General features: G+C 70.5%; 44 protein-coding genes, 1 tRNA gene and 1 pseudogene (1 of these 46 running past the window's edge). 22 read left to right on the top strand and 24 right to left on the bottom strand.

Translation table 11 applies throughout. From position 1 onward, the window contains the following. Positions 1–2,278: the 3' portion of a DEAD/DEAH box helicase gene (locus DVH02_RS18850; protein ID WP_114624984.1), read on the top strand. Its footprint begins 272 nt before the window's first position; only the last 2,278 of its 2,550 coding nucleotides appear in the window; the start codon falls outside the window, past its left edge; the stop codon is at positions 2,276–2,278. Here DVH02_RS18850 and DVH02_RS18845 read toward each other — a convergent pair. The 7 genes from DVH02_RS18845 to ssd all read right to left on the bottom strand — a co-directional run bounded on the left by DVH02_RS18845 (position 2,160) and on the right by ssd (position 7,224). Next, on the bottom strand, positions 2,160–2,525 hold the full coding sequence (locus DVH02_RS18845) for an Rv3654c family TadE-like protein (RefSeq protein WP_407697646.1): 366 nt from the start codon (positions 2,523–2,525) through the stop codon (positions 2,160–2,162). The genes DVH02_RS18850 and DVH02_RS18845 overlap by 119 nt on opposite strands. A 71-nt stretch (positions 2,526–2,596) precedes the next feature. Beyond that, complete coding sequence (locus DVH02_RS18840) at positions 2,597–3,022, bottom strand: TadE family type IV pilus minor pilin (RefSeq protein WP_114624983.1); 426 nt, start codon at positions 3,020–3,022, stop codon at positions 2,597–2,599. Further along, the gene (locus tag DVH02_RS18835; protein ID WP_114624982.1) at positions 3,009–3,227 is read right to left on the bottom strand and encodes a DUF4244 domain-containing protein; all 219 of its coding nucleotides are present in this window, start codon (positions 3,225–3,227) and stop codon (positions 3,009–3,011) included. Before DVH02_RS18835 ends, DVH02_RS18840 begins: the two co-directional genes overlap by 14 nt. A 67-nt stretch (positions 3,228–3,294) precedes the next feature. Beyond that, complete coding sequence (locus tag DVH02_RS18830; protein ID WP_114625010.1) at positions 3,295–4,083, bottom strand: type II secretion system F family protein; 789 nt, start codon at positions 4,081–4,083, stop codon at positions 3,295–3,297. Then, entirely contained in the window at positions 4,080–4,946 is an 867-nt protein-coding gene (locus DVH02_RS18825; protein ID WP_114625009.1) for a type II secretion system F family protein, read from the bottom strand. Before DVH02_RS18825 ends, DVH02_RS18830 begins: the two co-directional genes overlap by 4 nt. 8 nt (positions 4,947–4,954) lie before the next feature. After that, positions 4,955–6,118, bottom strand: coding sequence for a TadA family conjugal transfer-associated ATPase (locus tag DVH02_RS18820; protein WP_114624981.1), 1,164 nt, complete (start codon positions 6,116–6,118; stop codon positions 4,955–4,957). Further along, a complete protein-coding gene (gene ssd / locus DVH02_RS18815) occupies positions 6,115–7,224 on the bottom strand; it encodes a septum site-determining protein Ssd (RefSeq protein ID WP_114624980.1) in 1,110 nt (369 codons plus the stop codon). Before ssd ends, DVH02_RS18820 begins: the two co-directional genes overlap by 4 nt. A gap of 491 nt (positions 7,225–7,715) precedes the next feature. Here ssd and DVH02_RS18810 point away from each other — a divergent pair, with 491 nt between their 5' ends. After that, on the top strand, positions 7,716–8,552 hold the full coding sequence (locus DVH02_RS18810) for an HAD family hydrolase (protein WP_114624979.1): 837 nt from the start codon (positions 7,716–7,718) through the stop codon (positions 8,550–8,552). A 415-nt stretch (positions 8,553–8,967) separates the two neighbouring features. Here the strand turns inward: DVH02_RS18810 and DVH02_RS18805 are convergent, their stop codons facing one another. Next, on the bottom strand, positions 8,968–9,846 hold the full coding sequence (locus DVH02_RS18805) for a Fic family protein (protein ID WP_114624978.1): 879 nt from the start codon (positions 9,844–9,846) through the stop codon (positions 8,968–8,970). Between the two features lie 102 nt (positions 9,847–9,948). On the opposite strand from DVH02_RS18805, the gene DVH02_RS18800 reads away from it, so the two are divergent. Continuing rightward, on the top strand, positions 9,949–10,935 hold the full coding sequence (locus DVH02_RS18800) for an ATP-binding protein (RefSeq protein WP_114624977.1): 987 nt from the start codon (positions 9,949–9,951) through the stop codon (positions 10,933–10,935). Between the two features lie 26 nt (positions 10,936–10,961). On the opposite strand, the gene DVH02_RS18795 is transcribed toward DVH02_RS18800, so the two are convergent. Continuing rightward, positions 10,962–12,257, bottom strand: coding sequence for a polysaccharide deacetylase family protein (locus DVH02_RS18795; protein WP_114625008.1), 1,296 nt, complete (start codon positions 12,255–12,257; stop codon positions 10,962–10,964). Positions 12,258–12,562: 305 nt separating this feature from the next. Here DVH02_RS18795 and DVH02_RS18790 point away from each other — a divergent pair, with 305 nt between their 5' ends. The 6 genes from DVH02_RS18790 (at position 12,563) to DVH02_RS36225 (ending at position 21,037) form a co-directional block, all read left to right on the top strand. Continuing rightward, a complete protein-coding gene (locus DVH02_RS18790; RefSeq protein ID WP_114624976.1) occupies positions 12,563–15,331 on the top strand; it encodes a bifunctional SulP family inorganic anion transporter/carbonic anhydrase in 2,769 nt (922 codons plus the stop codon). 182 nt (positions 15,332–15,513) lie between these two features. Further along, positions 15,514–17,469: an acetate--CoA ligase gene (gene acs, locus DVH02_RS18785; RefSeq protein ID WP_114624975.1), complete on the top strand. Its 1,956-nt coding sequence runs from the start codon at positions 15,514–15,516 to the stop codon at positions 17,467–17,469. A gap of 210 nt (positions 17,470–17,679) precedes the next feature. Beyond that, complete coding sequence (gene nhaA / locus DVH02_RS18780) at positions 17,680–19,077, top strand: Na+/H+ antiporter NhaA (protein WP_114624974.1); 1,398 nt, start codon at positions 17,680–17,682, stop codon at positions 19,075–19,077. A 132-nt stretch (positions 19,078–19,209) separates the two neighbouring features. Beyond that, positions 19,210–19,704 (top strand): phage holin family protein, encoded by a 495-nt coding sequence (locus tag DVH02_RS18775; protein ID WP_114624973.1) that lies wholly within the window; start codon positions 19,210–19,212, stop codon positions 19,702–19,704. Further along, positions 19,701–20,711, top strand: coding sequence for an alpha/beta fold hydrolase (locus tag DVH02_RS18770; RefSeq protein WP_114624972.1), 1,011 nt, complete (start codon positions 19,701–19,703; stop codon positions 20,709–20,711). The genes DVH02_RS18775 and DVH02_RS18770 overlap by 4 nt, the downstream gene beginning before the upstream one ends. Positions 20,712–20,857: 146 nt before the next feature. Next, positions 20,858–21,037: a hypothetical protein gene (locus DVH02_RS36225; protein ID WP_114624971.1), complete on the top strand. Its 180-nt coding sequence runs from the start codon at positions 20,858–20,860 to the stop codon at positions 21,035–21,037. A gap of 66 nt (positions 21,038–21,103) precedes the next feature. On the opposite strand, the gene DVH02_RS18760 is transcribed toward DVH02_RS36225, so the two are convergent. The 3 genes from DVH02_RS18760 to nth form a co-directional block, all read right to left on the bottom strand. Continuing rightward, on the bottom strand, positions 21,104–22,303 hold the full coding sequence (locus DVH02_RS18760; protein ID WP_114624970.1) for a MarP family serine protease: 1,200 nt from the start codon (positions 22,301–22,303) through the stop codon (positions 21,104–21,106). Between the two features lie 119 nt (positions 22,304–22,422). After that, positions 22,423–23,136, bottom strand: a complete 714-nt coding sequence (locus tag DVH02_RS18755; RefSeq protein ID WP_114624969.1) for an NUDIX hydrolase — start codon at positions 23,134–23,136, stop codon at positions 22,423–22,425. 112 nt (positions 23,137–23,248) lie between these two features. Continuing rightward, a complete protein-coding gene (gene nth / locus DVH02_RS18750; protein ID WP_407697645.1) occupies positions 23,249–24,178 on the bottom strand; it encodes an endonuclease III in 930 nt (309 codons plus the stop codon). 228 nt (positions 24,179–24,406) lie between these two features. Here nth and DVH02_RS18745 point away from each other — a divergent pair, with 228 nt between their 5' ends. Further along, a complete protein-coding gene (locus DVH02_RS18745; protein ID WP_030353254.1) occupies positions 24,407–25,081 on the top strand; it encodes a Crp/Fnr family transcriptional regulator in 675 nt (224 codons plus the stop codon). Positions 25,082–25,421: 340 nt separating this feature from the next. Here the strand turns inward: DVH02_RS18745 and DVH02_RS18740 are convergent, their stop codons facing one another. From DVH02_RS18740 to DVH02_RS18725, 4 genes and pseudogenes are all read right to left on the bottom strand, one after another. Then, complete coding sequence (locus DVH02_RS18740; RefSeq protein WP_114624967.1) at positions 25,422–26,252, bottom strand: MBL fold metallo-hydrolase; 831 nt, start codon at positions 26,250–26,252, stop codon at positions 25,422–25,424. Positions 26,253–26,479: 227 nt separating this feature from the next. After that, positions 26,480–27,352, bottom strand: a pseudogene (locus tag DVH02_RS18735) (NUDIX hydrolase); the annotation flags it as partial. Between the two features lie 362 nt (positions 27,353–27,714). After that, entirely contained in the window at positions 27,715–28,185 is a 471-nt protein-coding gene (locus DVH02_RS18730) for a RidA family protein (RefSeq protein WP_114624966.1), read from the bottom strand. Next, positions 28,182–28,343: a DUF4177 domain-containing protein gene (locus tag DVH02_RS18725; RefSeq protein WP_014178397.1), complete on the bottom strand. Its 162-nt coding sequence runs from the start codon at positions 28,341–28,343 to the stop codon at positions 28,182–28,184. Before DVH02_RS18725 ends, DVH02_RS18730 begins: the two co-directional genes overlap by 4 nt. 71 nt (positions 28,344–28,414) lie before the next feature. Here DVH02_RS18725 and DVH02_RS18720 point away from each other — a divergent pair, with 71 nt between their 5' ends. Beyond that, positions 28,415–29,380, top strand: coding sequence for an ArsA family ATPase (locus tag DVH02_RS18720; RefSeq protein ID WP_114624965.1), 966 nt, complete (start codon positions 28,415–28,417; stop codon positions 29,378–29,380). After that, a complete protein-coding gene (locus DVH02_RS18715) occupies positions 29,377–31,005 on the top strand; it encodes an ArsA family ATPase (RefSeq protein ID WP_114624964.1) in 1,629 nt (542 codons plus the stop codon). Before DVH02_RS18720 ends, DVH02_RS18715 begins: the two co-directional genes overlap by 4 nt. 577 nt (positions 31,006–31,582) lie before the next feature. On the opposite strand, the gene DVH02_RS18710 is transcribed toward DVH02_RS18715, so the two are convergent. Next, the gene (locus tag DVH02_RS18710) at positions 31,583–31,927 is read right to left on the bottom strand and encodes a WhiB family transcriptional regulator (RefSeq protein WP_030751176.1); all 345 of its coding nucleotides are present in this window, start codon (positions 31,925–31,927) and stop codon (positions 31,583–31,585) included. A gap of 408 nt (positions 31,928–32,335) precedes the next feature. On the opposite strand from DVH02_RS18710, the gene DVH02_RS18700 reads away from it, so the two are divergent. Beyond that, a complete protein-coding gene (locus tag DVH02_RS18700; RefSeq protein WP_114624962.1) occupies positions 32,336–34,597 on the top strand; it encodes a transglycosylase domain-containing protein in 2,262 nt (753 codons plus the stop codon). A gap of 291 nt (positions 34,598–34,888) precedes the next feature. On the opposite strand, the gene DVH02_RS18695 is transcribed toward DVH02_RS18700, so the two are convergent. Next, positions 34,889–35,353: a GatB/YqeY domain-containing protein gene (locus DVH02_RS18695; RefSeq protein ID WP_114624961.1), complete on the bottom strand. Its 465-nt coding sequence runs from the start codon at positions 35,351–35,353 to the stop codon at positions 34,889–34,891. Between the two features lie 77 nt (positions 35,354–35,430). Here DVH02_RS18695 and DVH02_RS18690 point away from each other — a divergent pair, with 77 nt between their 5' ends. The 4 genes from DVH02_RS18690 to DVH02_RS18675 all read left to right on the top strand — a co-directional run bounded on the left by DVH02_RS18690 (position 35,431) and on the right by DVH02_RS18675 (position 40,240). After that, positions 35,431–36,369 carry a metallophosphoesterase gene (locus DVH02_RS18690; protein WP_114624960.1) on the top strand — a complete coding sequence of 313 codons (939 nt, stop codon included), beginning with the start codon at positions 35,431–35,433 and terminating at the stop codon, positions 36,367–36,369. 109 nt (positions 36,370–36,478) lie between these two features. Continuing rightward, positions 36,479–36,552 (top strand) — tRNA-Pro (locus DVH02_RS18685). A 231-nt stretch (positions 36,553–36,783) separates the two neighbouring features. Next, positions 36,784–37,122, top strand: a complete 339-nt coding sequence (locus DVH02_RS18680) for a hypothetical protein (RefSeq protein ID WP_114624959.1) — start codon at positions 36,784–36,786, stop codon at positions 37,120–37,122. 703 nt (positions 37,123–37,825) lie between these two features. Beyond that, positions 37,826–40,240, top strand: a complete 2,415-nt coding sequence (locus tag DVH02_RS18675; RefSeq protein ID WP_233518313.1) for a hypothetical protein — start codon at positions 37,826–37,828, stop codon at positions 40,238–40,240. A 21-nt stretch (positions 40,241–40,261) separates the two neighbouring features. On the opposite strand, the gene DVH02_RS18670 is transcribed toward DVH02_RS18675, so the two are convergent. The 6 genes from DVH02_RS18670 to DVH02_RS18645 all read right to left on the bottom strand — a co-directional run bounded on the left by DVH02_RS18670 (position 40,262) and on the right by DVH02_RS18645 (position 45,770). Continuing rightward, positions 40,262–41,020, bottom strand: coding sequence for a type I-E CRISPR-associated protein Cas6/Cse3/CasE (locus DVH02_RS18670; RefSeq protein WP_114624957.1), 759 nt, complete (start codon positions 41,018–41,020; stop codon positions 40,262–40,264). Next, complete coding sequence (gene cas5e, locus DVH02_RS18665) at positions 41,002–41,904, bottom strand: type I-E CRISPR-associated protein Cas5/CasD (RefSeq protein WP_114624956.1); 903 nt, start codon at positions 41,902–41,904, stop codon at positions 41,002–41,004. The genes DVH02_RS18670 and cas5e overlap by 19 nt, the downstream gene beginning before the upstream one ends. Further along, positions 41,901–43,262 (bottom strand): type I-E CRISPR-associated protein Cas7/Cse4/CasC, encoded by a 1,362-nt coding sequence (locus tag DVH02_RS18660; RefSeq protein ID WP_114624955.1) that lies wholly within the window; start codon positions 43,260–43,262, stop codon positions 41,901–41,903. Before DVH02_RS18660 ends, cas5e begins: the two co-directional genes overlap by 4 nt. Next, positions 43,259–43,861 (bottom strand): type I-E CRISPR-associated protein Cse2/CasB, encoded by a 603-nt coding sequence (casB, locus tag DVH02_RS18655; RefSeq protein WP_114624954.1) that lies wholly within the window; start codon positions 43,859–43,861, stop codon positions 43,259–43,261. Before casB ends, DVH02_RS18660 begins: the two co-directional genes overlap by 4 nt. Continuing rightward, on the bottom strand, positions 43,854–45,380 hold the full coding sequence (locus tag DVH02_RS18650; protein ID WP_114624953.1) for a type I-E CRISPR-associated protein Cse1/CasA: 1,527 nt from the start codon (positions 45,378–45,380) through the stop codon (positions 43,854–43,856). Before DVH02_RS18650 ends, casB begins: the two co-directional genes overlap by 8 nt. Positions 45,381–45,590: 210 nt before the next feature. Then, a complete protein-coding gene (locus DVH02_RS18645; RefSeq protein WP_114624952.1) occupies positions 45,591–45,770 on the bottom strand; it encodes a hypothetical protein in 180 nt (59 codons plus the stop codon). 182 nt (positions 45,771–45,952) lie between these two features. Here DVH02_RS18645 and DVH02_RS18640 point away from each other — a divergent pair, with 182 nt between their 5' ends. The 5 genes from DVH02_RS18640 to DVH02_RS18620 all read left to right on the top strand — a co-directional run. Continuing rightward, positions 45,953–49,963 carry a hypothetical protein gene (locus tag DVH02_RS18640; protein ID WP_114624951.1) on the top strand — a complete coding sequence of 1,337 codons (4,011 nt, stop codon included), beginning with the start codon at positions 45,953–45,955 and terminating at the stop codon, positions 49,961–49,963. Positions 49,964–50,219: 256 nt separating this feature from the next. After that, positions 50,220–52,235: a molecular chaperone HtpG gene (gene htpG / locus DVH02_RS18635; RefSeq protein WP_114624950.1), complete on the top strand. Its 2,016-nt coding sequence runs from the start codon at positions 50,220–50,222 to the stop codon at positions 52,233–52,235. A gap of 186 nt (positions 52,236–52,421) precedes the next feature. Further along, positions 52,422–54,485 (top strand): hypothetical protein, encoded by a 2,064-nt coding sequence (locus DVH02_RS18630; RefSeq protein ID WP_114624949.1) that lies wholly within the window; start codon positions 52,422–52,424, stop codon positions 54,483–54,485. Positions 54,486–54,561: 76 nt separating this feature from the next. Beyond that, the gene (locus DVH02_RS18625) at positions 54,562–56,112 is read left to right on the top strand and encodes an ABC transporter substrate-binding protein (protein WP_114624948.1); all 1,551 of its coding nucleotides are present in this window, start codon (positions 54,562–54,564) and stop codon (positions 56,110–56,112) included. A 116-nt stretch (positions 56,113–56,228) separates the two neighbouring features. After that, positions 56,229–57,671 (top strand): TIGR02677 family protein (locus DVH02_RS18620; RefSeq protein ID WP_114625006.1); only part of this gene is annotated, 1,443 nt, incomplete at its 3' end.

Genomic DNA, 57,671 nt, shown 5'->3' with positions numbered 1-57,671 from the left:
CATTCGGCTGGCCGGGATCGACCATCCGTGGACCCATCAGGCGCGGGCCGCCGAGCACGCCCTCGACGGCGAGTCCGTCGTCATCGCCACGGGCACCGCCTCCGGCAAGTCCCTCGCCTATCTCGCGCCCGTGCTGTCCACTCTCCTGGACGGCTCGGAGGCCCCCAACGGCCGGGGCACGACCGCGCTCTACCTGGCCCCGACCAAGGCCCTCGCCGCCGACCAGCGCCGCTCGGTCAAGGCGCTCGCGACGCCGCTGGGCAACAGCGTGCGCCCCGCCGTCTACGACGGGGACACCCCCGTCGAGGAACGCGAATGGGTCCGGCAGTACGCCAACTACGTGCTGACCAACCCCGACATGCTCCACCGGGGCATCCTGCCCTCCCACCCCCGCTGGGCCTCCTTCCTGCGCTCCCTGCGCTATGTCGTCATCGACGAGTGCCACACCTACCGCGGCGTATTCGGCTCCCACGTGGCACAGGTAATGCGGCGGCTGCGACGCGTCTGCGCGCGGTACGGGGCGGATCCCGTCTTCCTGCTCGCCTCGGCCACCGCCGCCGAGCCCGCCCGGTCCGCGGGGCGGCTGACCGGCCTGCCGGTCCACGAGGTCGCCGACGACGCCTCTCCCCGGGGCGAGCTGGTGTTCGCCCTCTGGGAGCCGCCGCTGACCGACCTGCACGGCGAGAAGGGCGCTCCCGTGCGCCGCAGCGCCACCGCCGAGACCGCCGACCTCCTCACCGACCTGACCGTGCAGGGCGTCCGCAGCGTCGCCTTCGTACGCTCCCGGCGCGGTGCCGAACTCGTCTCGGTCATCGCCCAGGAACGGCTGGCCGAGGTCGACCGGTCGCTGGCCCGCCGGGTCGCCGCCTATCGCGGCGGCTATCTCCCGGAGGAGCGCCGCGCCCTGGAGAACGCCCTGCACTCCGGCGAGCTGCTCGGCCTCGCCGCCACCAGCGCCCTGGAACTGGGCATCGACGTCTCGGGCCTGGGCGCCGTCGTCATCGCGGGCTACCCGGGCACCCGCGCCTCGCTGTGGCAGCAGGCCGGCCGGGCCGGCCGCTCGGGCCAAGGCGCGCTGGCCGTCCTGGTCGCGCGGGACGACCCGCTGGACACCTTCCTCGTCCACCACCCCGAGGCGCTCTTCCGGCAGCCCGTCGAGTCGACCGTCCTCGACCCCGACAACCCCTATGTGCTCGCCCCCCATCTGTGTGCCGCCGCCGCCGAACTTCCCCTCACCGAGGCCGATCTGACGCTCTTCGGCCCGGCCGCCCCCGGTCTCCTGCCACAGCTGGAGACGGCGGGGCTGCTGCGCCGCCGCACCACCGGCTGGTACTGGACCCGCCGTCAGCGGGCCGCCGACCTCGCCGACATCCGGGGCGAGGGCGGCCGTCCCGTCCAGATCGTCGAGGCGGGTACGGGCCGGCTGCTGGGCACGGTGGACGAAGCGGCCTCCCACACCGCCGTCCACGAAGGCGCCGTCCACCTCCACCAGGGCCGTACCTATCTGGTGAGAGAGCTGGATCTCACCGATTCGGTCGCCCTCGTCCAGGAGGCGGTCCCGCCGTACTCCACCACCGCCCGTGACACCACCGCCATCTCCGTCCTCGAAACCGACACCGAGATCCCGTGGGGCGAGGGCCGCCTCTGCTACGGCTCCGTCGAAGTCACCAACCAGGTCGTCTCCTTCCTGCGCCGCAGGCTCATCACCGGCGAGGTGCTCGGCGAGAGCAAGCTCGACCTGCCACCGCGGACCCTGCGCACCCGCGCCGTGTGGTGGACGGTCACCGAGGACCAGCTCGACGCGGCCCGGGTCAACCCCGAGCAGCTGGGCGGCGCGCTGCACGCGGCCGAGCACGCGTCCATCGGGATGCTGCCCCTCTTCGCCACCTGCGACCGCTGGGACATCGGGGGTGTCTCCGTGCCGCTGCATCCCGACACGCTGCTCCCGACGGTCTTCGTGTACGACGGCCACCCGGGAGGCGCGGGCTTCGCGGAGCGGGCCTTCCGGACGGCCCGCGAGTGGCTCACCGCCACCCGTGAGGCCATCGCCTCGTGCGAGTGCGACGCGGGCTGTCCCTCCTGCGTCCAGTCGCCCAAGTGCGGCAACGGCAACGACCCGCTGCACAAACGCGGTGCCGTACGCCTGCTGACCGAGCTGCTCAAGTCGGCGCCCGGAGAGGAGACGCGGGTGGAGCGGAGTCCGGTGGCGAAGGCGAAGGCCGAGGTGGCGGCGGCCGGGGCGGAAACGGCGGCCCCGCAGGGCCCGCCCGAGCCCTGACCGCGGGCGTGTACGGCCCGAAGGCGGCGCGCGCGGTCACGTCGGAGATCTCCCCGCTCAGGGAGCACCGCACCACCTCACCGCCCTGGGCGGCCGCCACCTCGACCGCCCTGCGGCACGCCTCCGCCGGTCCGGCGAGCGCGTGGTCCGCCGCCGCGAGCGCGGCCAGATCGGCCACCGCGCCCGCCCGGTGCCGGGCGGCGACCGCCTGTCCCATGGCGAGCACCACCGCGAACACCGCGCACATCATGGTCGCCGCCATGGCCACCCACACCGTCGCGGACCCCCGGTCCCCGGTGCCTCCTGTCCTGTCCCCGGTCATGGAGCCACCCCCGCGACCGGGACGTCCGCCGCCTGCCCCGTGACGTCGGAAGCGTCCTCCGCCGACGCCACTGCCTGCGCCGTGAGCGTCAACGCCAGCGCCCCCGGCCCCGGCGCGGGGGCCTCCACCCGCACCCGCCACAGACCGCCCGTACGCCCCAGGGTGACCCTGGCGCCCGCCGGGGCGGCCGACCGGGCGGCGGCCATCGCCGCGGCCTCCGGCTCCGACCTGGCGGCCGCACGTGCCCCCGCGCGCGCCGCGTCCACGCACTGGATCTGCGCGGAGGCCGCCGTCAGCGCCCAGACCAGCGCCATGGTGAACACCACCAGCGCGGGTACCGCCACCGCCGCCTCCGCCGTCACCGCGCCTCTGTCGGCGACTCTGCCGCCACGGCGAGCCCTTCCGGGTTCAGAACTGCGCATCGAGCGCCTTCCCGATGAGCGACTGCAAGGCTCCGGACACCGGGCCGCTCGTCACCACCTTGTACAGCACCGCCGCGAAGGCGCAGGCGGCGATCGTCCCGACCGCATACTCGGACGTGGTCATCCCGCTATCGGTACCGAACCTGCGCGCCCACACCCCGCGCACTCGTCGCGCCTTTCCCCACATCCGCACACACATCCGCATGTCGGCCTCCCGTTTCTGTATCGGATCTTGTATCGGAGGCCGGGCGGAGAACGCCCGGCCGAGATGTTCAACCGCCGGTCAGCAGCGTGCTCGCCAGGCCGATGACCACGGGCGCCACGCCCACCGCCAGAAAGGCGGGGAGGAAACACAGCCCCACCGGCGCGGTGATCAGCACCTGGGCGCGCTGGCCCCGGGCGACGGCGGCCCGCGAGCGCTCCGCTCTCAGCCCCTCGGCCAGCCTGGACACCGGCTCCGCCGCCGGCGCCCCTGTGGCACCGGCCCGTTCCAGACAGCGGGCCAGCCCCGCCGCTCCCGGCACGGCGCCGAGCCGCCCCCACGCCTCGGCCGGTTCACCGCCGAGGCGCAGCTCCGCCGCCGTACGGGCCAGCCGGTCACCGACCGGGCCGCCGAGGGACTCGCCCACCGCCTCCGCCGCCTCGCGCGGACCGGCACCCGCGGTGAGGCAGGCGGCCAGCAGATCGGCGGCGAGCGGAAGTTGCCGCGCCGCTTCGGCGGTCCGTGCCCGCTCGGGGTCGTCACGTCTTCGGGTACGCCACAGGCGACGGACCGCGTACGCGCCCGCGAGCCCCACGGCCAAGCCCGCGACCCCGCCGACCAGCACCCAGCCGGTGATCACCGCGCCGAGTGGCGGCCCGCACCGCTCCGCCCACGCTCGCGTCCTCGTCCAGGGCGCCGTCCCCGGTCCGGCGCGCCCGTGACCTGCGTTCAGCAGAGCCACGAGCCGTCCGCGTATCCGGCGTTCCCGGCGCCGGGCCGCCACCGCCAGGCCCAGACAGCACACGGCCGCGAGCAGTGGGAGCAGCGTCCACAGCCTGGGGGCGAACTCCCCGCTCATGACGGCTCCCCGGTCCGCACCACGCGGGCCGCCCACCACAGCCCCGTGGCCTCCAGCAGCCCGCCGACGGCCAGACATCCCAGACCGGCCGGGGTGTGCAGCAGCACGCGCAGCGGATCGGCGCCCAGCGCCGCGCCCATCAGGAGCCCCACCACCGGCAGCAGCGCGAGCACCACCACCGTCGACCAGGCGCCCGCCAACTGGGCCCGTAGCCCCTCCCGCTGGTCCTTCTCCGCCCGGAGCGCGGTCTCCAGCCGGTCCAGCCCGGCCGCGAGTCCCGCCCCGCTGTCCACAGCCACCCGCCAGCAGGCCGCGACCCCCACCAGACCGTCCGCTCCCGGTTCCTGCGCCGCCTGCCGCAGCGCGCCGGGCACGTCGCCGCCGAACCGCGCCGCGGCCAGCACCGCTGCCTGCGCGCGCCCCAGCCCGCCCGTGGTCCCGGCGGCGGTCAGCAGGGCCGGTAAGGGCTGGGAACCGGCTCTCAGCTCGGCCGCCGCCACCCCGCAGAGCGCGAGGACCCCGTCGGCGCACCGCTCTCGCGCACGTCTCAGTTCCCGGGCTCCGATCCGCCGCCTCACGAGGGGCACCGCCAGCACTCCCCCGACCAGCGGCAGTGGCGAGTCCCCCCACAGGGCGAGCAGCAGCGCGGGCGGCAGGCAGAGCCACTCCCGGCCCAGCCGCGGCAGCCCCGTGCGCGCTCGCCACAGCCCCCGCTCCCAGGGCGGCGCCCCCGGCGGCGGCGCGCCCGTCGGCCCGTCGCCGATGAGCAGCGCCCCGGCCCTGCGCAGCCCCGGCTCATGACCGGCCATCAGCCAGGCGGCCGCTCCCGCGCAGATCACCGCCGCGAGCACCACAGCCGTCATCGCGGGCGTCACAGCGCGCCCCCGATCAGCCCCAGCAGCCTCGGCCAGCCACGCTCCCGCGCGAATCCCTCCGCGCCCCAGCGCAGCGCGGGCACCGGCACCACCAGCCCCGCGGCGTCCCGCTCCAGCACATGCACCTCGGCGACGCGGCGGAGCCCGTCCCTGGCCCGTACGAGATGGACGACGACCGACAGCGCGGCCGCCAACTGGCTGTGCAGAGCCGCCCGGTCGAGCCCGGCCGCCGTGCCGAGGGCCTCCAGCCGCGCGGGCACGTCCGCCGCCGCGTTGGCGTGGACCGTGCCACAGCCCCCTTCATGGCCCGTGTTCAGGGCGGCCAGCAGTTCGGTGACCTCATGGCCCCTGACCTCGCCGACGACCAGTCGGTCCGGCCGCATCCGCAGCGCCTGTCTGACCAGATCCCGCAGCGTCACCAGACCCGCGCCCTCCTGGTTGGCGGGCCGGCCCTCCAGCCGCACCACATGCGGGTGGTCGGGCCGCAGCTCGGCCGAGTCCTCGGCCAGCACAATCCGTTCACCCGGCCCGACCAGGCCGAGGAGAGTCGAGAGAAGCGTGGTCTTGCCCGTGCCGGTGCCGCCGCTGATCAAGAAGGACAGCCTGGCCTCGATCAGCGCCCGCAGCACCCGGTCCCCACCGGGCGGCACGGTCCCCGCCCCGGTCAGCTCGGCCAGCGAGAACGCCTTGGGCCGCACCACCCGCAGCGAGAGACACGCGCAGCCGACGGCCACGGGCGGCAGCACCACGTGCATCCGGGTCCCGTCGGGCAACCGGGCGTCCGCCCAGGGCCTGGCGTCGTCGAGCCGCCGCCCGGCCGCGGCGGCGAGCCGCTGCGCCAGCCTTCGTACCGAGGCGGCGTCCGCGAACGACACCGCCGTGAGCTGCAAGCCACCCCCACGATCCACCCAGACCCGATCGGGCGCCGTGACCAGCACGTCCGTCACCATGGGGTCCGCCAGCAGCGGCTCCAGCGGCCCGGTCCCCACCAGCTCGCAGCGCAACTCCTCCGCCGCGCCGAGCACTTCCGTATCGCCCAGCAGCCGGCCCTGGGCCCGCAGCGCCGCCGCCACCCTCGCGGGTGTGGGGTCGGCGCCGCTCTCCGCCAGCCGCTGGCGTACGGCGTCCAGCAGCCCGCCAGGCGGCGCGACGACGCTCATGACGGCACGCTCTCTTCCCGCTCCAGCGCCCGCTCCCAGAAGGCCGTGCAGAACGCGGCCAGCGGCCCGCGCCGCTGGGATCCCGGCGGATCGCCGCCGTCCTGGGCCTGTGCCAGGCCCGGTTCCAGCGGGAGTTCGCCCGCGAGCGGGAGTCGCAGCGCGTCGGCGATCCACTGCTCGTCCAGTCCGGCGGCGTACGGCCCGCGCACCACCGCCCGCAGATCCGGGAGCACCATGCTCACCGTCGAGGCCACCCGGCCGGCCGCCGCCACGGCGCGCAGCTCGGCTGGGACCACCATGAGCCCCACATCCAGCTGGGCGAGAGCCTCCGCCACGGCCTCGTCCACCCGGCGCGGCAGATCCACCACCACGATGCCCCCACGCCTGCGGGCCGCGGCGAGCACCGACCGTATGGCCTCCGGCCGCACCAGCACGGAATCGCCGCGGTCCCAGCTGAGCACCCGTAGTTGATGAAGGTGCGGCAGCGACTCCTCCAGGGCTCCGCCCGCCACGCGTCCTTTGGAAGCGGCGAAATCAGGCCAGCGCCTGCCTTCCGCCTGTTCGCCGCCGAGCAGCACGTCGAGGCCGCCGCCGAGCGGGTCTCCGTCGACGAGCATGGTGCGCCGGCCCTCACGCGCGGCGGTGACGGCCAGCGCGCAGGCCAGCGTGGAGGCCCCGGCACCGCCTCGCCCGCCGATCACACCGACGGTGAGTGCCTGCCGTCCCACGCCCTCGGCTGCGTCGGCGAGGCGGTCCACCAGCCAGCTCTCCGCGTCGGGCAGCCGGAGCACGCAGTCCGCGCCGATCTCCACCGCGCGCCGCCACACGCCGGGGTCGTCCTGATGCCGGCCGACGAGCATGACGCCCCGTCGGCGGGAGGCTCCGCGGCAGCGGGCCGCCGCGTCGTCGCCGACAAGGACCATCGGCGCTTCCTCCCAGGCGCCCCCGCGCTCCGGAACCGTGTGGTGCACCTCGGGCTCGGCGCCGGCCGCGGCGCACAGCCGCAGCAGATCGTCGAGCAGGTCCACGTCCTCGGTGACGATCAGCGGTCCCGCCCGGCGCTCCTGCGCCGCCGACGACCGATCGGATGTCATGGATCCAGCCATGGTGCCCGCCCCCTATCCGTGCCTCGATCCGGTATCCGCGTGTCCCCTATCGGAGATCTCGCGATGATCCGGTATCCGTGATTCCGGCTTCCGCGAACTTCGCGGCCGGAATCACCGTGCACGGGAACAAGGAAATCGTGTGGATCTTGCTGGAAAACTGTGGACAACTCGACAGTTGTGAATATCCCGGTAGCTCATACCGGTGACTTCCGGAGTGCAGCGCATCAACTACCCACAGTGACGGGCATGCTGGCGGAGACAGCGCCGCGCACGAGGGGCGAGAAGAGGAGTGGATCGCGATGCGAGAGCCGAAAACGGGTCCGGACATGCGACGACCCCCGCCGCGGGGGTCGTCCCCACGGCCGACTCGGGGGGGGGAGGAGCCGGACCGGGTTAGCACGGTCGCGAACGATCCGTGACTTCCATGGTGTACCCGAGAGCCTTCTCAGGCAAACCCACGCGCCATAGCTTACGCCGAATGGTGGGCGCATATGCTCGGCACTGTGGAAAACCACTCCTTGCCTCGTACCGCAGCCTTCTTCGACCTGGACAAGACGGTCATTGCGAAGTCATCGACGTTGACCTTCGGCAAGTCCTTCTACCAAGGCGGCCTGATCAACCGCCGGGCAGTACTGCGCACCGCATACGCGCAGTTCGTCTTCCTCGCCGGAGGAGCCGATCACGACCAGATGGAGCGCATGCGGGAGTACCTGTCCGCGCTCTGCAAAGGCTGGAACGTCCAGCAGGTCAAAGAGATCGTCGCCGAGACACTGCACGACCTGATCGACCCGATCATCTACGACGAGGCGGCGTCCCTCATCGAGAACCACCACACCGCGGGCCGTGACGTGGTGATCGTCTCCACGTCGGGCGCGGAGGTCGTCGAACCGATCGGAGAACTACTCGGAGCGGACCGGGTCGTCGCCACCCGGATGGTCGTCGGCGCCGACGGCTGCTTCACCGGCGAGGTGGAGTACTACGCCTACGGCCCGACCAAGGCCGAGGCGGTCAAGGCGCTCGCCGCGTCCGAGGGGTACGACCTGTCGCGCTGCTACGCGTACAGCGACTCCATCACCGACGTCCCCATGCTCGAATCCGTCGGCCATCCCCACGCGGTCAATCCGGATCGCGCACTGCGCCGGGAGGCGACAGCGCACGCATGGCCGATTCTCGTCTTCAACCGACCCGTTCGACTCAAACAGCGACTCCCCGCCTTCTCCATGCCACCCCGTCCCGCACTGGTCGCGGCGGCGGCCGTGGGCGCGGCCGCCGCGACAGCGGGTCTGGTCTGGTACACCAGCCGACGTCGACAGTCCGCGCTCGGCTGAACCTTTACCACCTGCACCCTTTGCCCTTATTTGAAGGCAAAAGTAAAGAAATGGAGCCAAGGGTTCCGCACCCAGGTCAACAGGAGTACAAAGGAGTCAACGGCCCGCGAGACCAAGGACATCCGAGAGGATCACCTGTTTACGCACCAGGCCCCACGGACCGAAACATGAAAACCGGGCACCCACGCGACGTCGACCCGTCGATTACGGGCCAGCCGCACCAGGTGACGGGCCGAGATCCCGACCTGATGGGCAAAACAGCGAGGACGCTTGGTAACCCGGTGGACATGTCAGCGGCGGCGCCGGGACGGCGTCGCCGCGATTCTGTCCGCGGTCGACCGGCCCACGCCTGTCCGCGGTCGACCGGCCCACGAGAGACCAACGGCCCGCGGGCCGTGCCGGAGACCTCGCGGGCTCAGGCCGCGCCGCGCTGAAGCGCCTCGCACACCGCTGTCGACTCCCGCACTCCCAGCTCGACCGCGCGTCCGCAGTGAGTGATCCACGCCGTCATACCGTCCGGCGTCCCCGACAGATAACCGTCAAAGGCGGCCGCGTACGCCGCACGCCCCAGCTCCGCGTGGCCCACCTCGGCCGGACAGATCGCCTTGGGGTCCAGGCCGCTGCCGACCAGCACGACACGCTCGGCGGCCCGTGCCACCAGCCCGTTGTGCGAGCCGAACGGGCGCAGCGCCAGCAGTTCACCGTGCACCACCGCGGCCGTCACCAGCGCGGGCGCCGAACTGGTGGCGAGCACGAGCCGGGACAGCCCGTCCAGCCGTCCCGCCACCTCGTCGGCGTCCGGCAGCGGCAGCCCGGTCGGCGCTCCGGCCACCTCCACCCCCGGTACCTCGGCCACCGGTTCACCGGCCAGCCGGGGCCGCCCGACCGTCGCGTCCGGGATACCCGCCCCGCCCGCGGCGACCAGATGGAGCCGCGCCAGTACCCGCAGCGGCGACTGGGCCCAGACGGAGAGAAGTTGACCGGCTTCCGCGTTGAGCCGCAGGGCGGCCCCGACCGCACGCGCCTCGGCCTCCGAGCCGAAGTCGGTGCGCCGGCGCACCTCTTCGAGCGCCCAGTCCGCGCCGGAGAGCGCCGCGGAGCCCCGCGCGGCGCGCAGCGCCGCCTCCGAGGTGACCTCGTTGCTGCGGCGGCGCATCACTCTGTGCCCGTACACCCGGTCGACTGCCCTGCGCACGGAATCCACCGCGTCCGGCACCCCGGGAAGAGAGGCCAGCGTGGCCAAGGGGTCGCCCGGCGGCGGCACGGAAGAGGCGTCGGAGACTGTCGTACTCATAGGTAGCGAGGCTACGCGCCCCTGGTGCGCGCCCCACCTTGGAGTGGTCTTCCTCACCGAAGACCCTCACCTCATGCGAGATTGCCACTACGCTACGTGAACATGAAGATCGCTTTCGTGGGCAAGGGCGGCAGTGGCAAAACCACGCTGTCCTCGCTCTTCATCCGTCACCTGACCGCCAACGAGGCCACCGTCGTCGCGGTGGACGCCGATATCAACCAGCATCTCGGGACCGCGCTCGGCCTCGACGAGGCGGCGGCCGCCGCCCTGCCCGCGATGGGCGCCCACCTGGGGCTGATCAAGGACTATCTGCGGGGCAGCAACCCCCGGATCCCCTCCGCCGACGCGATGATCAAGACGACGCCGCCGGGCGAGGGATCGCGGCTGCTCAGGATCGGCGAGACCAATCCCGTGTACGAGACCTGCGCCCGCGAGGTGCGGCTCGACGACGGGGACATCCGGCTGATGGCCACGGGCCCCTTCACCGAGTCGGACCTCGGGGTCGCCTGCTACCACTCCAAGGTCGGCGCGGTCGAGCTGTGCCTCAACCATCTGGTGGACGGCCCCGACGAGTACATGGTGGTCGACATGACGGCGGGTTCGGACTCCTTCGCCTCGGGGATGTTCACCCGGTTCGACATGACGTTCCTGGTGGCCGAGCCGACGCGCAAGGGCGTGTCCGTCTACCGCCAGTACAAGGAGTACGCGCGGGACTACGACGTCCCCTTGAAAGTGGTGGGCAACAAGGTCCAGAACCAGGACGACCTGGATTTCCTCCGTGACGAGGTGGGCGACGACCTGCTCGTGGCCGTGGGCCACTCCGAGTGGGTCCGCGCGATGGAGAAGGGCCGCCCCCGGCGCTTCGAACTGCTGGAGGCGGACAACCGCTGCGCGCTCCAGACGCTCCAGGACGCGGCCGAGGACTCCTACGAGCACCGCGACTGGGAGCGGTACACGCGCCAGATGGTCCACTTCCATCTCAGGAACGCCGAGAGCTGGGGCAACGCGAAGACGGGTATCGACCTGGCCGCCCAGGTCGATCCCGCCTTCGTACTCAGCGAGTCACTCGCCGTCCCGCAGCCGTCCTGAGCGCTGCCCCGGCGTGTTCCGCGCGGTCAGTGCTTCTCGGAGCGACCGGCCGGATGGGCCGCCGGGGCCACCGGCGAGGCGGGGGTTCCCGAGGCCGTTCCGTCGGCGGCGGTGAAGGCCGGCCAGCCGCTCTTGGGCGCCTGACCGACCCGCAGGCTCCGCAGCTTCTCCAGGGTCGCCGGGTCCTGCGCGTCGAGCCAGTCGGCGAGCTGGCGGAACGTCACGCACTCGACGTCCTTCTGCACGCAGACCGTCTTGATCGTCTCCTCGACGGCACGCATGTACGTTCCGCCGTTCCAGGACTCGAAGTGGTTGCCGATGATCAGCGGGGCGCGGTTCCCCTCGTAGGAACGGTCGAACGCCTTGAGCAGCCCGTCACGCATCTGGTCGCCCCAGTACTCGTGCTGCGTGGGGTCGCCCTGGGTCGTCGTCCCGGACTGGTTGAACATGAAGTTGTAGTCCATGGAGAGCGTCTCGAACTCGCGGCCCGGCACCGGGACCAACTGGAGCGGCAGGTCCCACAGGCCGTCCTTCTTCTTCGGCCAGACCTGATTGCCGATGCCGCTGGAGTCGTAGCGGAAGCCCATCGTCCGGGCCGCCGACATCATGTTCTTCTGCCCTTCCAGACAGGGCGTACGGCCGCCGATCAGCTCCTTGTCGTAGTCGAAGGGGAGCGGCGCCTCGCCCGGCAGGCCGGCGTTGGTCTTCCAGCCCTTCACGAAGGACTTGGCCTGCCTGATCTCGCTCTTCCACTCCTCGACGGACCAGGTGCCGACACCGCCCTCGTCGCCGCAGAAGTGGCCGTTGAAGTGGGTGCCGATCTCGTTGCCCTCGTGCCAGGCGCCGCGCACCTCGCGCAAGGTGTCCTTGATGCCCTTGGCGTCGTTGAAGCCGATGTCGGAGCTGCCGGGTGAGTGCTTCGGCGGGTCGTACAGCTTGGCCTTCTCCTCGGGGAGCAGATAGACACCGCTCAGGAAGTACGTCATCTTCGCGTCGTACTTCTTGGCCACCTGCCGGAAGTGCGAGAAGAGCTGCTGGCTGTCCTCGCCGGCACCGTCCCACGAGAACACCACGAACTGCGGCGGCTTCTGTCCCGGCTTCAGACGCTGCGGCGTGGTGGTGAACGGTTGGGTCCCGGTGTACGCGGTCGAGCCGTCGCCGATGAGCCGGACAGCGTTCTCGGGGGCCTTCTTGGCGCCGGCGGCGCCCTTCTTGCCCTCTCCCTTGGCCTCCTGACCACCGGTCCCGGAGCAACCGGCGAGACCGACGGCGAGCGCCGTGACGGCGGCGCCGATGGCGATTCTCTTTGTGGCGGCCAGCATCCGCACACCCTCTTCCCTCAGGTTTCAGTACCGAAGTGCCGAGCGGCGACTGCCGGCACGGCGCCGAGCGCCGACAACCTCGCACTGAGACTGAAGATATGAATAAACGACAAGCCGGACAAAATCACTAATCACCGTTCCGAGTGAACACTTGCCCCATTTGCCCGGAAAGTCATACCCGATTCTTTACTCTGCATTACCATTCATTTACCGAGAGTTGAGTTACGCATCCCGCCACCGCATGCCGTGAACCACGGCCGACACCCACGTTCCGCGACCGCGCCGACCCGGAGGAGACGGGAAATATGTCTGCCGGCGTCCCCACTCGCACCACTCGCACCCTCCGCAGGCCGCACAGCCCATCGCCGGGCGGCCGCAGGTTCCGGATCGCCGGAGCCGACCTGTCCGCGTCCATCTCCGTCTTCCTGATCGCGCTGCCGCTCTCGCTCGGCATCGCGCTCGCCACCGGCGCACCGCTACAGGCCGGTCTGGTGGCGGCCGCCGTGGGCGGCCTGGTCGTAGGCCGGCTGGGCGGGGCTCCGCTCCAGGTCAGCGGCCCCGCCGCCGGGCTCACCGTCGTCACGGCCGATCTGATCCAGCGGTACGGCTGGCGCACCACCTGCGCCATCACCATCTGCGCGGGCCTCGCCCAACTGGGCCTCTCGGCGCTCCGGGTGGCCCGCTCGGCGCTCGCCGTCAGCCCGGCGATCGTGCACGGGATGCTCGCGGGCATCGGTGCGACGATCGCACTGGCCCAACTCCACATCGTCCTCGGCGGTACGCCGCAGAGCTCCGCGGTCGACAACGTCCGGGGGCTCCCGTCCCAGTTGGCCAGCCCGCACCCGGGCGCGCTCTCGGTGAGCGCGCTGACCGTCGCGGTGCTGCTGCTCTGGCCCCGGATCCCGGGCCGCGCGGGACGGATCGTACGCAGACTCCCGGCGGCGCTCGCGGCCGTGGCCCTCGCGACGGCGCTGGCCGCACTCGCCGGTATCCGGCTGGAGTACGTCGATCTGCCGTCCTGGAGCAATCACGCCCTGCCCGAGCTGCCGGAAGGGCCGGTGCTCGGACTGCTCTCCGCCGTCCTCACCGTCACCCTGGTCGGCAGCGTGGAATCCCTCCTGTCCGCGGTCGCGGTGGACAAGCTGACGGCGGCCCGCAAAGAGCCGCGCGTCCGGATCCCTCGCGCACGGCTGGACCGGGAGCTGGCAGGACAGGGCGCGGGGAATCTGGTCTCCGGCGCGCTCGGCGGACTGCCCGTCACCGGGGTCGCCGTGCGCAGCGCCGCCAATGTCGCGGCGGGGGCCGTCAGCAGGAACTCGGCCATGCTCCACGGACTGTGGGTCGCGGTCGCCGCCCTGTTGCTGGTGCCCGTGCTCGATCTGATCCCGCTGGCGGCACTGGCCGCGCTGGTGATGGTGGTCGGGATCCAGATGGTGAATCTGACGCATGTCCGCAGCGTGCGGCGCAACCGCGAAACGCTGGTGTACGCGGTGACCCTGACCGCCGTGGTCCTGACCGGCGTGCTGGAGGGCGTCATGATCGGGATCGCGGTGGCGGTGGCGGTGTCACTGCGCCGGCTGACCAGGACACGGATCACCCTGGAGGAGGCGGACGGGGTGCACCGCGTCCGCGCCCGGGGACAGTTGACGTTTCTCGCCGTGCCGAGACTCAGCCGACTGCTCCACCAGGTGCCGCAGGGCGCCGACAGTGTGGTGGAGCTGGACGGGTCCTTCATGGATCACGCGGCGCACGAGACGCTGCACGACTGGCGGACGGCGCACATCGCACAGGGCGGTACGGCCGAGTTCACCGGCCGGGCGGGCCGCATGATCGCCGAAGCGGACGCCGAGGCCGATACCTGCTGCCGTCCCTGGACCCCCTGGCGCAACCACCACTGCGGCGCGCATCCGGGCCAGGAGCCACCGACGGCAGGGGCGTCCGCGGCCTCGGCGCTGACGGCGAGACACACCGCGGGGGAACAGGCCGCGGAACGCACGGGCGGGACGGCTCCGTCCGGCATCACGCCGGACACGCGCGCGGAGTCGGATGCGAACGCGGGTTCGGAGAAGCACCTGGATCCGCGATCGGTCTTGGATACGGGCTCGGACGCGTGCCCGCGATCGCGCGCCGCCGCTGACACGCTCGGCGGCGCGGGGAGCGGCCGGATCGCCGGGAGCGGTACGGCGCAGGGCGCGAGCGCAGGCGTACGAACCGCGGATTCGGACGCCGCCGCCGACGCCGCAGTGGACGCGGGATCGGCATCGAGACAGCCCACGTCGCGCGAGACCTCGGCGCCGCTCGCCGTCCGGCCGAGCGAGGCCGACGGGGCCGACGGCGTGGTCCGTTCGCCGGGCGGTCGTCAACTGGCCAGCGGGATCAGCTCCTTCCAGCGTAATACGGCGCCGCTGGTGCGCGGCGAGCTGGCGCGGCTGGCACGCGAAGGCCAGCGGCCCTCTCAGCTCTTCCTCACCTGCGCCGACTCCCGGCTGGTCACGAGCATGATCACGTCGAGCGGTCCGGGCGACCTCTTCACCGTGCGGAATGTGGGCAACCTGGTTCCGCCGCCCGGGGCCGACGGTGCGGACGACTCGGTGGCGGCGGCGATCGAGTACGCCGTTGACGTGTTGCGGGTCGCCTCCCTCACCGTCTGCGGGCACTCGGGGTGCGGAGCCATGCAGGCCCTGCTCAATTCCCCGGAGGACGCCGGGGAACCCCGTACCCCGCTACGACGCTGGCTGCGCCACGGGCAGCCCAGCCTGGAGCGGATGAGGGACCGTCACCACCCCTGGGCCAGGATCTCCGGGCGGCTGCCCGCCGACGCCGTCGAACAGCTCTGTCTGACCAATGTCGTCCAGCAACTGGAGCACTTGCGCGCCCACGAAGCGGTGGCCCGGCGGCTGGCGGAAGGCAGCCTGGAGCTGCACGGCATGTACTTCCACGTCGGTGAGGCCCAGGCGTATCTGCTGGCGGACGGGGTCGCGACGGCCGGAGCCCGCGCGGGCCGGAGCATGGGCGGGGACGAGGAAGTATTCAACCGGGTGGCCCCGAACGCGTTCGAGGGGTCGCGTGCCTGAACCTCCCGCGTTCCGCGTCCGTGAGACTGTGTGGCCCCCTTTTCCGTCCGCGCGGAGAAAGGGGGCCGGGAAAGAGCACCTGATAGGTCTAAACCAATTTCCCGGAAGCCCCTTGTCACCCGGGCATCCGACTGATGAGCTAGGCGCGGGACCCCTAGGACGCCCTGGGAAAGGGAGATGTCGTGAGCAACGAAAGCCTGGCCAACCTGCTCAAGGAAGAGCGGCGATTCGCGCCGCCGGCCGAGCTGGCCGCGCACGCCAACGTGACGGCGGATGCGTACGAGCAGGCCGCGGCGGACAGGCTTGGCTTCTGGGCCGAGCAGGCGAGGCGGCTCAGCTGGGTCACCGAGCCGACCGAGACGCTGGACTGGTCGAATCCGCCCTTCGCGAAGTGGTTCGCGGACGGCGAGCTGAATGTCGCCTACAACTGCGTCGACCGTCATGTGGAGACCGGACACGGCGACCGGGTGGCGATCCACTTCGAGGGTGAGCCGGGCGACAGCCGCGCCATCACCTACGCGGAGCTGAAGGACGAGGTGTCGCGGGCCGCCAACGCGCTGATCGAGCTGGGCGTCCGGTCGGGTGACCGGGTCGCCGTCTATCTGCCGATGATCCCCGAGGCGGCGGTCGCCATGCTGGCCTGTGCCCGGATCGGGGCCGCGCACTCCGTGGTCTTCGGCGGCTTCTCGGCGGACGCCGTCGCCTCCCGTATCCAGGACGCCGACGCCAAGCTGGTCATCACCGCCGACGGCGGCTACCGCAAGGGCAAGCCCGCCGCCCTCAAGCCCGCCATCGACGCGGCGGTGGCCAAGTGCCCGCAGGTCGAGCACGTGCTCGTGGTGCGGCGCACCGGCGAGGACACCGCCTTCGACGACTCGCGGGACGTGTGGTGGCACGACATCGTCGGCCGCCAGTCCCCCGAGCACGCCCCGGAGGCGTTCGGCGCGGAGCACCCGCTGTTCATCCTCTACACCTCGGGCACGACGGGAAAGCCGAAGGGCATCCTGCACACCTCGGGCGGCTATCTCACCCAGGCGGCCTATACCCATCACGCCGTCTTCGACCTCAAGCCCGAGACGGACGTGTACTGGTGCACGGCCGACATCGGCTGGGTGACCGGCCACTCGTACATCGTGTACGGGCCGCTGGCCAACGGCGCCACCCAGGTGATGTACGAGGGAACTCCCGACACCCCGCACCAGGGGCGATTCTGGGAGATCGTGCAGAAGTACGGGGTGACGATCCTCTACACGGCGCCGACGGCGATCCGTACGTTCATGAAGTGGGGCGACGACATCCCCGCCAAGTTCGATCTGACGTCCCTGCGGGTGCTGGGCTCGGTCGGCGAGCCGATCAACCCCGAGGCGTGGATCTGGTACCGCGAGAACATCGGTGCCGGCAAGACGCCCATCGTGGACACGTGGTGGCAGACCGAGACCGGCGCCATGATGATCTCCCCGCTGCCCGGGGTGACGGAGACCAAGCCGGGCTCCGCCCAGCGGGCCCTGCCGGGAATCTCCGCCACGGTGGTGGACGACGAGGCCCGCGAGGTGCCCGACGGGGGCGGCGGCTATCTCGTCCTCACCGAACCGTGGCCGTCGATGCTGCGCACCATCTGGGGCGACGACCAGCGGTTCATCGACACCTACTGGTCACGCTTCGAGGGCAAGTACTTCGCCGGGGACGGCGCCAAGAAGGACGACGACGGCGACATCTGGCTGCTGGGCCGGGTCGACGACGTGATGCTGGTGTCCGGGCACAACATCTCGACCACCGAGGTCGAGTCCGCCCTCGTCTCCCATCCCAAGGTCGCCGAGGCAGCCGTCGTCGGCGCCAATGACGAGACCACCGGCCAGGCCATCGTCGCGTTCGTCATTCTGCGCGGCACCGCCTCCGTCGACGACGGCCTGGTGGCGGAGTTGCGCAACCACGTGGGCAGCACCCTCGGCCCGATCGCCAAGCCCAAGCGGGTCCTGCCGGTCGCGGAGCTGCCCAAGACCCGCTCGGGCAAGATCATGCGCCGGCTGCTGCGCGACGTGGCGGAGAACCGGCAGCTGGGGGATGTCACCACCCTCACGGACTCGTCCGTCATGGAGCTGATCCAGACCCAGCTGCCCAGCGCGAGCAGCGAGGACTGACAGGTCCGCACACCGGTCCCGTGCCCCGCCCAGGCCGACACCCGGGCGGGGCCACCGGGCGCCCCGGGTCACCGGGGTGCCCTGCTGTTCCCGCGGGCGTCCGGGTAGTGTGGGCGACGCGTCAACAACACAACAAGCTTTTCCAGGTGCGCCGGGAAGTCTGGTCGGCAGGTGTTTCGTCCTGCCCGCAGATCGACCGGAGGCCGCTTCGTGCCCGCGCCCACCCCCACGCCCCGTAAGTTCCTCGGACGGCTCTCGCTGCCGGAGCGCACGTACCTCTCCGACGCGCTGCGCACCGAGACCGTCGGCGGTGTCCTGCTCCTCGTCGCCGCCATCGCCGCCCTGATCTGGGCGAACACCCCGCTGAGCGGCAGCTACGGATCGGTACGCGCGTTCCACGTCGGCCCCGCCGCGCTCGGTCTCGACCTCTCCGTACAGCACTGGGCGGCCGACGGACTGCTCGCCGTCTTCTTCTTCGTCGCCGGTATCGAGCTGAAGCGCGAGCTGGTGGCCGGGGAGCTGCGCGACCCGAAGGCCGCCGCCCTGCCCGTGATCGCGGCGCTCTCCGGGATGGCCGTGCCCGCGCTGGTATACGTGCTGGTCAACAAGGTCGGTGGCGGCTCCCTTGAGGGCTGGGCCGTGCCCGTGGCGACGGACATCGCCTTCGCGCTCGCCGTCCTCGCGGTCCTCGGGACCTCGCTGCCCTCCGCGCTGCGCGCCTTCCTGCTGACCCTCGCCGTGGTCGACGACCTCTTCGCCATCCTGATCATCGCGATCTTCTTCACCAGCGAGCTGAACTTCGTGGCGCTGGCCGGCGCCGCGATCGGGCTCGCGGTCTTCTGGCTGCTGCTGCGCAAGGGCGTGCGCGGCTGGTACGTGTACGTCCCGCTGGCCCTGATCATCTGGGGGCTGATGTACAACAGCGGCGTCCACGCCACGATCGCCGGTGTCGCGATGGGCCTGATGCTGCGCTGCACCAGGAACGAGGGCGAGTCGCACTCCCCCGGCGAACACATCGAACATCTGGTGCGCCCCCTCTCGGCCGGGCTGGCCGTGCCTCTGTTCGCCCTCTTCTCCGCGGGTGTCTCCGTCTCCGGCGCGGCGCTCGGCGAGGTTTTCACCCGCCCGGAGACGCTCGGTGTCGTACTGGGACTTGTGGTCGGCAAGACGATCGGCATCTTCGGCGGCACCTGGCTCGCGGCGCGCTTCACCAGGGCCGAGCTGAACGAGGATCTCGCCTGGCCCGACGTGTTCGCCGTCGCCGCGCTCGCCGGGATCGGCTTCACGGTCTCGCTCCTCATCGGCGAACTGGCCTTCACCTCGGACCCGGTCCTCACCGACGAGGTGAAGGCGGCGGTGCTGACGGGCTCGCTGATCGCCGCCGTGTTCTCGGGCGTCCTGCTCAAGCTCCGGGTCCGTACGTACCGTGCGCTGTACGAGGAGGAGGAGCGCGACGAGGATCAGGACGGCGTCCCCGACGTCTATGAACAGGACGATCCGGGGTACCACCTGCGCATGGCCGCGCTCTACGAGGCGAAGGCGGCGGAACACCGGAAGCTGGCGGAACACGCGGGGGCAGCGCGCGAGGACGACGACGGTCCGGCATGATCGGACAACGAGTCCGTCACGCGCGGGCGCGGCAGCACGTCCGCGGCACGGAGTCGTCGCACGCGGGCGTGGCACGAAGCCTCGTCGCGCGGTCCACCGGCCACAAGAGCGAGAAGGAAGAGGGAGTCACCGATGAGCGACACCGGCACGCAGACCGCCGACGCCGTCCGGACCGGCACCATTGTCGAAGCGGGCAACGCCGACCGGAGCATCGGCCAGTTGGTCGCGTCGGCGACCACCGAGATGTCCGCGCTGGTGCACGACGAGATCGCCCTGGTGAAGGCGGAGGTCCGGCAGGACGTCAAGCGCGGCGTCATGGGCAGCGCCGCCGGCATCGTCGCGGGGGTGTTCATCCTGTTCTCGCTGCCGGTGTTCAGCTTCGCGGCCGCCTACGGGATCCACAATCTGGGTCTCGGTCTCGCCTGGTCGTTCCTGATCGTGGGCGGGGCGTTCGTGCTGCTGGGCCTGTTGCTCGGCCTGCTCGCCGTCATGAAGTTCAAGAAGATCAAGCCCCCGGAGCGGTCCATCGCCTCGGCCAAGGAGTCGGCGGCCGTGCTCCAGAACGCGAAGCCCCACCCGCGCGAGACCGGGGAAACCATGAAGTCTGTGGCACGCTCGACTGCATGACCGCCCCTGATTCCGATCCCGTCGGCACCCCTGGCCCCTCCCCCGGCGCCGCAGTACCGTCCGCCGGCCGCTCTGCCCGAGCGACTCCAGGGGTGACGCCGGCCTCCGCCGTACGCCTCGACGGCCCCTGGACCCACCGCGACGTGGCCGCCAACGGCGCGCGCTTCCACATCGCCGAGATGGGCGAAGGGCCGCTGGTGCTGTTGCTGCACGGCTTCCCGCAGTTCTGGTGGACCTGGCGCCACCAGCTGCCGGCGCTGGCGGAAGCCGGTTACCGCGCGGTGGCGATGGATCTGCGCGGCGTGGGCGGCAGCGACCGTACGCCCCGGGGCTACGACCCGGCCAACCTCGCCCTCGACATCACCGGCGTGGTGCGCTCCCTGGGCGAGCCGGACGCCGCGCTCGTCGGTCATGACCTGGGCGGATACCTCGCGTGGACGGCGGCGGTGATGCGGCCCAAGCTCGTGCGCAGGCTCGCGGTCTCCTCGATGCCGCACCCGCGCCGCTGGCGTTCCGCGATGCTCTCCGACTTCTCGCAGAGCCGCGCCGGGTCGTACATCTGGGGCTTTCAGCGGCCGTGGGTGCCGGAGCGTCAGCTCCTCGCGGACAACGCGGCGATGGTGGGGCGGCTGATCCGCGACTGGTCGGGACCGACGCTTCCCGACGAGAAGGCGATCGAGGTCTACCGGCGTGCGATGACCGTCCCTTCGACGGCGCACTGCTCGATCGAGCCGTACCGCTGGATGGTGCGGTCGATGGCCCGCCCCGACGGCATCCAGTTCAACCGGCGTATGAAGCGCCCGGTGCGGGTACCGACGCTGCAGCTGCACGGATCGCTCGACCCGGCGATGCGGACCCGCAGCACGGCGGGGTCGGCCGAGTACGTCGAAGCGCCCTACCGGTGGCGGCTGTTCGACGGGCTCGGGCACTTCCCGCACGAGGAGGACCCCGCGGCGTTCTCCTCCGAACTCATCAACTGGCTCCAGGATCCGGAGCCCGACCGCTGACACGAACGGCTGACAGCGACGCACCGGCAGCTATGAACATCACCCTTTGAACGCTTGTCCTACGAACAGCCAATTGCCTGACGCATAGGCCAATTGGCCGTCCCGGCCGCGATTACCGACCATGGGCCACGGGCAAAAGTCGGGGTATGGGCTGGACGCACGACTACGGTGACGCAGCACGCAACCGCCGCTCGGCCGCTGGGCCGATCACCCGCAGAAGGGGCGGCCCCGAAGATCAGGGCCATGATCCCCGGCTCGGCATTTCCCGCATCCTGCGCCGCAGAGCCCGCTGGGTCTCGGCCCGGCTGCGCCATCAGCGCGGCTAGGGCCTCTCGTTTGGATCATGCCGGGTCCGTCGCCTCCACGGGGCTTCCTCTCCCGCTCCCCGTCGGTTACAGCGCACACCCCTGCGTGTCGACCTGCTGGTTCGCGGTGCGGCCCGTGGTGATGTCCTCGCGGATCTCATCGACCGTCAGCGCGTAGCCGGTGTGCCGGTCGTCGAGCGACCGGGCGAAGATCACTCCGTACACCTTGCCCTCGGGGGTGAGGAGCGGGCCGCCAGAATTGCCCTGGCGTACGGTCGCGTAGAGCGAGTAGACGCCGCGTCGGACCTCGCCGCGGCGGTAGATGTCGGGGCCATTGGCGTCGATACGGCCGCGTACGCGTGCGGAGCGTACGTCGTACGCGCCGTTCTCCGGGAAGCCGGCGACGATCGCGCCGTCGTCGTTCTTGGCCTCCTGGTCGGAGAACTGGAGGGGCTTCGCCGGAAGGTTCGGCACGTCCAGTACGGCGATGTCGCGCTCCCAGTCGTAGAGGACGACCTTGGCGTCGTACAGCCGGCCCTCACCGCCTATCTGGACCGTGGGCTCCTCGACTCCCCCGACCACGTGCGCGTTGGTCATCACCCGGCGGTCGGCGAAGACGAATCCGGAGCCTTCGAGGACCTTGCCGCAGCTCGGCGCCGTACCGACGACCTTGACGATGGAACTCTTGGCGCGGGCCGCGACGGCGCTGCCGGCGAGCGCCGGGTCGGGCGGGCTGACCTCAAGGATCTGCTCGTTGTCGAACGGGCTGAAGACCTGTGGGAAGCCGTTCCTCGCGAGGACGGACGAGAAGTCCGTGAACCAGGTGGACGCCTGGGAGGGCATCACATGGGAGACCCCGGACAGCACCTTGGAGCTGCGGACCTCCTTGCCGAGCGTCGGCAGCGAGGTGCCGGCCAGAGCGGAGCCGATCAGCCAGGCGACCAGCAGCATGGCCAGGACATTGACCAGCGCACCGCCGCTCGCGTCGAGGGCGCGGGCGGGCTGCCAGGTGATGTAGCGGCGGAGCTTGTTGCCGAGGTGGGTGGTGAACGCCTGCCCCACGGAGGCGCAGACGATCACTATGACGACCGCGACGATCGCCGCCGTGGTGGAGACCTCGGCATCCGAGGTGAGCCTGGCCCAGACCATCGGCAGGAGATAGACGGCGACGAGACCGCCGCCGAGGAAACCGATCACCGAGAGGATGCCGACGACGAAACCCTGGCGGTAGCCGACGATGGCGAACCAGACGGCGGCGAGCAGCAGCAGGATGTCCAGCACATTCACCGTCGATAGCCTCGCTCGCTCGCAGATGGGTCTCCGGTCCCGCCGGCTGGGTCACAGCCGTCAGGGGGCCGCCATGGGCGGGGGCCGCCCTGGGTACAGCACGTACGTGGGTCAGCCTGTCATGCGCGCCAGTCGAGCGGCACGTGCCGGGAGCGGTCCCAGCGCCGCTCCCAGCCCGCGAAGTGCAGGATCCGGTCGATCACCCCGGCGGTGAAGCCCCAGACGAGCGCGGACTCGACCAGGAAGGCCGGGCCCCGGTGGCCGCTGGGGTGGACCGCTGTCGCGCGATTGGCGGGATCCGTGAGGTCGGCCACGGGAACGGTGAAGACCCGGGCGGTCTCGGCGGGGTCCACGGCATCGACCGGCGTGCGGTGGCGCCACCAGCCGAGGACGGGCGTCACGACGAAACCGCTCACCGGGATGTAGAGCCGGGGCAGCACGCCGAAGATCTGGACGCCCGCCGGATCGAGTCCCGTCTCCTCCTGGGCCTCCCGCAGCGCGGCGCGCAGCGGGCCCGTCGTCGCCGGATCGCCGTCCTCCGGATCGAGGGCACCGCCCGGGAAGGCGGGCTGTCCGGGGTGCGAGCGCAGATTGCCCGCGCGCTCCATGAGCAGCAGCTCGGGTCCCTTGGGGCCCTCGCCGAAGAGGATGAGCACGGCGGACTGCCGCCCGCCACCGCCCTCGGGCGGCAGAAAGCGGCTGATCTGCTCGGGCGCGACCGTGCGCACGGTGTCCTCTACGGGCGCGAGCCAGTCGGGCAGCCCGTCGGCGGTGACGGCGATCCCGGTCGTGCCGGTCACGGGACCGCCGAAGGTCTCATTAGCGTGCGTCATGGGCACCCCCGTCGTACCAACGCCTTCCGTCGGCCGGATCGTTCCGCCCGGGTCCTGCTCCACTCGTTCGTGCGGTCCGCCGCTCGCCCCTCATACGGCCCGGCCGCCCCGGCTACTCAACACGGGCCGGGGCCGGCTTGCCCGGATAGCCGGCCGGCGGATTCAGCCGCTGGCCCGGGTAGCCGCCCATCTCGTACTTGAGGAGTGCGCGCGCCTTCTCGGGGTCGGTCTCGCCCTCTCCGTAGGAAGGGCACAGGTGCGCGATCGGGCAGGCGCCGCAGGCCGGCTTGCGGGAGTGGCAGACCCGGCGGCCGTGGAAGATCACCCGGTGCGAGAGCATCGTCCACTCGCTCTTGGGGAAGATCTCCGCGATCTCGGCCTCGACCTTCTCCGGATCCTCCTGCTCGGTCCACTTCCAGCGGCGGACGAGCCGGCCGAAGTGGGTGTCGACCGTCAGCCCCGGGACGCCGAAGGCGTTGCCCAGGACCACGTTGGCGGTCTTACGGCCGACTCCGGGCAGCGTGACCAGATCGGCCAGCCTGCCCGGAACCTCGCCGTCGAACCGGTCGCACAGGGCGCTGGACAGGCCGATGAGGGACTTCGTCTTGGCCCGGAAGAAGCCCGTCGGACGGATGATCTCCTCCAGCTCCTCCGGCACGGCCGCCGCCATGTCCTCGGGCGTCGGATACCTCGCGAAGAGCGCCGGAGTGGTCTGGTTGACCCGCAGGTCGGTGGTCTGGGCGGACAGGACCGTGGCCACCAGCAGCTCGAACGGATTCCGGAAATCCAGCTCGGGATGGGCGTACGGGTAGACCTCCGCCAGCTCGCGGTTTATCCGGCGGGCCCGGCGCACCATCGCCAGCCGGGACTCCGGCTTACCATTCGACCCTTTTGCGGCTTTTTTCGTTTTCGCAGAGGGCTGTTCGCCCACAGCGGAATTACGCTCCACGGACACTTTCCCAGCCCCCTTGGCCTGCGCTGTCACCGGCGAGTTGAACACCCGGCCAGCGTAGAGCCCAGCACTGACATCCGCCCCGGCCATGGCGGATCGCCACCCGAATCGGCCCCCGCGGCACGGATGGGCACGTCCGTACGTCAAACTTGTGACTGATCGCACGGTTTCGAAGAACCGGAATCCGGCAGCAGGCGAAGAAGCCCGGCGATGCCAAGCCACCCGAGAAGAAGCGGCACGTACGGCATCATGGGGACCACGGTTCCTGAGCAGGTGGGGACCCCCGGTCCCCTGAGCAGGTCGACAAGGAGAGAACACGTGGACGACGTTCTGCGGCGTGCCCCGCTCTTCGCGGCGCTCGATGACGAGCAGGCGGCAGAGCTGCGCGCCTCGATGAGTGAAGCGACGCTCGCGCGCGGAGACGCGCTCTTCCACGAGGGCGACCCGGGCGACCGCCTCTACGTGGTCACCGAGGGCAAGGTGAAGCTGCATCGCACCTCCCCCGACGGCCGCGAGAACATGCTCGCCGTACTCGGGCCCGGCGAGCTGATCGGGGAGCTGTCGCTCTTCGACCCCGGACCGCGCACCGCGACCGCGAGCGCGCTGACCGAGGTCAAGCTCCTCGGCCTGGGCCACGGCGACCTCCAGCCCTGGCTGAACGCCCGCCCGGAAGTGGCCACGGCCCTGTTGCGCGCCGTCGCCCGGCGACTGCGCAAGACCAACGACCAGATGTCCGACCTGGTCTTCTCCGACGTCCCCGGCCGGGTGGCCCGTGCGCTCCTCGACCTGTCGCGCCGCTTCGGCGTGCAGTCGGAGGAGGGCATCCACGTGGTTCACGACCTGACCCAGGAAGAGCTGGCGCAGCTGGTCGGCGCTTCCCGCGAGACGGTCAACAAGGCGCTCGCCGACTTCGCCCAGCGCGGATGGCTGCGCCTGGAGGCGCGCGCGGTGATCCTGCTCGACGTGGAGCGACTGGCGAAGCGCTCGCGCTGAGCCGCACGGCGCTCCGCGCCGTCTTCGCGCGCTCCTCGCCGCGAAGGCTCCATGGCCGCTGCCGGGTCCCCCGGAACTCGTGGAAGGCCCCCGCCGGTCGGCGGGGGCCTTCCTGTCCTCTCCGCTTTCCCGTCTTCTCCACTTTGCCGTTCTCTCCGCTTTCGCGGCTTCGTGCCGTCGTGCCGTCATGCCTTCGCGCCGTCGCGGTTACGTGGCTCCCCGAGCCTGTTGTCAGACCCCGCCGCTATCGTTTCATTACGCAAAGTGACGGAGGATCGACGGAGGGGGAATCATGATCATGATGCTGCCGCGGAGAGCGGTGCCGACGCCGGTCGAGGGGTCAGATGAGTCCGTGCTCGCGCAGGTAGTCGAGCTGGGCGCGCACGGAGAGTTCGGCGGCCGGCCACAGCGACCGGTCCACCTCCGCGTACACGTGCGCCACCACCTCGGGAGCCGTGCGGTAGCCGTCCTCGACGGCGGTCTCGATCTGGGCCAGCCGGTGGGCGCGGTGGGCGAGGTAGAACTCGACCGCGCCCTGGGCGTCGTCCAGGACCGGGCCGTGGCCCGGCAGGACCGTGCGGACACCGTCGTCGACGGTGAGGGAGCGCAGTCTGCGGAGCGAGTCGAGATAGTCGCCGAGCCTCCCGTCGGGGTGCGCGACCAGGGTCGTCCCACGCCCGAGGACGGTGTCGCCGGTCAGCACCGCGCGGTCGGCGGGCAGATGGAAGCAGAGCGAGTCGGAGGTGTGGCCGGGCGCGGGGACCACCCGCAGCTCCAGTCCGCCGGTGGTGATGACATCGCCGGGCGCCAGTCCCTCGTCGCCCAGGCGCAGCGCGGGATCCAGCGCGCGTACAGGGGTGTTCGTCAGCGCCGCGAAGCGCGCCGCGCCCTCGGCGTGGTCCGGATGGCCATGGGTGAGGAGCGTCAGCGCCACCCTCTTGCCGGCCTCCTCGGCGGTGCTGATGACGGCCTTGAGGTGGTTGTCGTCGAGCGGTCCCGGATCGATGACGACGGCAAGCTCCGAGTCCGGCTCCGAGACGATCCAGGTGTTGGTGCCGTCCAAGGTCATGGCGGAGGGGTTCGGCGCGAGGACGTTGACGGCGCGGGCGGTGGCGGCGCCGGAGAGCACGCCTCCGCGCGGCTGGCCGGGGAGAGCGGCTGCGTCGGTCATCGGGGGCCTCCGGTCGGGTGCTGCTCGGTCGGGTGCTGCTCGGTCGGGTGCTGCTCGGTCCGGAGCGGCTCGGTCCGGAGCGCGTCACTGCCGTACGGGGCGCTCGCCGACGGCGCGCTCGGGCTTGGGGGGTTCCGGTGGTGAGCGCTCTCGTGCTCGGATTGGCCGGGTTCGTGGCCGGGTTCTCGGCCGGGCTGATCGCTCGTGTGCTGTGGTTCGTGGCCGGGTGGCGGACCAGGGGCGTCCGGGAGGTCGAGACTTTTGGTGAACTCGTCGTGTCCCGGCCAGCTGAGCACCAGCCGGCCCTCCTCCAGCCGAGCCCTGGCCAGCACAGGCGTCAGATCGCGGCCCTCGGCACCCGCGAGCGCCTCGGCGGCCGTGCCATAGGACTGGAGTTGACGCAGCGTCGAGACGGTCGGCGGCATCATCAGCAGCTCGCCCCTCTCGTACGCCCCGATCGCCTCGTCCGGCGCGATCCACACCGTACGGTCGGCTTCCGTCGAGGCGTTCCTGGTCCGCTGACCGGCGGGGAGCGCGGCGACGAAGAACCAGGTGTCGTAGCGGCGTGGTTCGAACTCCGGGGTGATCCAGCGGGCCCACGCGCCGAGCAGATCGCCGCGCAGCAGCAGACCGCGCCGGTTCAGGAAGTCCGCGAAGGACAGCTCGCGGTCGACCAGGGCCGCGCGGTCGGCCTCCCAGTCGTCGCCGGTCGTGTCGCCCACGACGGTTTCCGGCGTCTCACCGGCGAGCAGCACGCCCGCTTCCTCATAAGTCTCTCGTACGGCCGCGCACACGATGGCCTGCGCCGTCGCGGGTTCGACGCCCAGCCGCCGCGCCCAGACGTCGCGGCCAGGACCGGCCCAGCCGACGAGCCGGTCGTCGTCGCGCGGATCGACCCCGCCGCCGGGGTAGGCGTACGCGCCGGCGGCGAAGGCCATGGAGGCCCGGCGCCGCAGCATATGGACGGCGGGGCCGTCGGCTCCGTCACGCAGGAGCATCACGGTCGCGGCGCGTCTCGGGGCCACGGCTGTCAGCTCACCGGCGGCGAGGGCGCGGATCCGCTCGGGCCATTCGGGCGGGAACCACTGACCATTGGGCATGGCCGGATGCTATGCGCTGGGGCGACGATGTTCGAGGGGCACGTGGTGCGGTACGGCCCACAGCGCCGCCGACCGCCCGGCCGCGCGCACCGTCGCCGTATGCCTGTCCGTACGGGCCGGGCGGGTACGCCGTACACACGGAACACGCCGAACACGCCGAACGCGGGAAGCACGGGACGTGGGCGGCACGCGTACGGGGCCGGCGCTCGGCCGACCCCGCATCGGACATCCTCGTATCGGACAGCCCCATATCAGGCGTCCCCGCGAGCCCCGGCCCGGTCGGATCCCGGGCGGTGCGCTCGGCCCGGTAGGTCACCGGCCGGTGAGGTCCCGGTCGCCGGGTTCCCGGCCGTGGCGCTCGGTCAGCTGTCGGTCAGCTCCACCTGGATCTCGACCTCGACCGGCGCGTCCAGCGGCAGCACCGCCACTCCGACGGCGCTGCGCGCGTGCACTCCCTTGTCGCCCAGGACCTGGCCGAGCAGCTCGCTCGCGCCGTTGATCACGGTCGGCTGGCCCGTGAAGTCGACGGCCGAGGCGACGAAGCCGGTGACCTTGACCACGCGCGCGATCCGGTCCAGATCCCCGACGACGGACTTCACGGCGGCCAGCGCGTTCAGCGCGCAGATACCCGCCAGCTCCTTGGCCTCCTCGGGGGTGACCTCGGCACCGACCTTGCCGGTGACCTGGAGCTTGCCCTCCACCATCGGGAGCTGCCCCGAGGTGTAGACGTACGCCCCGGACCGTACGGCCGGCTGGTAGGCGGCCAGCGGCGGCACGACCTCGGGCAGCCGCAGTCCCAGTTCGGCGAGGGTCGTCTCGACAGCGCCGCTCACGCTGCTTTCTCCCGCTTCAGGTAGGCCACCAGCTGCTCCGGGTTGTTCGGCCCGGGGACGACCTGGACGAGCTCCCAGCCGTCCTCGCCCCAGGTGTCCAGGATCTGCTTGGTCGCGTGCACGAGAAGGGGCACGGTCGCGTATTCCCACTTGGTCATGGGGCGACTGTAGTCGTACCGCGAGGCGGCCTCGTGCGTAGCCCGTGGCCGTACTGGTTAGGCTCGAATACGTGAGCAGGCTCCAGGTCGTCAGCGGCAAGGGCGGTACCGGTAAGACGACGGTCGCCGCCGCACTCGCGCTCGCCCTCGCGACCGAGGGCAAGCGCACTCTCCTCGTCGAGGTCGAGGGCAGACAAGGAATCGCACAACTCTTCGAAACGGAAGCGCTTCCGTACGAAGAGCGGAAGATCGCCGTCGCCTCGGGGGGCGGCGAGGTGTACGCCTTGGCGATCGACGCCGAGCGCGCGCTCCTGGACTACCTCCAGATGTTCTACAAGCTCGGCAGCGCGGGCCGCGCGCTGAAGAAGATCGGCGCGATCGACTTCGCGACGACCATCGCGCCGGGCGTGCGGGACGTCCTGCTGACCGGCAAAGCGTGCGAGGCCGTCCGCAGACGCGACAAGCAGGGACGTTTCACCTACGACTACGTGGTGATGGACGCGCCCCCCACCGGACGCATCACCCGCTTCCTGAACGTGAACGACGAAGTGGCCGGGCTGGCGAAGATCGGGCCCATACACAACCAGGCGCAAGCGGTGATGCGCGTCCTGAAGTCACCGGGGACGGCCGTACATCTGGTCACCCTGCTGGAGGAGATGCCGGTCCAGGAGACAGCGGACGGCGTCGCCGAACTGAAGGCCGCGGAGCTGCCGGTCGGCAATGTCATCGTGAACATGGTGCGCCCCCATCTGCTGGACGAGGCGGCCGTGCGCGCGGCGGCAGGCGACCGGCGCGAGGAGGTGGCCGCGGCGCTGGCGACGGCCGGGGTGTCCGCGCCCACGAAGCTCGTCGGCCCGCTCCTCGAACAGGCGGCGGAACACGCCCAGCGTGTCGAGCTGGAGCGCGAGCAGCGGGCCGTCCTCGCCGGACTCGGGCTGCCCACGTACGAACTCCCGCTCGTCGGTGAGGGGATGGACCTCGCCGGTCTCTACCGACTGGCGGGCGAGCTACGGCAACTTGGGGAGGTCTTCTCATGACCGCGCGCCATGACCACGCGCCCGGCGACGGCTCCAGGACCGGAGGTCTCCCGACGGCCCTGGACTCGACGGCCGCCCCGCTCGACGTCGACCCGCTCCTCGACGACCCGGAGACCCGCATCATCGTCTGCTGTGGTTCCGGCGGGGTCGGCAAGACCACGACGGCGGCGGCGCTGGGCGTACGGGCGGCCGAGCGCGGACGCAAGGCCGTCGTTCTCACCATCGACCCGGCGCGCAGACTCGCCCAGTCGATGGGCATCGACGAGCTGGGCAACACGCCGCGGCAGGTCAAGGGCGTGGAGGGCCCCGGCGAGCTGCACGCCATGATGCTCGACATGAAGCGGACCTTCGACGAGGTCGTCGAGGCCCACACGGACAAGGAACGGGCCCGCTCGATTCTGGCGAACCCCTTCTACCAGTCCCTGTCGGCCGGCTTCGCGGGCACGCAGGAGTACATGGCGATGGAGAAGCTGGGACAGCTGCGGGCCCGCGACGAGTGGGACCTGATCATCGTCGACACTCCGCCGTCCCGTTCCGCGCTGGACTTCCTGGACGCGCCGAAGCGGCTCGGCTCCTTCCTCGACGGGAAGTTCATCAGGCTGCTGATGGCTCCGGCGAAGGTGGGCGGCCGGGCGGGGATGAAATTCCTGAATGTCGGTATGTCGATGATGACGGGCACGCTGGGCAAGCTGCTCGGCGGTCAGTTCCTGCGCGACGTGCAGACGTTCGTGACGGCGATGGACACGATGTTCGGCGGGTTCCGTACGCGGGCGGACGCGACGTACCGGCTGCTCCAGGCGCCGGGTACGGCGTTCCTGGTGGTCGCGGCGCCGGAGCGGGACGCGCTGCGGGAGGCGGCGTACTTCGTGGAGAGGCTGGCCGCCGAGGAGATGCCGCTGGCCGGGCTGGTCCTCAACCGCGTCCACGGCAGCGGGGCGGCGCGGTTGTCGGCGGAGCGGGCGCGGGCCGCCGCGGAAAATCTTGAGGAGGGCCGCATTGTGGATCAAGCGGCGGGGAAAGCTGAGGGGAGTGGCACTGCAGCACCGGTCGGCTCCTCTCCCGAAGCCGCCGAGGCGCACGAGCCCGTTGATCCCGTAGACGTCGATCCCGTCGACATCGCATCAGAAGAAGCCGCACCAGAAGAAGCCGCGACCGACGACATCGCGGCGGAAGACGCTGTGGCCGAAGCCGGGGAATCCGCCGCGGATCCCGGAGGCTCCGGCACCGCGGAGAGCCACCGCACCCAGTCGCCCACGCCCGATTCATCCGGTCCCGCTGGTCCGCCCGTCCCTCCCGGGCCGTCCGGTCGGTCCGGTACATCCGGTGTGCGCGATCAGTCCGACACACCCGAAGTGCCGGGCTCATCCGCATCCACCCCCTCGGCCGAGCCCACCGAGGCGACAGCTTCTGTCACAAGTGTGGAACAGCTGACGGCGGGTCTACTGCGCCTGCACACCGAGCGGATGCAGGTTCTCGCGCGTGAGCGGCGTACGCGCGATCGCTTCACCGCGCTCCACCCCGAGGTGGCGGTGGTCGAGGTGGCAGCCCTGCCGGGGGACGTTCACGACCTCGCCGGGCTGCGGGCCATTGGCGCCCGCCTCGCGGCCGGCCGTACCGCCGAATAGCCGCCTGACCTGGGCCTGGGGGGGGGCCGGGTCTGGGCCCGCGTCCAGGCCCTGGACGCGGGCAGGCAGGCGCGAAGAAGACAGGACGCGAAGAACAAGAGAAGAACAACAGAAGAGCAAGAACAGCCGAGAGCGGACATCCGGGCGGGGGGAGAGAGACGTCCGGAGACGTCCGTATACGACGGACAAGCGGCCGACAAGGGCGAACCGCCCAGCACAGGAGACACCGGGCCTTCGCCCGGTCATACGGCCATCCGGCCGTCGGCCATCGCCCACTGTCGAGCGGCCACGGGCCGCACGGCGCCCCGGCTGGGGCGGACAGCCACTTCGGCTCGCGCGTATGGCTACGCACACGCGCCGAAGTGCCTCCGCCCCACCACCGAGGTGCGGCCACCGAGCCCGGGGAGATGACCCGCGAAACCGCCTCCGACCTGGTCGAACCTGCCACCGGCTGCCACGGCCTGCCCCGATTCCGACCCGACCCCGACCCGACCCGACCTCAGCCGGTCAGATCCGATCAGAGCGACGCGACCGACGCGACCGGAGCGGGAACTCGCCGCGGCACCGTTCCACCGGGCTACCCCACCGCCGCGTACGTCTCGTACGTCTCGTCATCCTCCAAGCCCACGGGCAGCAGGCCCGCGCCGCGCTCGTACTCCGTACGCGCCGTCTCCAGCAGCCGTCGCCAGGAGGTGACGGTCGGACGGCGACGCAGCAGCGCACGGCGCTCCCGCTCCGTCATCCCACCCCACACGCCGAATTCGACGCGGTTGTCCAACGCGTCGGCCAGGCATTCCGTACGCACCGGACACCCGGTGCACACCGCCTTGGCCCTGTTCTGCGCCGCGCCCTGTACGAACAGTTCATCTGGATCGGTAGTGCGGCAAGCTGCCTGCGCACTCCAGTCGGTTACCCAGCCCATGCTGGCGCCGTCCTCTCCCGAATCGAGGCTCCCCCACGGCGGCAGCGGCATATTCACCGTTGCCAGTTGAGGACGTTACGGAAGGCGGACACGGCGCAACACCCCCGTCGGGCCCAATCTTGAATGGCCCGAACGGACTATGCGTACGCGGCAGATCACCCAGGGGAGTGACCCGGGGGCATAACGAACCAATCCGACAGAGTCGGATATTTCAGCCGAGCCACAAGGGGGCATTCACCCATGGACGACAACGTTTCGGACATCGTTTCGCGTGATTTCCCGCGCTCTTGGATTCACGGGAAGTTCATCGGTGGGTCTTGATGCGCGACCGCACTGCTGTGACAGTTGAGGACAGCTTAGGCCAGAGCCTTGACGCGTGTCCGGCGATTGAGAACGTAGGCTGCCCCCATGCCAAAAAAGCGCTCGGGCGGGGGTCTGACCGGGACCCAGCAGGCCGCCAAATTCCTCGGAGTCAGCGTGCTCGCGGGAGCCGTGATGGCGGGCATCGCGATGCCGGCCTTCGGCGCGCTGGGGCTCGCGGCCAAGGGGACGGTCGAGGGATTCGACGAGATCCCCGCCAACCTCAAGACCCCGCCGCTGAGTCAGCGCACCACGATCCTGGACTCGGACGGCGGCAAGATCGCCACGGTGTACTCGCGCGACCGCACCGTCGTGGCCCTGAAGGACATCTCCCCGTACATGCAGAAGGCGATCGTCGCGATCGAGGACTCGCGCTTCTACGAGCACGGGGCGATCGACCTGAAGGGTGTGCTGCGCGCGGTCAACCGCAACGCGCAGTCGGGCGGTGTCGCCCAGGGCGCGTCGACCCTGACCCAGCAGTACGTGAAGAACGTGTTCGTGGAGGAGGCCGGCGACGACCCGGACAAGGTCGCTGAGGCCACCCAGCAGACCCTGGGCCGCAAGATCCAGGAGTTGAAGTACGCGATCCAGGTCGAGGAGGAGCTGGGCAAGAAGAAGATCCTTGAGAACTACCTGAACATCACGTTCTTCGGGCAGCAGGCCTACGGCATCGAGGCCGCGGCCCAGCGCTACTTCTCCAAGCAGGCCAAGGACCTGACGCTCGCGGAGTCGGCCATGCTGGCCGGCATCGTCCAGTCACCGACCCGCTACGACCCCGTCAACGACGAGGAGGAGGCGACGAAGCGGCGCAACACCGTGCTCCAGCGCATGGCCGCCGTCGGCGCCGTCTCCCAGCAGGAGGCGGACAAGGCGAAGGCCGAGCCCATCGCGCTGAAGGTGAGCCGCCCCAAGAACGGCTGCATCACGGCGGTGAGCGGTGCGGGCTTCTTCTGCGACTACGTACGCAACGTGTTCCTGACCGACCCGTCCTTCGGCAAGACGCGCGAGGAGCGGGGCAAGGTCTGGAACCAGGGCGGTCTGACGATCCGCACGACGCTCGACCCGCAGGCGCAGAACGCGGCGCAGGAATCGATCAAGAGCCACGTCTACAAGAGCGACGAGGTCGCGACGGCGCTGACCATCGTCGAGCCGGGCACCGGCAAGATCCTCGCGATGGGGCAGTCCCGGCCGTACGGCTTCGGGAAGAACGAGACGCAGATCAATCTCTCGGTCGACCAGCGGATGGGCGGCGGCGCCGGATACCAGCCGGGGTCCACCTTCAAGCCGATCGTCGCGGCGGCGGCCCTGGAACAGAACATTCCGGTCACCCAGGCCTACCCGTCCCCGTACCAGATGGACTACCCGAGCCCGATCTCCACGTGCGCCGGTAACTACGTGAACTCCAGCAGCGAGCAGGTGGAGAACGAGGACGAGTCCGAGGTCGGTCCGTACGCGATGAAGGAGGCGATGGCCAAGTCGGTCAACACCTACTTCGTCCAGATGATCGCCCAGACCGGCACCTGCCCCGTCTCCAAGCTGGCCGGGAAGCTCGGCGTCGACCGGGCCGACGGGAACAAGCTGAGCACGGGCCCGGCCATCGCGCTGGGCACGGAGGAGATGTCGCCGCTGACCATGGCCCAGGCGTACGCCACCTTCGCGTCGCGGGGCACGCGGTGCGCGCCGATCGCCATCGGTTCGATCACCGGCCCGGACAAGAAGTCGATCCCGGTGCCGAAGGCGTCCTGCGAGCGCGTGATGTCGGAGAAGACCGCCGACACCATCACCGCGCTGCTGAAGGGCGTGGTCGAGGACGGTACGGGTACGGCGGCGGGCCTCAGCGACCGGCCGAGCGCGGGCAAGACCGGTACGACGGACGGCCGTTACGCGGCCTGGTTCACCGGCTACACGCCGAACATGGCGACGTCCGTGTGGGTCGGCGACCCGGCGCACAAGAAGCGCATGATCGACATCAGCATCGGTGGTCAGTACCACGACAAGGTCTACGGCGGTGACACCCCGGGACCGATCTGGCGCGACGCGATGAGCGGAGCGCTGTCGGGACGTACGGTCGAGAATTTCAACGACATCAAGATCCCGGACCCGCAGAAGGAGAAGGACCCGAACAAGCCGGGCGACAGCCAGGGCGACCCGGGGGACAGCCAGGGCGACGCTCAGGGCGGGGACAACGGGGGCGGTGGGAACTCGGGCAACAACGGCAACGAGAACGCGTCGTCCGGCCAGTCGTTCCCGGGATTCCCGGGCAGTTCGAGCCGGGGGAACCACGGCGGGGGCGGGAGGAACGGCCACTGACGGCCGGCCCGCCTTGAGCGGGCCGTGCGTGCGGGTACGGGCTACCGGTCCGTACCCGGACCCGTATGTGTACGGAGCGGTGACGGCGGCGGCGGCGGCCGGTGGGAGTGACCACCGGCCGCCGTCGGCGTGTGTGGCGGCGTGACGGGGGTGCGCGGACGTGGGCGGCGCCGGATCAGCTCGCCGGCGAGGAGGGGGCCGGATCGGCCCGCCTGCTCGGGGGCCGGGCGGCGCCGGATCAGCCCCCGAGCAGGCGGGGCCAGACTCGCCGGCGGGGCCAGACTCGCCGGATCAGCCCGCGAGCGTCCGCTTCACGGCCGCGGCGACGCGGCCGCCGTCCGCACGGCCGGCCACCTTCGGGTTGACGATCTTCATGACGGCGCCGATCGCGCGCGGCCCCTCGGCCCCGGCTGCCCTGGCCTCGCCCACGGCCTGCGCCACGATCTCGCCCAGTTCGTCGTCGCTCAGCTGCTTCGGCAGGTACGCGTCGAGGATCACGCCCTCCGCCTTCTCCCGCTCGGCCTGCTCGGCACGGCCACCGTCGGCGAACGCCTCGGCCGCCTCGCGGCGCTTCTTCGCCTCCTTCGCGATCACCTTCAGCACCTCGTCGTCGGACAGCTCGCGCGCCGAGGTGCCCGAGACCTCCTCCTTGGTGATCGCGGTGAGGGTGAGCCGGAGCGTGGCGGAGCGCAGCTCGTCGCGCGCCCTGATGGCTTCGGTGAGGTCGTCCTTCAGCTTGGACTTGAGGCTGGTCATGGGGCCAAGTGTGGCAGGTGCACGGCCGAACCCGCCCGCGGATTTCACCGCCGTACGGTGTCTGCGACCATGGGCGCATGCGCGCACGCTACGGGGTTCCCCTGAAAATCACCGCAGGTATCGCGGCAGCCGGCGCGGTCGGCCTCGCCTACGCCGCCGGATTCGAGGCCCGCTCGTTCCGGGTGCGGAGGATCTCCGTACCGATTCTGCCGCGCGGCATGCGTGACCTGCGGGTTCTCCAGGTCTCCGACATCCACATGGTGAGCGGACAGCGGAAGAAACAGCGCTGGCTCCAGTCGCTGGCCGGGCTGCGGCCCGACTTCGTGGTCAACACGGGCGACAATCTCTCGGACCCGGAGGCCGTACCGGAGGTGCTGGACGCGCTGGGGCCGCTGATGGAGTTCCCGGGCGTCTACGTCTTCGGCTCGAACGACTACTACGGCCCCAAGCTCCGCAACCCGGCCCGCTACCTCATGGAGAAGGCCCAGGGCCGCCACGGCCTGAACGGCAACGCCCCGGCCGTGTCCGCCCTCCACAACCCGTGGGAGCCGATGCGCGACACCTTCGACGCGGCGGGCTGGGTGAGCCTGAACAACGCGCGCGGCCGGCTCAAGCTCGACGGCCACGAGATCGCCTTCACCGGCGTCGACGACCCGCACATCAAGCGGGACCGGTACGAACGCGTCGCCGGCGGCCCCGCCCAGGACGCGGACCTGTCGATCGGCGTGGTCCACGCGCCCTACCTGCGCTCCCTGGACTCCTTCACCGCCGACGGCTACCCCCTGATCCTCGCGGGCCACACCCACGGCGGCCAGCTGTGCATCCCCTTCTACGGCGCCCTGGTCACCAACTGCGACCTCGACACGGACCGCGTGAAGGGCCTGTCCACCCACCACGCGGCCGGCCACACCTCCTACCTCCACGTCTCGGCGGGCTGCGGCACGAACCGGTACACCCCGGTCCGCTTCGCCTGCCCGCCCGAGGTCACCCTCCTGACCCTGACATCCCGCGCCTGATCCCGCCCAGGACCTCCGCTCCAGCCCCGGCCGGCGCCCCCGAAACCGGATTTCGTCTCCGGCCAGCGGTGGGCTAAAGTAATCGATGTCGCAGCGAGACGAGCGACATCGGGGTGTAGCGCAGCTTGGCAGCGCGCTTCGTTCGGGACGAAGAGGTCGTGGGTTCAAATCCCGCCACCCCGACAGCCAGAAGTACCAGGTCAGGGGCCTGATCCGCATCGCGGGTCGGGCCCCTGACCTGTTTCCGGGAACGTTCTGGGCGTGGAGCCACGCTCCCGAACGGCCGCTCCAGAAGATCACGTGCCCGAGGCGGCCCACGCGCACAAGCGACCGATCACGCGGTTCAGCCGATACCAGACATGGACAGGACGGTTCCCACGCAATTTCCTTAGTAATTCAGTAAGCTACTTAGCTATGGACTTCACTATTATCAAGCACGCGGTCGAGGTTGATCACGGCGCCAAACGCCTGTCCATGTACTTCATCAAGCAGCATGCCGCGCCGGAACGAGCCCGGCTCAGCGCCGAGTTGTGCGCTCAGATCAGCGAAGAGTTCGCAAGGATCGGGCTCTCGACCCTGCCAAGGACCCTGCCGACATCCGAGAACGAGTTCGTCTGGGTTCTTCAGAGCAGCAGCATCCTCGGCGAGGTCGCCGACATCGCCGCCGCCTTGGTGAATCTGGACAAGCTCGGGATGAACCCCCTCCCCCAGCTGTTCGACAACTACCCGCAGGCCAAGAGCAACCTGAGTTGAAGTGACGTAGACGAGGCACGTCCAACTTCTGCATGCCTCGTACTGCAACGAACGCATCTGTGCAACCGCGACGGGATTCAGGCCAAAAGGGACCTCACACGCTGACGATTATCGGTACGGTGACACCACGAGGCATCACCAGTAACGCTGGTGACGCCTCGTCACCTACATATAGAGCCATGGCACCGTCAGGAGTTCAGATGAGTCACATGGAGGGGACGGTGACCTGTCGCGAGGAACTGACCTTCGCCGTACGCGCTTCCGGGGGCGTCCACTTCGAACCGTATGCCCAGTCGGTCTGACGACTCGGCATGATCCTGAGGCACTTGAGTAGGTAGCGGAGCCTCTTCAGCAGCCGCCAACACCCCACCATAGCGCTCTCGTTGCGCCGCGATTTCTGGTCCATGTGGGCCGATATCGAGCCGCTCAACCGTTCACTCACTCGACTTGCCAGATGCCCCATGGCGCTGGCCGTCAGCCATGCCGCTTGAGGCCCTCCCCTGCCGTGCCACCGAGGTCGAACCGCTCCTGACGCCCCGGGCCCCGACACCTACGTGGCGCATCAACACCGACGCCACACGTGAACGACAGACCAGCCTCTGACTTCCCCACAGAATTAGCGCGAGCAAATGATGACAAATTGCCTGAAATTTTGAAATAACAACTTGAATGATGAGTTCACATGTCTCATCATCCTTTCGCGATGACCGACTCCGGCCACTTCACACCCCATTGGAGAGCTGTTCCCATGGCCACCGACAAACCCGCCGCCCTGTCCATCGATGTCTCCTGGGGGACGGAGACAATCCGGGTAAGCAACATCTCATCCCAGCTCCCTCCCGACTCGACGGACGACCATGTCGCAGCCGTCACCGCAGCGGGCGGAGCCAATCCGACGACTCGGTTGCCGGACGCTTCGTGGAGAGCCATAACGCGTGCGACAACTCAGGCCGCTTCTCTGGAAGTTTTGCTCAGCGCGGAAACGGATGCGCCCTCTGCCCTTCTGACGGCCGAGAACGTCGAGGGGGCGACGCTGCGCTCCGTCGTCACCCGCGTCCTGTTGAGCGAGCTGTTTCCCGGTCCCCAGCCCCGTACCGGTATGGAGGTCTCGGAGGTACCCGACCCGCAGACACACGGGGTAACCCACGAGGGCCGTCCCGCCGCGATACTGCAGTATCGCTACGAGAACCTCAAGCACTTGCGGAACCATGTGTGGCAGACCATCCACGCGACGCTGTCACTCAACAGCTACACGACGTCCATCCTTACGCGCTCCGTCACCCGCAACCTGATCACTCACCCTGTCGAGATCCTCTTCGAGGACGGTACGGAGCCGATGCACGTTCTTGTCGTCCGTGACGGCATCACCCGGCTCGCCAGCGCCTGGGCGCTCCTGGCCGGGTACGGTGCCGACGCCGCTCAGGCCGCCACCTTGGCCACCGAAGCGCTGCTCGGCGCAGCGGGGGCGCCGACGGGACCCGGTCTCGGGGATCGGCTGGCCGTCGACCGCGCGCGGTGGCGGGCGGAACTCCGGAAGGAGTTCGACGACGAGATGAAAGGGGCGGCTCCTGGACTTCGGGTCGCTCAGATCGCCCAGTCCTACGTCGTTCCGGCACAGATCGCCATCGGAGTCGAGGGACACGCGGGCCGGTTCCTGTCCGCCGAGGACCTCTTCGACGACGCCGTCCGGTCCGTACTCGCCTCGGTACACGTCGAGTTCAAGCCTTGGGACGACGCGGCCCAGAACGTCGAGGTCATCACTAGAGCCCTGAAGCGGATCATCCAGCAGGGCGACCCGCGCTGGAGCAGGGCCGAACTCCAGGCGGTGTACGGCCTTGCCGTCGGGCGCACTCCGGTGGGTGAACTCCCGCAGATCTTCGGAGGCGATCCCGCTCCGCCCGGGACCGCCCTGTGGCGTGCCGTGTACCTGATCAGCGCCCTGACTCAGCCGGATCTTCTGGAACTCCTCAAGGATGAGGCCAAGCGCATCAAGGGGGGCAAGCGGATGGGCATGAAGGGGTTCGGCGAGCTGCTCGGGCCGATCACCGACCTGCCCTGGCGTGTGAAGAAGAAGCTTGTCACCAAGCAGGCGCGCAACGCGTGGAACAACGGGGGTGTGCTCTCGAACGACGTCACCCAGGGCTGGACTCCACGGCCCACCGACGACTTCACCAAGCTGATCACACCGGCGATGAACGGTGACGCCGACGCCCGCCTCACTCTGGCGGTGGCCGGCGGCGTCGCCCTGATCGCCGACAAGCTCCTGACCAGAAACGTGGGCTCGTCGCTGGGCGCCGTGAAGGAGAAGGGCGGCGTCCCCTTCCGCTCGGACGTCAACAAGGTCATCGATGGGCTCTCCCGGCCGAACAACGAACTCGGCCTCTGGACCCTCGCTGTGGCCGCCAACACATTCCGCGGCGACGGCCTGCCACAGAACTCCGTGCCCAAGCAGAGCCTCACGGGCAAGCAGCCGGCCGCGGCCGCGGAACCGCCGTACGTGTATTTCCAGGTCGATCTCGACGCGCCGGACCGCATCGCCCGGGATGCCGACGGCGTGCCGGTGCCGCTGTACGAGTGGGATGTCGTCGTGGCGTCGGATCCGGGCCGCGCGGCGAAGGTTGTATCGATGTCGGCGGTCACCGGGCCGGCGCCGGTCCCGGCAGCAACCGCGCCGAACGATGCCTCGGCGCCGGTGGAGGGCGATGTCTCCGCCAACGACATCTCCGGCGATACGCCCCTCACCTCGGACCCGTTGACGACGCTGTTCCGGTACGGAGCGGTTCAGGAAGGCGAAGAGGCGTCGCACGCCCTCCCCCTCCCGGCTCCCCGTGCCGAAGACGCGCCGGCGCCCCCCAGCCAGCGCGCCGCCGTACATCGTGAAGCCCTCCGTCTCGGGGTGCAGGGCGCTCGGGATGCCCTGGACCATCTGCACGCGCTGGAGCCGGAAGTCGGTGAGCACACCCCGATCGTGCCGGTGCACCAGCTGGACGAACTGCACAAACTGTTGGTCGGCATCCTGACCGACGTGGAGAACCTGCGGCGCAGGACCGTGGAGAGCCATGCACCGGAGGGTGACGAGCCGGAAACCGACGAGTCACAGGAGACGGTCTCGGGCTGACCGGTAAAGCGCAAGACGGCATCACCGCACCAGGATCAGCCCGCAGCTGTAGGCGCGGGCGTGACCGATGCCGCGGGTGAGTGCCGTGACGAACGCGTGCGGGTCCGTGACGGTGAGGATGCCCTTGATCTCCGCGCGGGCGATACGGAGTCCCTTGTGGGGTGCCGGGCTGGAAACCTTGGGGAGCAGGCGCAGAGCCAGCCGGTCGATGTCCGTGTCGGCTCCGATGCGGGTCACACCGTCGGGAGCGAGAGCTGGTTCGCCGACCGGCTGGAGTCGGCGGGCGAACCAGGTCTTCACGTGTTCCGGGCGGGTGTGGGCGACCCGTACCCCGCGCGTCTTCTCGGGGGAACCCGGCGCCGGTGGGCGACTGCGGACCGGGTTGACGACCGTACGGAAGTCGATCTCGTCGCCGACGCGGAAGGTGCGGTCGATGGTGAGGTTGTGCGGCTTTTCGGCGAGCGCGGCCCGCGGGACGTCGCTCCAGTCGCCGGGGACGCCGGACTGCACCACCAGGGAGAGCTGGGCCCGCCGGAGGTCGACGGTCCAGGTCGACAGGATGCCCATCTGGGCACGGGCGTCCCGGCTTCCGTCGTCCACCCAGCCCTTGAATCCGTTCATGACGGTCCGGTGCATGTCCTGCGCGTCGATGAGGGACTTGGCCGCATAAGGATGCCGGGCGTCCAGGGCCAGCAAGGTGTGCGTGGCGACGAACCGCGCCGCCGTGTCGGGGGTGGGGGGCACAGTGGGCGTGGCGTTGTTCACCGGATGATGTCCCATTCGCGGGCGTGTGGGGCGATGGTGACGCGGTGCCGGGTCTCCCAGCGGAGGCTGTGGACGGGGCCGTTCGCGTCGAACCGTACGGGTTGGTCGTGGACGGGGCCGACTCCTGGAAGGGGGTGCGGGCTCTCGATCCACGCCCAGAGGCGGTTGTCCCTCGCCGAGGCGGGTTCGATGCCGTCGGCGGGCAGGAGTGCGGTCCTTTCGAACGCCTCCGTCAGCGTGCCCGGCTCGATACCCAGGGCCAACTCGCCGCTGGGCGGGCAGGACTTACGGCCGAGCCAGAGCAGGCGCTTCGGGTACTCCAGGGCGTGTGCGACCCGTTCCAGGAGGGCACGGTCGGGGTGCTGAAGACCTACGAGGAAGGCGGCGTCGGCGAGGTACCAGCGCTCAGTGATCATGGCGTGGCGGCGTACCTCTCCCGAGACGAGAGCACCCGAAACCGGGTCGGCCGCGATCTTCTTGGGCGCCCCGTACCAGGCTTCCAGCGCGTGGCGGCCGAACGGCGACGGCTCGGGGGCGGCCGGGCCGGCCGGGGTGCCCGTACGCGTCACGCCGTCTGTCTCCGTCTCCAGCGCCGCTGCCCGGCGGTGGTCCGTGACCAGGTCGCGCGGGCGGAGCGGATACGTTCCGCCGCCGACGGTGTGGTAGTCGCGCAGCGGGGTACCGGGGCGATCGGCGCGGACGCCGAAGAGGACCGTCGCCAGTTCACCGAGCGGCTGTTCCCGGTCGAGGCCCAGCGCCGCGGCACACAGTCCGATCACGCCGGACTTGGTGGGCCGGGCGTGGGTGTCGCGGTGAGCGAACCGGCTGGACACTCCCCAGGACTGCAGAGGGCCGGCCAGCCGGATGAGCAGGACGTGCGTCTCGGGTGCGATGGTCATGGAGTGAGTTCCTCAATGCTTTCCACCGCGGTCACGGACGCGGAGAGACGTGACAGCTCCGGCGCTCCCAGGAGATCGTCGATCCGGGGGTCGTAGGTGAGGATCCGCGCGCTCCGCAGATCCCTGCGCCTGCGGCTGACGAAGGCATGGTGCCGCAACAGCCTGCGGACCGCCGCGGTGCCTGCCGGACCTTCTCCGCCCGCGCTCTCGGGGGCTTCGTCGACCGGGAGTTGGAAAGCGGCGGCGTAGTTGTAGGGGCGTTCGCCCTCGAACGCGAGAACAAGCGCGGGCAGCGAACCGGTGGAGGCGGTGGAGTTCTTCTTGGCCTCGGGGAACGCCTCCACGAAGGCGTTCACGAACTCCTTCTCGGCGTCGTCGGCCGCTTCCTCCGCCTCGTTCTCCGTCATCCCCGCCACCCGCAGATTGGTACGGAGCTGGGTACGGTCGAGGACGGCGTGCCGGTAGAAGGTCCCGGAGATCAGGGACTGGTATCCGGTCATGCCCGCACCCGCGTCGTCCGCCGCGTCGAGGAAGCTGAGCGCGTTGCGTTTGCGGTCCAGTTTCGCGTCGTCGGCCGCCGCGTAGAAGTCGTCGATCTGTTCCGCCTCGTGCACGGTGAAGGCGTGACCGCTCTGGACCGCTCCGTCGACATTCGGTGAGTCGGGGATCTCGGCGAGAAAACGCCCGTAGAGGGCGATGTCGACGGCGTCGCGGGGAGCGATGGCGAGGAGGACGGCGTCGCGCGTGGTTTTGGGGAGGGGCGGGAGCTTGGTGGTGGCGGGTTCCGCCGCGCCGCTCTCCTCTTCTGGCGGTGGCGTGTCGGCGTTCTTCTTCGCCCCCCGGCGGCGCTTCTTCGCCGCCGCCGCCTCTGTCTGGGCCTGGAGGTATTCGTCGCGCCACTCTCGGAGGTCATCGGCGTGTTCAGAGATATACGCGGCGATCCTCGCGCCCGCGTCGGCCGGCGCGAAGATCAGGACCTTCGTCAGGTTGGCCACGGTCTTCTTGCCCGGATCGCCGAACTTCAGCCCGCTCGCCTCGATGACCGCGCGCGCCGTGACGACGGCCTCCTCCCGCTCCCAGCCGTGGACGGACTCCAGCTCCCGGCCTGTCAGAATCGCCCACTCCCGGGTGCGGACGCCCATGCTCCGCCCCTTGAGGGCGCCGAGGCCGGCGTTGGCACGGTCGCGGGCGTGGACGCGCTCCGCACGCCGACGGGCCTGGCTGGTGATCATGTGCCGTTCGGCGCCTCCGTACACCAGGCTTTTGGGCTGGCCGTTCTCGTCACGTACCGGGAGAACCGCGACAAGCGTTTCGAGGAGGTGCAGGGAGAGGAACTGGCTTCGAACATCCTCGGTCACGTGGTCGCGTCCTTCCGTGGCGTCTGCCGCTGCTTGCTCTGTGCTGCCCGGCTCCGCGTCGCCGGGGTGTGGAAGTCGACCGACCACTGATAGGCGATCCGTGCCGTGCGGTCGTGCCACCGGATCAGGTCGTCGGTGAGGCGGCTCCAGGACGGCGGGGCTTGCTCGCAGGAGCGGAGCCTGGTGACCGTGTGCTGGAGGTGGCGCCAGGGGATACGGCGGCTGGCGACGACGCGGTCCAGGAGGCGCTGCGCGCCCGGGTTGTCGGGGCCCCGGTGGACGTTGTCGCCGATTCGGCGCGCGGCGTCGCCGAGGCTGCCGTACCCGTACGAGGGCACGGGGCGGCCCTGGTGGTAGATCGCGAACAGGAAGGCCATCCGCTCGAACAGCTCGCGGTGCGCGTCGCCGCCGTACCAGCCCGCCCGGATATGGGCGTTGGTCGGGTTCCGGGCGCGGCGCAGGTCGGCGAGGGTGCCGTACTCGCGGTTGCGGACGAGGGTGGTGAGCCAGTTGGTGAGGGCCGTGCTGTCGTGCGGGAAGACGCTCGGGACGGTGGGATCGTCGACGTCGGCGGGAGGGCCGTTGTCGTACTCAGTCATGCGCGGTCTCCCCTCGGAGTTCGGCGGGAGCCTTGGCCCGCCGCATGTCGTCCTCGAAGCGCTGCTCGGCGCGAGCGCGGGCGAGGTGGCCTCGGTTGTTGGGCGGGAGGGAGTCGAGGCGGTGGGTGAGGTGGGTACGCGCCGATGTGACGAGCGTGCGGGCGTAGCCGACGAGGGGCGCCGACACCGGATCGTCGTCCTCCGCGCCTCCCTCGATCACCTCGTCAAGCAGTTCGTAGAAGGGTTGGGCGGCGTCGGGCCAGAATTCCCACCGGGCGTCGAAGCGCGCCAGTTGGGCAGCGTTGTCGGCGGCACGAGAGGCCGGGTACACGATCTCCGTGGCCACGATCGCCGCGCTCTTGAGGCTGTCCGCCACGTACTCGGCGACGGTCGAGCCGCGAAAGGACGCGTGGTGCAGATGCCGCGCCATGCCGGGGGCGTACGGGTAGCTGCCCTGCGTCCAGGCCACCGGCAGCGCCTTGTTGGCCAGCAGGCCCACTGCCCAGAGGTGGTACGGAGCGCCGGAACCCTTCTTCTCGTACCGGAGGTCGCGGAGCCGTGCGTAGAGACCGGTATCGGCGTTCTTCACCGCTCCGTACAGCGCGTGTGCGTCCCGCCAGAGAGCCCGGGTGGGCGACGGCCACAGGGGCTTCGCGTCGCCGTTCGTCATCACCTTGAGCACGGCGTCCTGGAGGTGACGTTCCGGGTCGAGTTCGAGGACTTCGCCGGCACCGATCAGAACGCGGTCGACGACGACCTGGCCGTCCTGGCCTCGGTTCGGGCGCAGGAGTACGGAACGGCCGAGGGCGCTGTGGAGGTCGGCGGAGCTTCTCGGCGTTCGGGGTTTGGCCTTCGCGGTGAAGGTCCGGCGCGGGATGGCGCCGCTCGTCCACGAGGTGTTCAGGGCGGGCTCGGCGTGGTCTTCGGGCGGATAGAGGTTGAGGCGCAGTGTCTCGCCGAGCGTACGGCCGAGGGCGACGACGCGAATCCGCCCGGTCAGGCGACCGGCGGCCAAATTGGTGATCGTCGAGCCGATTTCCTTGCCGGACATGCGCGCACGGCCGTACGGGGCGTACACGTGCTGGGTGAGCATGGCGCGGAACGCCTCGGCGGCGGGCAGTGGTTCGCCGTGTTCGAGGTGATGGTGGTCGAAGTGCTGGTTGTAGTCCCCGGCGTGCTCGATGACCAACTGGGCCGTGCCCGTGCCGTTTTCGTCGATGTACGGGGCGAGCATGGCGTTCTGGCCGAGGGGCGCCTCCAGGTGGAAGAGATCCCATGCGGCATCCGGCTGGTCGGCCAGCCACTCGGCGGCGTGACCGAGAGGGTGCTCCTCGGTGATCCACGTGCGCCACTCCTGCGGTGAGGAGGGGCAGGTGCGCGAAGCGAAGCAGATGGCCATCAGGTACTCGATGACCGCGACGGTCTCGCCGGGGGTCGCGCAGTCGATGGTGCTCAGCGTGTCGGCGTCGGTGAGAAGCGCGCGCAGGGAGTGGTGGGCGGTGGCGCCGTCGAGCGTCATGGTCGGGACGCAGGGCCGATACCGGGGGTCCCAGCTGGGACGCCGCGCGGGAGGGGCGGGGGTGGGTACTTCGGGGATGCGCGCTTCGGGCAATGCCTGGCTACCGCTTTCTGGTCAGACGCCGGCGGGACATGGTGGTGACGTCCCGCGACGACAAGAACGCTAACAGTCGTCGAACCGAGGGGTGGGGCGAATCGGTGAATCCGCCCGTCACCCCGATCGCCGTTTCCTGACGAGGATGTTGAGGGTGGAACGCGCGTCGCGGCGACGTTCCGGGCTGGGGGCCAGTACCGACGTGAGGGCGACGACGGCCACGACGCCGCCGTACAGCAGACCTGCGGTCACCGTCAAGGAAGCGACGTCGTTGAGCAGTTGGGGCAGTACGGTCACGGGGTGTCCTTCCGTCCGGGGCCGGGTGAGATACGGCCCCGCGTTGTGAGGGCTCCAGCTTTGGACGGGAAGGCGGTGCGCCGCGAGGACCGCACACCGCCGGAGCCACGATCTGCGCAGGTCAGCGCGGAAAATACCGGGTTTGCAATACGTCATCCTGTCGGGGGAGAACGGGAGAGCTGGTGAGCGACCGGAGCGAGAACGCGTCGTACGAGACCCTCAGCTCGATGCTGCGGAGGCTGATCGGGGAGTCGGGGCTCAGCCAGCGCCAGGCCATGCAAGCCTGCGCGGGCGACGGACCCAGTTACAGCACCTTTCGGGGCTGGCTCGAAGGCAGGACGGCACCGGACGCGAAGGCGGAGCGCACGGCCCGTTTCTGGGTGCTGGTGAGGACGTTGCGGGCGTCCGCCGGTAACCCCGTGTACAGCGACGCCGAGTGGGAAGCCGCGCTGCTGGCGGCCCAGCGAGATGCGGCCAGGAGAAGCCACAGAGCAAGCTGGTCCAAGGAACAGCCGGTCCCCAAGACGAACTTCGTACGGCCTCACGTCGCCGGGCTGGACCCCTCGACCCTGGACCTCTCGGGCCTGAGGATCCGGGACGTCCTGGTCGGCCGGGAGGAGGAACGCAGGGCGCTGGCCGCCTTCGTACGCGCCGACGAGCCGTCCGCGCCGTCGTACCTGTGCTGGCATACGCGGCTCAGGTCGGGGAAGACCGCCTTGCTCGCCGATTGTGTGCGGAAGCCGCCGCCCGACGCGGACGTCCTGAACTACTTCGTCTCCGAGGCGCGAGGCACCCACACCCGTACGGCCTTCACCACGGAGATGGGCCAGCAGATCGGGTCGTTCCTGGGCCTGGGCGAGCCTGCCGTTCCGAGCCCGCGCGATCCCAGGGAATGGGCGGCTCTCCTCCGTAGAGCCGCCCGCAAGAGCGCCGGGCGCGGACGGCGGCTTCTTCTCCTGGTCGACGGTCTGGATGAGGACGTGGCCTGGTCGACGCGCGGGGCCGAAGGCAGCGGGAGCATCGCGGCGCTGCTTCCGGCCCGGCCGCACGGCAATCTGCGGATCGTCGTCTCCGTACGGCGCGGTCCGCGCCTTCCCAGCGATCTTCCCGACGACCTACCAGCCGGCCATCCGCTGCGGCCGCGGGAGTGTCTGCGTCTGCTGGGCCCCTCCGAACGGGCCGCCGAAGCCGGGCCGACCCCCCGGGCCGCCGCGGACCGGCTGCGCGCGAGCGAGCTGGGCCGGACCGTCATGGACCTGCTCGCCGTGGCGGGCGGGGGGCTGCGTGGGGCGGACCTGGCGGAGCTGGCCGGGGTCCCCGTCGGTCTGGTCGACCGCCTCCTCCAGAGCGCGGACGGGCGGTGCGTCGTACGGGACGATCCGGCGACCGACCTCGCCACCGGCACCGGCACCGCCACCGGCACCGAGACGTACGCGCTGGGCAGCGAGGACGTCCTTCGTTCGATAGTGGAGGAGTTGGGGCCGACGGGCATGGCACGTCACGCCGGGCGGCTGCACGCCTGGGCAGACCGCTGGCGTAGCGCCGGTTGGCCGGAGGGGACGCCTCCGTACCTGCTGACCGGTTACCTCCGTCTGCTGGATTCCCCCGCCCGCCGTGAGGAGTACGTACTCGACGGTCTTCGACAGGTACGGCTCGCCGCCGTCACCGGTCACGATGTCCCTCTGGCGCAGGTGGCCGCGCTCAGATCGGCGCTCGGCGACCTGGGCGCAGACGCTGAACATCTCGGACTGGCCGCGCGGCTCGCCGCCTCGCGCGTCTTCCTGCTGCGGCCCGCACGCCAGGTACCACCCGAGGCCCCGGCTCTCTTCGTCCGGCTCGGTGACGCCGAGCGCGCCCGCTCACTGGCCCGCTCGGCGCCGGAGCCGGTGGTCAAGGCCGCGCACCTGGCGCGGGTCGCGGTGGAGCTGAGTCGTAAGGGGCTGGAGGGAACAACCTCCGTCGGACGGGAGGCGGCAGAGTGGGCGGCTCGCGCCGCTCACGTCCTTGCCCGGCCTGCCCATGACGTGGACGCCTACGCGTCGCTCGCGCAGTCCGCGCACGCGCTCCACGCGCTGGAGGAGACCGAGACCGCGCGCGCCCTGCTCAGGGCGGTGGTTCTCAGCGGGACGGCCGATGTCGAGACGCTGGTGGCGGCCGTGAACGTACTCACCGAGGACGACGGCGAGAGCAACGGTCAGAGCGACTGCGAGAGCGAGAGCAAAAGCGAGAGCAACGGCGAGAAGTGGGTGGCGGCGGTCATGGCGCAGGCGCGCGACCTGAGCGCGGGCGGCCCCCGGGCTCAGGCCGCGGCGGTGGACATCTGGGCGACGATCGCCCGCAGGAAACCGTCATGCGGCGCCCACGCCAGGGGGCACATCGCGCGGCTCTGCGAGGAGTTGGACCCGTCGGGCGGACTGGCGGTGGTGGACGTCCTCGCCCTCGCCGCTTCCGCACTGCGTAGTCGTAAGACGGTGGCACCCCGGCTGGCGAGGACCGCACTGGATCGGTTGTCGGACGCGCTCACAGACCCGGAAAACCTTTCCCCCGCCGACCGGGCGCACTTGCGGCGTGAACTCTCCACCACTCTGGAGCGCCTCACTCGGGCGGTCGACCACACCGGCATCGGCCTGCGTGCCCTCGATGAGATCGAGGAGTTGGTGACGGCGCTTCCCGACGGGATGCGCACAGGCTTGCTCGACGACAACCTCACGGAGCGGGGAGAGGCGAACATCTCGACGGCCGCGCGACGAAGGGCCGTGGAAGACTCCGTCCTCCGCAAACAGGACGTGGAGTTGAAAAGGCTGCAGCAGAGGCACGTCGACCCGCAGAAAAAGCAGCAGCAGAAGCACGTCGACCCGCCGAAGGCGAAGCTGGGCAGCAGGAGGAGGCCCCCGCGCGGAGGCACCCCGTCCCCGAACCACTCGGAGGATGATCACGGCGCTCGGCAGCCGGAGCACACCGCCCTGCTCGAAGCGGCTGACCGGCTGCTGCGAAACGGCAACGTGCTGCTCGGCCGTGAACGACTGGAGGCGGCTCTACGATGCTCGCCCCCCGCGACCGCCCCGGCGGGGGCCGCCCACAGCGGATGGGCGCTGTCCCTGGTCCAAGCACTGGGCTTCGTAGGGGAGTTCACGTACGCCGACCGGCTGACCTCCGCTCTCCCCGAGGAGAGCCGGGTACGGCACCTGGCGGCCGTATCGATGGGGTGTTCGCAGGGCGGATACGACATCGCGGCGGGCCGGTACGCCCGGGAGGCGACCCTCCTCGTGACGGACATGGCCGATCCCGCGTTGCGGGGAGTGGTCTCCCAGGCGCTGGCCCACGCCGGGGATGCCATCGGCGCCGTGGAGCTGGCAGAGCGGGAGGAGCCCAGAGGCGCCATGAGCAGCGCTCGAATCAAGATCCAGAACCGCCGCTCGGTGACAGCGGTCGCCGCCGGGCTCGCTCGCCTGCGTCCTGAAGCGGCCGCCCGGCTCATCGAGCCCGTAACGACCCAGCTGAGTCGACGCACCATGGACAACGGGCTGCGCGAGCCGCTCCCCCAGCTGGTTTCCCTCCTGCTCGCCCTCCCTGATGTGCGGCGCCCGGGGCCTCAGTTGGGCGAGGCGCTGCGGTACGCCGCGCGGCAGTTCGCGCATGCTCCGGTTCAGCGCTGGGACGCGGCGACGGCCGTGCTCCTCGCCCTGCTCGACCGGCTCAACTGCTGTCCGGAGCTGGAGCTGCCTCTGGTGGCCGACGCGATCGGCCAGTGGCCCGGGACGCTGCCGCCCGATCAGGTTCCCCACGCCGAACTGGCCCTTCTCAAAGCCGTGGAGGGCGAAACCGCCGCCGCTCAGCGCCTGGCCGAGGCCGCGCCGACGCCGGACGGGCGGGCCGCCGCGCTGGTCGCCGTCGCCACCTACCTGGCGGCAGTCCCCGTAGCGCTCCCCGTCGACCGCGCCCCGGCAGACGCGACGCTCCGCCTCTGCCTGGCGCTCGCCTATGCCGCGGGTGACGGCACCGCGCCCGACGAGGCGGCGGCCCGGTTGCTCGTACGACCGGCGCTGGAAGGCACGGGCTGGGCGCACGCGATTCCGCTGCTCCCCCGGCTGGCGCCCGGGGCGCTCGTACCGCTCGGTGAACTGACACTGGCCCACGGCCACCCGGACAGTACGGGCGCCCCGGACGTGACCGCCGGATCCGGCGCGCGCTGACTGCGCACCCGCGACGCCCACGTCGATCGCCTTTGTTTCCCTACGGCTTCGGAGGCGGCTCTGAAGACGTACGTGAAGTGCGAGAGGTATGCGCGGACCGCGGCTCGCCGCTCCGTCGGTCCGCGGCTGGCGGGTCTCGGTGCGTGGGTGCGTACGCCCGTTCGTCGCAGGGGAGGCTGGATACGATGTGGGGTGGCCGGATGGATTCGGGCTGCCGCTTCACCGAGGATTTTGCCAAGGAAAGGTATTCCTGCACATGTCGACCGAGACATTCGAGTTTCAGGTAGAAGCTCGCCAACTCCTCCAGATGATGATCCATTCGATCTACTCGAACAAGGACGTCTTCCTCCGGGAGCTGATCTCCAATGCCTCCGACGCACTGGACAAACTCCGCCTGGAGGTGCTGCGGGACGACGCGCTGCGGGAAGACACATCGGATCTCCATATCTCCCTGGAGGTCGACAAGAAGGAGCGCACACTCACCGTGCGCGACAATGGCATCGGAATGTCGCACGCCGATGTGGTGCAGCTCATCGGGACGATCGCGAATTCGGGTACGGCGAAGTTCCTCAAGGAGCTGAAGGAGAGTCAGGACGCCGGGAATTCAGAGGAGCTGATCGGGCAGTTCGGTGTCGGTTTCTATTCGAGTTTCATGGTCGCCGACGAGGTGACGCTGGTGACCCGGCGGGCCGGCGAGAGTCAGGGGACGCGCTGGGAGTCGACCGGTGAGGGGACCTATACGGTCGGGTCGGTGGACGACGCGCCGCAGGGTACGGCGGTGACGCTGCGGCTCAAGCCGGAGGACACCGAGGACCAGCTGTTCGACTACACCTCCGGCTGGAAGATCCGGGAAATCGTCAAGCGGTATTCCGACTTCATCACCTGGCCCATCAGAATGGCCGCCGAGTCCGCCGGGTCCGAGGACGACGAGAGCGTCGACGGGACCCCTCGCGAGCCCGAGACCGTCAACTCGATGAAGGCGCTGTGGGCGCGGCCGAAGAGCGAGGTGACGGATGCCGAGTACAACGAGCTGTACAAGCACATCAGTCACGACTGGACCGACCCGCTGGAAACCATCCGCATGCAGGCGGAGGGGACCTTCGAATACCAGGCGCTGCTCTTCCTTCCGTCGCACGCGCCGCAGGACCTGTTCATGCAGGGACACAAGCGCGGGGTGCAGCTCTACGTCAAGCGCGTGTTCATCATGGATGAGTGCGAGGCGCTCATGCCGGAATATCTGCGCTTCGTCAAGGGAGTGGTCGACGCGCAGGACCTGTCGCTGAATGTGTCGCGGGAGATCCTGCAGCAGGACCGCCAGATCCAGTTGATGCACCGCCGACTGGTGAAGAAGGTGCTGTCCACGGTGAAGGACATGATGTCCGCCCATCCGGACCGCTATCTCACGTTCTGGCAGGAGTTCGGGCGGGTCGTCAAGGAGGGGCTGCTCAGCGACTTCGAGAACCGGGACGCGATCCTCGGTATCTCGTCGTTCGGGACCACCCGGGACGAGGAGAAGCTGACCACCCTGCGCGAGTACGTCGAGCGCATGAAGGAGGGGCAGCAGCACATCTTCTACATGACCGGCGAGTCGCGCTCGGCCATCGAGAGTTCGCCGCACATGGAGGCGTTCCAGGCCAAGGGCATCGAGGTGCTGCTGCTGACCGACCCGGTGGACGAGGTGTGGGTGCAGTCCGTGCCGGAGTTCGAGGGCAAGCAGCTGCTCTCCATCGCCAAGGGCGAGGTCGACCTCGACACCGAGGAGGAGAAGAAGGAGGTCGAGGCCGAGCGCGAGAAGCAGCAGCAGGACTTCGCCGATCTGCTGGCCTGGATGACGAAGGAGCTGGCCGAGCACGTCAAGGAGGTACGCCTCTCGTCCCGGCTCACCGTCTCACCGGCCTGCATCGTCGGTGACACCCACGACGTGACCCCGGCGCTGGAGAACATGTACCGGGCCATGGGCCAGGAAGTGCCGCACATCAAGCGGATCCTCGAACTCAACCCCACGCACGGGCTGGTCAGCGGATTGCGGACGGCCCACGCGAACCTGCCGGTGCCCGCCGAGGGGGAAGCGGCTCCGGTCGAGGGCGAAGCGGCTCCCACCGAGGGCGAAGCGGCTCCCGCCGGGGGCGCGGCCGATGCGGTGGTGGACGCCGGGCTGTCCGAGGCCGCCGAACTCCTCTACGGCTTGGCCCTGCTGGCGGACGGCGGCGAGCTGAGCGATCCGTCGCGCTTCATCAAGCTGATGGCGGACCGGCTGGAGCGCACGCTCTGAGGTCGGTGCGGCCCGGAACCTCACGGTTCACGGGCGCTCACCCGTCCCACCCGCCTCACGCCCACCACCGAGCGTAAGGAAGTTACTACAATCAGGTCACCCTCCCCCTAGCCACACGCGACTCTGCTCAACCATGGTGGAAGCGCGCGCACAACAGAAAAAACGGGGGAGGGTGGCATGGTAACCATGCCCACGGAACGGCCACAGGGCGTCAAGTCCGTGGTCCGTCTGTTCAACGAGTGCCGTACGCGCACGGGTGGGGGCCGGGAGCTTCCGATCATCACCCTGCTCGGCAGACGCGGAAGCGGCAAGACCACCACACTGCGCTGGCTCGGCTATCTGGCGTCCAACAGACCGAACGCGCTGTACGACTTCGCCTCGGCGCCGGCCAAGCGACCGCACGAGGTGGCGGCGCGGCTCGCCCTGGGGCTCTCTTACCGCTTTCCGCGCCAGCCCGCCGTGCTCTTTCCCCGGCTGGCGCTCGGGCTGCTCGTGGCCCACACCTCGATCAACCTCAACGGCGCCGACGCCCGCGCCGTGCGGGCGGAGCTGAAGCGGGCGCTGCGGCAGGCCAAGGAGAGCAGCGAGGCGTACGAGAAGGCGCACGGAACCGTCGAGGCGATCGGCGTGCTCCAGGACCTCAACCTCCTACCGCTGCCGGGCCTCGATCTCGTACTGAAACTGGTCCAGTTCGGCCTGCCGAGGCTGCCCGTCACCGTGATGTGGCGCACCGGGCTGAGCTGGTACGCCGACGGCCCGCACCGGCCGGTCGACGCGCTGATGCGGCTCAACGAACTGGCCGGCAGCGAGGCTGCCGCGGACGCCGAGCAGGTCGACCGGCTGTTGTGCGGCGCCTTCGTGGAGGATCTGCGCGACCACTTCGCCCGGCACCCGCGCGACAAGGAGTGCGTCGCGCTGCTGGACAACATCGACGCGCCCCGGGGCCGCCAATTCCTGGACCTGCTGGTGCGCGTCAGGGAGGCGAACGCCGCGCGCGGCCGGGGCCATGACCCGCTGCTCGTCGTCGCGACCGCCGCCAACGCGCGTGGTGTGCCGGGCCCCTACGCCCCGGACCTGCCGGCGGAGCTGCGCGCCCGCGCCCCGGAGGACGCCTCGTACGAGGACTGGCGCATGAGCATTCCGCGCCCCGCGTCCACCTCCAAGTGGCACTGGTATCCGGTGCGGCTGCGCGATCTCACCGAGCCCGAGGTGACCACCCTGGCCGAGCGGACGGCGGCCTCGCTCGGCCCGGCCACCCCGCTGATCCACCGGCTCTCGTACGGGCACCCCTGGAGCGCCCGCGCCCTGCTCGACGCCGCCTACGCGATCGTCGTCGAGCGCGGTGGCGGGGCGGCGGAGCTGCGCCACATCCTCGACTCCCACGCGTCGGTGCCGGGACCGCCGGAGGATCCGATGCCGCTGGACGCGGCGGCCCGGCGCTATCTGCTGCGCGATCTGTCCGAGGGCCAGCGGGCCGCGCTCCAGGTCTGCGCGGCGGCGCGGGCCTTCGACTCGGCGCTGGACGCCGGGGTGCTGGAGGAGTTCGACCAGCTCACCAAGGACACCCTGCGCCGGGACGTCGACGCCCGGCTCTGGCTGGTCCCGCCGGTCCCCGAGGACGCCGGTACGCGTGGCGGGCGCGGCAGCGGCTACCTGGAGCACTGCCGGGAGGAGGGCAGACCGGCGGTCGTCCTGCAGCCCTGGCTGCGGCTCGTGCTGCTGGAGGCGCTCTCCCACGAACCGCCCGACGACCCATCGGGCTGGGTCACCACCCATGAGGCGCTGCGCGGCTGGCACCGGCGCGAGCGGTGGCCACGACGACATCTGCTCGACGCCCACTACCACTCCCTCGCCCTGAACGAGCTGGACCGCACCGTCGGGTACCTCGCCGAGCAGTTCGGCGATCTTCCCTCCACCGATCAGTGGCTCTACGAGCTGTACGCCATCACCGCCGCCCCCATGCGCGTCCCCGTCGCGCCCCCGGGCCCCGGGCGGCGCGGGCCCTCGCCCGCCGACCGCGTACGCCAACTCGCCCGGCAGCTGGCGCCCGCGTCCCTCGGCCAGCACTGGCCGCTCACCATGCTGGTCACGGCGCTGTGGCTGGCCGCCGATCCCCGTAATCGTGTCGCTCATTCCGCCCCCGAACTCAATTCCACCATCGCGGCGATGTTCCACCGGCTGGCCGCCCTGCCCCACAGCGGCGCCGCGGGTCTCCTCCGGGAGGCCGAGAGGTACGAACCGCGGCCATGACCACCGCCCCCACCCGGCCGGCCGGCCGAGAGCGGCCGGCGGAGAGCAGCGGCAGCCGAGAGGAAGCAGCAGCGCCATGACCACGTCGCTCGCAGACGATCTACCCGACCCCGATCCGCGCATTCCGCGATGGCGTCTTGTCGCCATCGGGTTTGTCCTCGTCCTGCTCGTCGGCGCCGGGACCGGCTGGCTCCTGCGGCCTGAGTCCACCGACTGCGCCGCGGGGGTGAAGCGGGTCGAGGCCGGCGACGCCACGCGCTGTGTCGGGCTGACCGACGGCACGTACCCGTTCACCACGGACCTGCGCGCCCTGTTCCGGCTGGTCGAGAAGGAGAACCGGGAGGTCGACCAGGAGGCGGCCAGGTCGGGCGGCACGCCGTACGTGAGCGTCGTCTATCTGATGGGCATGAGCCCCGGTCCCGGCGACAGCAAGAACACCGAGTCCGTACGGCATGAGCTGGAAGGGGCCTACACCGCGCAGTACGAGGCGAACCACGCGCGTTCCCAGGGCCGTTCGCCCAGGATCAAGCTGCTGCTCGCGGACGTCGGGAGCCGGCCCGCGCAGAGCGCCTACACCCTCGGGCAGATCCAGGCCCGCCTGGACCGCGACCGGATCGTCGCGGTCGCCGGGCTCGGCACCAGCCGCATCGATACGAAGGGGATGGTCGCGCGGCTCAACAGCTGGAACATCGCCTCCTTCGGGTCGGTGATCACCGCCGACGATCTGGAGGAGTCCGACGGTCTGGTGCGGGTAGCGCCGCCCAACGCCGACGAGGCGGCGGCGGCCGTGCAGTACCTGAGGAGCGGGACGTACGCGAAGGCCAAGGTGCTCATCGTCAAGGACTCCAACAAGGACGACCTCTATACGAGGACGCTCGCGGAGAAGTTCGGCGCCGGCTTCCCGAAGGAGAGACTCGCGGCCCCTGAGCCCATGCAGTACGACTCCTCCAAGACCCCGCTGGCCACCTACTTCATCAACCAGATGCCGAACCTCTGCCTGGAGCGGCCCGACGTCGTCTACTTCGCGGGCCGGGGACGCGATCTGCCCGACTTCCTGGCTCCGCTCGCCGAGCGGCAGTGCAGCGGGTCCGAGCTGACGGTGGTCTCCGGGGACGACACCTCGCAGGTGCTCCAGGCGGACGGCTTCAACGAGGTCAAACAGTCGCTGCGGAAGGGGAACATCAAACTCGTCTACACCGGTCTCGCCCACCCCGGCGCGTGGACCGAGGCACCCCGGTTCTTCGAGGCGACCGCCATCGCGCCGTTCCTCACGGGCGGCACCTTCAGAACCGCCTTCCGCGACGACAAACTCGACGACGGGCAGGCCATCATGGGGTACGACGCGGTCCGCACCGCCGTCAAGGCGATCAGGAAGGCCGTCCCCCTGGAGAACTCGAACCAGAAGATCGAGCGCAAGGACGTCATGCAGAACCTGTCACTTCTTTACGACGCCAACGCCGTCGCCGGGGCGAGCGGTTGGATATCCGTGAAGAACAACGGCAGCCCCATGGCCAAGGCCATTCCCATCATCGAGATCGACGGCACCGGCACCACCACGACCCGCGCCGTCGTCTCCGGCAACGGCACGGGCACTCCCTACCTCCCGAAATCCGCGCACCCCGGCTGAGCCGGCCAGCACCGGTCGGATCGTCATACGGTCGCTCAGCGTGAGGGAGTTGGCCGCACCGCGTGTGGTGCGGGAGCCGTTCGCGACTGTCAGTGGCACTGCGTAGCCTCTTCGTCATGCGGGAACCAGCGGCGGACAGCGACGGCTCGTGGGAGCGGCTGACCGCGTACACGTATCTCAGTGCTCCGGACCGGCTGGAGTACCTGGCCGTCATGCGCGTGTTCCGCCGCTCCGCGCTGCTCACGGATCTGGCCGTGCCGGATGTGCTGGCGAGGCTGGCGGACGGCGCGCCGGGACCGGCGCGGGGGTTGGGGGCCCAGACGCTGACCGCGCGGCTGGAGCAGCTCGTGCGCTGGGGAAACCTGGTGCGCGGCGGCCACACGGTGCGCGCGTCTAGCATCTCCGACTACCACCGGGCCGGTTCCCGCTACCAGTTGTCGAAACTCGGCGAGCGGATCCAGCGCGACGCGGACGAGGTTCTGGCGGGGGCCGACGCCGCGCGCGAGGTGAGCCGTGAGCTGCCCGCGCTGATCGAGCGCGGACTGCGCGAGCTGGCGGAGCGGGTGCGGAGCCCGCAGGGCGTGGAGCCGCGGGACGCGTTGGAGCGGGTCAGTACGGTCTTCGCGCAGTTCACCGAGTTCACCGGCTCCGTACGCGACTTCTACGCCTACCTCGGCCAGGTGCTCGCCCGATACGACCTGGACAGCGCCGCGTTCGAGGGCTTCAAGGAGCTGCTGCTCGACTACGTCGAGACGGTCACGGATGACGTGTCCTTCCGCGCACCCCGGATCGCGGCGGCCCTGGAGCTGCTGTGGCCGGAGCTGCCGGGGCTGCTGAAGCGGCTGGACGCGCATGCCGGAGGGCTGACGGAAGCGGCACCGGGAGGTGGGGCCGGGACACGGGTGCTGCGCGGCCGGGGTCGCGCGCGGGCCGACTGGGAGGGGCTGCGCGGCTGGTTCACCGATCAGGACGGCACGGGCAGCGAGGCCGACCGGTTGCGGGACGCCACCACGCGCGCGTTGCGGTCACTGCTCGCCGACGCGAAGCGCACGCTGCGCTCGGCGTCGGGCGACACATCACGGCGCAAGGACCTGCTGCGGCTCGCCCGGTGGTTCGACGAGGCGGCGCCGCAGGACGCGCACGACATCGCGGTGGCCGCCTTCGGCCTGTACGGCGCGCGGCATCTGGGGGTGGCTCCGGCTCCGGACGAGGCGCTGCCCGCCCAGACGAGCTGGTGGACCGGGCCCGCGGTCGAGGTGCCGGTGGCGCTCCGCGAGCGCGGCAGCCGCGCGCAGCGGGGCCGGGCCTCGGCCGTGGAGGACCACTCGGCACAGAAGGAGCTGCTCCGGCGGACCGCCCGCGCCGAGGCGGCGGAGCGGCGGGCGGCCGCGGACGAACTGCGGGGCGTCGCAGACCGGTTCGGCGGGGTGGAGCTGACACCGGCCGCTCTGGGGCTGCTGCTGGAGCTGCTGGCGACGGCGCTGGGCAAGGCCCGGCTCCCCGGCGCGCGCGGGGCTCGGGAGGGGGCTCGGGAGTCGGCGGGGGCTGGAGAGTTGGAG

This window comes from Streptomyces corynorhini (assembly GCF_003346515.1).
GTDB lineage: Bacteria > Actinomycetota > Actinomycetes > Streptomycetales > Streptomycetaceae > Streptomyces > Streptomyces corynorhini.
This window is presented reverse-complemented; position numbering and strand designations above follow the sequence as displayed.

Bases quoted from the DNA above. Each gene is read 5' to 3' on its own strand.
- DVH02_RS18700 (WP_114624962.1), top strand. From the start codon at position 32,336: ATGCCAAAAAAGCGCTCGGGCGGGGGTCTGACCGGGACCCAGCAGGCC.
- DVH02_RS18825 (WP_114625009.1), bottom strand. From the start codon at position 4,946: ATGACGGCTGTGGTGCTCGCGGCGGTGATCTGCGCGGGAGCGGCCGCC.
- cas5e (WP_114624956.1), bottom strand. From the start codon at position 41,904: ATGACCATCGCACCCGAGACGCACGTCCTGCTCATCCGGCTGGCCGGC.
- DVH02_RS18790 (WP_114624976.1), top strand. From the start codon at position 12,563: ATGTCTGCCGGCGTCCCCACTCGCACCACTCGCACCCTCCGCAGGCCG.
- htpG (WP_114624950.1), top strand. From the start codon at position 50,220: ATGTCGACCGAGACATTCGAGTTTCAGGTAGAAGCTCGCCAACTCCTC.
- DVH02_RS18670 (WP_114624957.1), bottom strand. From the start codon at position 41,020: ATGGGACATCATCCGGTGAACAACGCCACGCCCACTGTGCCCCCCACC.
- DVH02_RS18800 (WP_114624977.1), top strand. From the start codon at position 9,949: ATGAAGATCGCTTTCGTGGGCAAGGGCGGCAGTGGCAAAACCACGCTG.
- DVH02_RS18725 (WP_014178397.1), bottom strand. From the start codon at position 28,343: ATGACCAAGTGGGAATACGCGACCGTGCCCCTTCTCGTGCACGCGACC.
- DVH02_RS18805 (WP_114624978.1), bottom strand. From the start codon at position 9,846: ATGAGTACGACAGTCTCCGACGCCTCTTCCGTGCCGCCGCCGGGCGAC.
- DVH02_RS18835 (WP_114624982.1), bottom strand. From the start codon at position 3,227: ATGCGGATGTGTGTGCGGATGTGGGGAAAGGCGCGACGAGTGCGCGGG.
- DVH02_RS18770 (WP_114624972.1), top strand. From the start codon at position 19,701: ATGACCGCCCCTGATTCCGATCCCGTCGGCACCCCTGGCCCCTCCCCC.
- DVH02_RS18650 (WP_114624953.1), bottom strand. From the start codon at position 45,380: ATGACGCTCGACGGCGCCACCGCCCACCACTCCCTGCGCGCGCTTCTC.
- DVH02_RS18795 (WP_114625008.1), bottom strand. From the start codon at position 12,257: ATGCTGGCCGCCACAAAGAGAATCGCCATCGGCGCCGCCGTCACGGCG.
- DVH02_RS18680 (WP_114624959.1), top strand. From the start codon at position 36,784: ATGGACTTCACTATTATCAAGCACGCGGTCGAGGTTGATCACGGCGCC.
- nth (WP_407697645.1), bottom strand. From the start codon at position 24,178: ATGGCCGGGGCGGATGTCAGTGCTGGGCTCTACGCTGGCCGGGTGTTC.
- DVH02_RS18690 (WP_114624960.1), top strand. From the start codon at position 35,431: ATGCGCGCACGCTACGGGGTTCCCCTGAAAATCACCGCAGGTATCGCG.
- DVH02_RS18695 (WP_114624961.1), bottom strand. From the start codon at position 35,353: ATGACCAGCCTCAAGTCCAAGCTGAAGGACGACCTCACCGAAGCCATC.
- DVH02_RS18820 (WP_114624981.1), bottom strand. From the start codon at position 6,118: ATGAGCGTCGTCGCGCCGCCTGGCGGGCTGCTGGACGCCGTACGCCAG.
- DVH02_RS18630 (WP_114624949.1), top strand. From the start codon at position 52,422: ATGCCCACGGAACGGCCACAGGGCGTCAAGTCCGTGGTCCGTCTGTTC.
- DVH02_RS18625 (WP_114624948.1), top strand. From the start codon at position 54,562: ATGACCACGTCGCTCGCAGACGATCTACCCGACCCCGATCCGCGCATT.
- DVH02_RS18755 (WP_114624969.1), bottom strand. From the start codon at position 23,136: ATGACGCACGCTAATGAGACCTTCGGCGGTCCCGTGACCGGCACGACC.
- casB (WP_114624954.1), bottom strand. From the start codon at position 43,861: ATGACTGAGTACGACAACGGCCCTCCCGCCGACGTCGACGATCCCACC.
- DVH02_RS18715 (WP_114624964.1), top strand. From the start codon at position 29,377: ATGACCGCGCGCCATGACCACGCGCCCGGCGACGGCTCCAGGACCGGA.
- DVH02_RS18775 (WP_114624973.1), top strand. From the start codon at position 19,210: ATGAGCGACACCGGCACGCAGACCGCCGACGCCGTCCGGACCGGCACC.
- DVH02_RS18675 (WP_233518313.1), top strand. From the start codon at position 37,826: ATGACCGACTCCGGCCACTTCACACCCCATTGGAGAGCTGTTCCCATG.
- DVH02_RS18830 (WP_114625010.1), bottom strand. From the start codon at position 4,083: ATGAGCGGGGAGTTCGCCCCCAGGCTGTGGACGCTGCTCCCACTGCTC.
- DVH02_RS18840 (WP_114624983.1), bottom strand. From the start codon at position 3,022: ATGCGCAGTTCTGAACCCGGAAGGGCTCGCCGTGGCGGCAGAGTCGCC.
- DVH02_RS36225 (WP_114624971.1), top strand. From the start codon at position 20,858: ATGGGCTGGACGCACGACTACGGTGACGCAGCACGCAACCGCCGCTCG.
- DVH02_RS18810 (WP_114624979.1), top strand. From the start codon at position 7,716: ATGCTCGGCACTGTGGAAAACCACTCCTTGCCTCGTACCGCAGCCTTC.
- DVH02_RS18710 (WP_030751176.1), bottom strand. From the start codon at position 31,927: ATGGGCTGGGTAACCGACTGGAGTGCGCAGGCAGCTTGCCGCACTACC.
- DVH02_RS18845 (WP_407697646.1), bottom strand. From the start codon at position 2,525: ATGTGCGCGGTGTTCGCGGTGGTGCTCGCCATGGGACAGGCGGTCGCC.
- DVH02_RS18740 (WP_114624967.1), bottom strand. From the start codon at position 26,252: ATGACCGACGCAGCCGCTCTCCCCGGCCAGCCGCGCGGAGGCGTGCTC.
- ssd (WP_114624980.1), bottom strand. From the start codon at position 7,224: ATGGCTGGATCCATGACATCCGATCGGTCGTCGGCGGCGCAGGAGCGC.